Annotated in this window: 44 protein-coding genes; 28 read left to right on the plus strand and 16 right to left on the minus strand. The window is 63.1% G+C overall.

The genetic code is table 11. The features are described 5' to 3' along the window. Positions 1-202: 202 nt before the first annotated feature. Together APH44_RS23705 and APH44_RS23710 are read right to left on the minus strand one after the other, a co-directional pair. Entirely contained in the window at positions 203-1,423 is a 1,221-nt protein-coding gene (locus APH44_RS23705) for a CaiB/BaiF CoA-transferase family protein (RefSeq protein WP_054894852.1), read from the minus strand. Between the two features lie 15 nt (positions 1,424-1,438). After that, positions 1,439-2,620, minus strand: coding sequence for an acyl-CoA dehydrogenase (locus APH44_RS23710; RefSeq protein WP_054894853.1), 1,182 nt, complete (start codon positions 2,618-2,620; stop codon positions 1,439-1,441). A gap of 165 nt (positions 2,621-2,785) precedes the next feature. On the opposite strand from APH44_RS23710, the gene APH44_RS23715 reads away from it, so the two are divergent. From APH44_RS23715 to APH44_RS23765, 10 genes are all read left to right on the plus strand, one after another. Beyond that, the gene (locus APH44_RS23715) at positions 2,786-3,685 is read left to right on the plus strand and encodes a LysR substrate-binding domain-containing protein (protein ID WP_054894854.1); all 900 of its coding nucleotides are present in this window, start codon (positions 2,786-2,788) and stop codon (positions 3,683-3,685) included. A gap of 433 nt (positions 3,686-4,118) precedes the next feature. Continuing rightward, the gene (locus tag APH44_RS23725; protein WP_054894856.1) at positions 4,119-5,240 is read left to right on the plus strand and encodes a Re/Si-specific NAD(P)(+) transhydrogenase subunit alpha; all 1,122 of its coding nucleotides are present in this window, start codon (positions 4,119-4,121) and stop codon (positions 5,238-5,240) included. Between the two features lie 11 nt (positions 5,241-5,251). After that, positions 5,252-5,566 carry an NAD(P) transhydrogenase subunit alpha gene (locus APH44_RS23730; RefSeq protein WP_023378063.1) on the plus strand — a complete coding sequence of 105 codons (315 nt, stop codon included), beginning with the start codon at positions 5,252-5,254 and terminating at the stop codon, positions 5,564-5,566. A gap of 2 nt (positions 5,567-5,568) precedes the next feature. Next, entirely contained in the window at positions 5,569-7,020 is a 1,452-nt protein-coding gene (locus tag APH44_RS23735; RefSeq protein WP_054894857.1) for an NAD(P)(+) transhydrogenase (Re/Si-specific) subunit beta, read from the plus strand. 189 nt (positions 7,021-7,209) lie between these two features. Further along, entirely contained in the window at positions 7,210-8,703 is a 1,494-nt protein-coding gene (locus APH44_RS23740; protein WP_054894858.1) for an acetyl-CoA hydrolase/transferase family protein, read from the plus strand. A 444-nt stretch (positions 8,704-9,147) separates the two neighbouring features. Further along, positions 9,148-9,360, plus strand: a complete 213-nt coding sequence (locus APH44_RS23745; RefSeq protein ID WP_054894859.1) for a DUF1127 domain-containing protein — start codon at positions 9,148-9,150, stop codon at positions 9,358-9,360. 312 nt (positions 9,361-9,672) lie between these two features. Next, positions 9,673-9,990 (plus strand): DUF2388 domain-containing protein, encoded by a 318-nt coding sequence (locus tag APH44_RS23750; RefSeq protein WP_054894860.1) that lies wholly within the window; start codon positions 9,673-9,675, stop codon positions 9,988-9,990. Between the two features lie 86 nt (positions 9,991-10,076). After that, positions 10,077-10,370 carry a DUF2388 domain-containing protein gene (locus APH44_RS23755; protein WP_054894861.1) on the plus strand — a complete coding sequence of 98 codons (294 nt, stop codon included), beginning with the start codon at positions 10,077-10,079 and terminating at the stop codon, positions 10,368-10,370. A 36-nt stretch (positions 10,371-10,406) separates the two neighbouring features. Further along, positions 10,407-10,727 carry a DUF2388 domain-containing protein gene (locus tag APH44_RS23760; RefSeq protein ID WP_054894862.1) on the plus strand — a complete coding sequence of 107 codons (321 nt, stop codon included), beginning with the start codon at positions 10,407-10,409 and terminating at the stop codon, positions 10,725-10,727. Next, positions 10,724-12,682, plus strand: coding sequence for a DUF4105 domain-containing protein (locus tag APH44_RS23765; RefSeq protein ID WP_054894863.1), 1,959 nt, complete (start codon positions 10,724-10,726; stop codon positions 12,680-12,682). Before APH44_RS23760 ends, APH44_RS23765 begins: the two co-directional genes overlap by 4 nt. 8 nt (positions 12,683-12,690) lie before the next feature. On the opposite strand, the gene APH44_RS23770 is transcribed toward APH44_RS23765, so the two are convergent. Next, positions 12,691-13,059: a DUF4870 domain-containing protein gene (locus APH44_RS23770; protein WP_054894864.1), complete on the minus strand. Its 369-nt coding sequence runs from the start codon at positions 13,057-13,059 to the stop codon at positions 12,691-12,693. A 26-nt stretch (positions 13,060-13,085) separates the two neighbouring features. Next, the gene (rph, locus tag APH44_RS23775; RefSeq protein ID WP_054894865.1) at positions 13,086-13,808 is read right to left on the minus strand and encodes a ribonuclease PH; all 723 of its coding nucleotides are present in this window, start codon (positions 13,806-13,808) and stop codon (positions 13,086-13,088) included. 226 nt (positions 13,809-14,034) lie between these two features. On the opposite strand from rph, the gene APH44_RS23780 reads away from it, so the two are divergent. Together APH44_RS23780 and gmk are read left to right on the plus strand one after the other, a co-directional pair. Beyond that, a complete protein-coding gene (locus APH44_RS23780) occupies positions 14,035-14,898 on the plus strand; it encodes a YicC/YloC family endoribonuclease (RefSeq protein WP_054894866.1) in 864 nt (287 codons plus the stop codon). A gap of 12 nt (positions 14,899-14,910) precedes the next feature. Next, entirely contained in the window at positions 14,911-15,531 is a 621-nt protein-coding gene (gene gmk / locus APH44_RS23785; RefSeq protein ID WP_054894867.1) for a guanylate kinase, read from the plus strand. A gap of 80 nt (positions 15,532-15,611) precedes the next feature. Here gmk and APH44_RS23790 read toward each other — a convergent pair whose 3' ends face one another. From APH44_RS23790 to APH44_RS23800, 3 genes are all read right to left on the minus strand, one after another. Further along, complete coding sequence (locus APH44_RS23790) at positions 15,612-17,159, minus strand: APC family permease (RefSeq protein WP_054894868.1); 1,548 nt, start codon at positions 17,157-17,159, stop codon at positions 15,612-15,614. A 114-nt stretch (positions 17,160-17,273) separates the two neighbouring features. Beyond that, positions 17,274-18,047, minus strand: a complete 774-nt coding sequence (locus APH44_RS23795) for a gamma-glutamyl-gamma-aminobutyrate hydrolase family protein (protein WP_054894869.1) — start codon at positions 18,045-18,047, stop codon at positions 17,274-17,276. Positions 18,048-18,051: 4 nt separating this feature from the next. Continuing rightward, positions 18,052-19,434: a glutamine synthetase family protein gene (locus tag APH44_RS23800; protein ID WP_054894870.1), complete on the minus strand. Its 1,383-nt coding sequence runs from the start codon at positions 19,432-19,434 to the stop codon at positions 18,052-18,054. A gap of 209 nt (positions 19,435-19,643) precedes the next feature. Here APH44_RS23800 and APH44_RS23805 point away from each other — a divergent pair, with 209 nt between their 5' ends. From APH44_RS23805 to APH44_RS23825, 5 genes are all read left to right on the plus strand, one after another. Next, positions 19,644-20,516: a LysR family transcriptional regulator gene (locus tag APH44_RS23805; protein ID WP_054894871.1), complete on the plus strand. Its 873-nt coding sequence runs from the start codon at positions 19,644-19,646 to the stop codon at positions 20,514-20,516. Positions 20,517-20,732: 216 nt separating this feature from the next. Further along, positions 20,733-20,996: a DNA-directed RNA polymerase subunit omega gene (gene rpoZ, locus APH44_RS23810; protein ID WP_003253383.1), complete on the plus strand. Its 264-nt coding sequence runs from the start codon at positions 20,733-20,735 to the stop codon at positions 20,994-20,996. A 59-nt stretch (positions 20,997-21,055) separates the two neighbouring features. Beyond that, positions 21,056-23,164 carry a bifunctional GTP diphosphokinase/guanosine-3',5'-bis pyrophosphate 3'-pyrophosphohydrolase gene (gene spoT, locus APH44_RS23815; protein WP_054894872.1) on the plus strand — a complete coding sequence of 703 codons (2,109 nt, stop codon included), beginning with the start codon at positions 21,056-21,058 and terminating at the stop codon, positions 23,162-23,164. Between the two features lie 23 nt (positions 23,165-23,187). Then, the gene (locus APH44_RS23820) at positions 23,188-23,568 is read left to right on the plus strand and encodes a RidA family protein (RefSeq protein WP_029612280.1); all 381 of its coding nucleotides are present in this window, start codon (positions 23,188-23,190) and stop codon (positions 23,566-23,568) included. 55 nt (positions 23,569-23,623) lie between these two features. Continuing rightward, complete coding sequence (locus APH44_RS23825) at positions 23,624-24,355, plus strand: hypothetical protein (RefSeq protein WP_054894873.1); 732 nt, start codon at positions 23,624-23,626, stop codon at positions 24,353-24,355. Between the two features lie 124 nt (positions 24,356-24,479). On the opposite strand, the gene APH44_RS23830 is transcribed toward APH44_RS23825, so the two are convergent. After that, entirely contained in the window at positions 24,480-25,331 is an 852-nt protein-coding gene (locus APH44_RS23830) for an SDR family oxidoreductase (protein WP_054894874.1), read from the minus strand. Positions 25,332-25,523: 192 nt separating this feature from the next. On the opposite strand from APH44_RS23830, the gene exbB reads away from it, so the two are divergent. From exbB to APH44_RS23860, 6 genes are all read left to right on the plus strand, one after another. Continuing rightward, positions 25,524-26,486 carry a tonB-system energizer ExbB gene (gene exbB / locus APH44_RS23835; RefSeq protein WP_054894875.1) on the plus strand — a complete coding sequence of 321 codons (963 nt, stop codon included), beginning with the start codon at positions 25,524-25,526 and terminating at the stop codon, positions 26,484-26,486. A gap of 3 nt (positions 26,487-26,489) precedes the next feature. After that, a complete protein-coding gene (gene exbD / locus APH44_RS23840; RefSeq protein WP_054894876.1) occupies positions 26,490-26,918 on the plus strand; it encodes a TonB system transport protein ExbD in 429 nt (142 codons plus the stop codon). Further along, positions 26,915-27,649, plus strand: a complete 735-nt coding sequence (locus APH44_RS23845) for an energy transducer TonB (RefSeq protein WP_054894877.1) — start codon at positions 26,915-26,917, stop codon at positions 27,647-27,649. Before exbD ends, APH44_RS23845 begins: the two co-directional genes overlap by 4 nt. Before the next feature lie 93 nt (positions 27,650-27,742). Then, entirely contained in the window at positions 27,743-28,669 is a 927-nt protein-coding gene (locus APH44_RS23850) for a hydrogen peroxide-inducible genes activator (RefSeq protein ID WP_054894878.1), read from the plus strand. A gap of 4 nt (positions 28,670-28,673) precedes the next feature. Then, positions 28,674-30,752, plus strand: a complete 2,079-nt coding sequence (recG, locus tag APH44_RS23855) for an ATP-dependent DNA helicase RecG (RefSeq protein ID WP_054894879.1) — start codon at positions 28,674-28,676, stop codon at positions 30,750-30,752. A gap of 80 nt (positions 30,753-30,832) precedes the next feature. Beyond that, positions 30,833-32,236, plus strand: coding sequence for an aminoacyl-tRNA deacylase and HDOD domain-containing protein (locus APH44_RS23860; protein WP_054894880.1), 1,404 nt, complete (start codon positions 30,833-30,835; stop codon positions 32,234-32,236). Between the two features lie 39 nt (positions 32,237-32,275). Here the strand turns inward: APH44_RS23860 and APH44_RS23865 are convergent, their stop codons facing one another. From APH44_RS23865 to APH44_RS23880, 4 genes are all read right to left on the minus strand, one after another. Beyond that, positions 32,276-32,653, minus strand: coding sequence for a hypothetical protein (locus APH44_RS23865; protein ID WP_054894881.1), 378 nt, complete (start codon positions 32,651-32,653; stop codon positions 32,276-32,278). Positions 32,654-32,804: 151 nt separating this feature from the next. After that, positions 32,805-33,104, minus strand: coding sequence for an HU family DNA-binding protein (locus APH44_RS23870; RefSeq protein ID WP_054894882.1), 300 nt, complete (start codon positions 33,102-33,104; stop codon positions 32,805-32,807). 187 nt (positions 33,105-33,291) lie between these two features. Then, positions 33,292-34,440, minus strand: coding sequence for an NAD(P)/FAD-dependent oxidoreductase (locus APH44_RS23875; RefSeq protein WP_054894883.1), 1,149 nt, complete (start codon positions 34,438-34,440; stop codon positions 33,292-33,294). 30 nt (positions 34,441-34,470) lie between these two features. Then, positions 34,471-34,638 (minus strand): rubredoxin, encoded by a 168-nt coding sequence (locus tag APH44_RS23880; protein ID WP_011536423.1) that lies wholly within the window; start codon positions 34,636-34,638, stop codon positions 34,471-34,473. Positions 34,639-34,834: 196 nt separating this feature from the next. On the opposite strand from APH44_RS23880, the gene APH44_RS23885 reads away from it, so the two are divergent. Beyond that, positions 34,835-35,392, plus strand: coding sequence for a chorismate lyase (locus tag APH44_RS23885; RefSeq protein ID WP_054894884.1), 558 nt, complete (start codon positions 34,835-34,837; stop codon positions 35,390-35,392). Beyond that, positions 35,392-36,282: a 4-hydroxybenzoate octaprenyltransferase gene (gene ubiA / locus APH44_RS23890; RefSeq protein WP_054894885.1), complete on the plus strand. Its 891-nt coding sequence runs from the start codon at positions 35,392-35,394 to the stop codon at positions 36,280-36,282. The genes APH44_RS23885 and ubiA overlap by 1 nt, the downstream gene beginning before the upstream one ends. Before the next feature lie 104 nt (positions 36,283-36,386). On the opposite strand, the gene APH44_RS23895 is transcribed toward ubiA, so the two are convergent. Next, the gene (locus APH44_RS23895) at positions 36,387-36,758 is read right to left on the minus strand and encodes a hypothetical protein (RefSeq protein WP_054894886.1); all 372 of its coding nucleotides are present in this window, start codon (positions 36,756-36,758) and stop codon (positions 36,387-36,389) included. 170 nt (positions 36,759-36,928) lie between these two features. Between APH44_RS23895 and phoB the strand changes: the two genes are divergently transcribed. The 3 genes from phoB to APH44_RS23910 all read left to right on the plus strand — a co-directional run bounded on the left by phoB (position 36,929) and on the right by APH44_RS23910 (position 40,440). Further along, positions 36,929-37,618: a phosphate regulon transcriptional regulator PhoB gene (phoB, locus tag APH44_RS23900; protein WP_003253341.1), complete on the plus strand. Its 690-nt coding sequence runs from the start codon at positions 36,929-36,931 to the stop codon at positions 37,616-37,618. A gap of 45 nt (positions 37,619-37,663) precedes the next feature. Beyond that, a complete protein-coding gene (phoR, locus tag APH44_RS23905) occupies positions 37,664-38,971 on the plus strand; it encodes a phosphate regulon sensor histidine kinase PhoR (protein ID WP_054894887.1) in 1,308 nt (435 codons plus the stop codon). Positions 38,972-39,099: 128 nt separating this feature from the next. Then, positions 39,100-40,440, plus strand: a complete 1,341-nt coding sequence (locus tag APH44_RS23910) for a hemolysin family protein (RefSeq protein ID WP_054894888.1) — start codon at positions 39,100-39,102, stop codon at positions 40,438-40,440. 9 nt (positions 40,441-40,449) lie between these two features. Here the strand turns inward: APH44_RS23910 and APH44_RS23915 are convergent, their stop codons facing one another. From APH44_RS23915 to APH44_RS23925, 3 genes are all read right to left on the minus strand, one after another. Beyond that, positions 40,450-41,340 carry a M23 family metallopeptidase gene (locus APH44_RS23915; RefSeq protein ID WP_054894889.1) on the minus strand — a complete coding sequence of 297 codons (891 nt, stop codon included), beginning with the start codon at positions 41,338-41,340 and terminating at the stop codon, positions 40,450-40,452. Between the two features lie 143 nt (positions 41,341-41,483). Beyond that, positions 41,484-42,389 (minus strand): response regulator, encoded by a 906-nt coding sequence (locus APH44_RS23920; protein WP_054894890.1) that lies wholly within the window; start codon positions 42,387-42,389, stop codon positions 41,484-41,486. A gap of 162 nt (positions 42,390-42,551) precedes the next feature. After that, a partial coding sequence (locus tag APH44_RS23925) for a PhoU domain-containing protein (protein ID WP_305728910.1) occupies positions 42,552-42,979 on the minus strand: 428 nt, incomplete at its 5' end.

The following is a 42,979-nucleotide window of genomic DNA, read 5'->3' on the forward strand; positions in this document are numbered from 1 at the left end:
CCGAAGCCCTTCACATCTCACCGAACTCGCTTAACTCGTTGATTAACAAGAAGTTTTGCGTTCCGTTTGCTGCGGAAGTGGGGCGCATTATAAGGGGATATGAGAGGGCGTCAACCTTTTATTTCAAGAATCTTTCAGATCGCTGAAAACACAGCGGGGAGGCCTGCCGGCCTCCCCGCTTCTCTATATAGCTGAGACGCTGTCACAGCACCCCTGCAGAACGCAGCACCTGAACAGCCCCTGCATCCAATCCCAAGACATCCCTCAGCACCGCCTCGGTATGCTCCCCCAGCAAAGGTGGGGCCCGACGATACTCCACGGGCGTCTCCGACAACCTGATCGGGCTCGCCACCTGAGGCACACTGCCCGCCAGCGGATGAGGAACATCCACCTTCAAGCCGCGCGCCACGACCTGCGGATCCTGGAACATCTGCGCCAGGTCGTTGATCGGCCCGCACGGCACTCCAGCCCTTTCCAGCTCCGCCACCCACTCGGCAGTGGTCTTGAACACCGTCGCCTGTCGAATCAGAGGAATAAGCTCCGCCCGATGCGCAACCCGCTGCTTGTTGGTGGCAAAGCGCGGATCATCTGCCCACTGCGGCTGACCGGCCACTTCCGCGAACTTGCGGAACTGCCCGTCGTTACCCACCGTAAGGATGAAGTCACCATCGGCCGTCGGGAAGTCCTGGTAAGGCACGATGTTGGGATGCGCATTACCCAGGCGCTTGGGCGGTGTGCCCGTGGTCAGGTAGTTCATTGCCTGGTTGGCAAGGCACGCCACCTGCACATCCAGCAGAGCCATATCGATATGCTGGCCCTCCCCCGACTGATCGCGATGCGCCAGCGCTGCAAGGATCGCCACCGTGGAATAAAGCCCGGTGAGAATGTCCGTCAGCGCTACTCCCACCTTCATGGGCCCGGCACCCTGCTCACCCTCAGGCCGCCCGGTCAGACTCATCAATCCGCCCAGCCCCTGGATCATGAAATCGTAGCCCGCGCGCTTGGCGTAGGGCCCAGTCTGGCCAAAGCCGGTGATCGAACAATATATAAGCCTAGGATTGACCGCCTTCAGGCGTTCGTAGTCCAGCCCATAGCTCGCCAGCCCGCCCACCTTGAAGTTCTCGATGACGATATCCGACTTTGCCGCCAGTTCACGCACCAGGCGCTGACCTTCGGGCTGGGTGAAGTCGATAGTCACCGAACGCTTGTTCCGGTTGGCCGACAGATAGTAGGCCGCCTCGCTGGTGTTCTCGCCTCGGGCGTCCCGCAGGAAGGGCGGGCCCCACGCCCGGGTGTCATCGCCGCTATCCGGGCGCTCGACCTTGATCACGTCAGCCCCGAGGTCGGCGAAAATCTGGCCGGACCACGGCCCGGCCAACACACGCGACAGGTCCAGCACCCGCAGATGTGACAGTGCTCCCATGGCCGCGCCCCTCTATTAATAGAACGCCTGGATGCCGGTCTGTGCGCGGCCGAGGATCAACGCATGGATGTCATGCGTCCCTTCATAGGTGTTGACCACCTCGAGGTTGACCAGGTGACGCGCCACCCCGAACTCGTCGGAGATCCCGTTACCGCCGAGCATGTCGCGCGCCAGACGGGCGATATCCAGGGCCTTGCCGCAGGAGTTGCGCTTCATGATCGAGGTGATCTCCACCGCCGCAGTGCCCTCGTCCTTCATCCGCCCCAGCCGCAGGCAGCCTTGCAGCCCCAAGGTGATCTCGGTCTGCATGTCGGCGAGTTTCTTCTGGATCAGTTGGTTGGCGGCCAGAGGGCGACCGAACTGCTTGCGGTCCAGGGTGTACTGGCGTGCAGTGTGCCAGCAAGCCTCCGCCGCCCCCAGCGCGCCCCAGGAAATGCCATAGCGCGCCGAATTCAAACAGGTGAACGGGCCTTTCAGACCACGGACCTCGGGGAAGATGTTCTCTTCCGGCACGAACACGCCGTCCATGACGATCTCACCGGTGATCGACGCACGCAGGCCAACCTTGCCATGAATGGCTGGAGCGCTCAGACCCTTCCATCCCTTTTCCAGAATGAAGCCACGAATATCGCCGGCATCGTCCTTCGCCCAGACCACGAACACATCGGCAATCGGGCTGTTGGTGATCCACATTTTGCTGCCCGTCAGGCTGTAGCCACCCTCGACCTTGCGAGCACGGGTGATCATCGCGCCAGGGTCGGAGCCGTGGTTGGGTTCGGTCAAACCGAAGCAACCGATCCATTCCCCACTGGCGAGCTTGGGCAGGTACTTCTGCTTCTGCGCCTCACTGCCGAACTCGTTGATCGGCACCATGACCAGCGAAGACTGCACACTCATCATCGAGCGGTAGCCCGAGTCGATCCGCTCCACTTCACGGGCGATCAACCCATAGCACACATAGTTGAGACCACTGCCACCATACTCCGCCGGAATGGTCGCCCCCAGCAGGCCGACCTCGCCCATCTCACGGAAGATCGCCGGATCGGTCTGTTCGTGACGGAACGCCTCGATCACCCGCGGAGCAAGCTTGTCCTGGGCGAACTGATAAGCGCTGTCACGCACCATGCGCTCCTCTTCAGTGAGCTGCTGATCCAGCAGCAGCGGATCGATCCAGTTGAAGCTTGCTTTACCGGCCATGAGCAGAGTCCTCGAAAGGTATGTGACGAAATTTCTTGTTGCCTTGATCCTAGGCCGGAACCTGTCGGCGGACAAACGAGGATTGCGCACCCATTAGTGCTATTTTCTCACTCCGTAATAAGCGAAATCCCTACCCAACGCCTCTTATAAGTGAGGATGACGTACATGCGGCGCAAGATACCCAGCACCACCGCCCTGGTCTGCTTCGAGGCGGCCGCCCGCCACGAGAGCTTTACCAAGGCCGCCCAGGAACTGGCGCTGACCCAAGGTGCCGTCTGTCGGCAAATTGGTGGCCTGGAGGGCTTTCTCAATGTGGAGCTTTTCCGACGCTCGCGCCGGGGGGTGAAGCTGACCGAAGCTGGTCTGTCGTATAGCCGCCAGGTCTCGGCGCAATTGGACGCGGTGGAACGGGATACCCTGTCGGTGATGCGCCAGCAGGGCGCCAACGTCATCGAACTGGCCGTAGTGCCGACCTTCGGCACCCAGTGGCTGCTCCCTCGTCTGAAGGACTTCCAGCAACGCCACCCGGAGGTAACGGTCAACCTCACCAACCGCACGCGGCCTTTCCTGTTCGCCGACACCACCTTCGATGCCGCCATCTACTTCGGCGACGCCGACTGGTCTGGCACCCAGTCACATCGCCTGATGGGTGAAAATCCGGTGCCGGTGTGCAGCCCGCAATGGCTCGACGGACGAGACGCACTAGACGCCAGATACATCGCCGAGCTGCCATTGCTGCAGCAGACCACCCGCCCCTACGCCTGGCGGCAGTGGTTCGACAGCCTGGGCATGAGCGTGGAACGCGACATGAACGGCCCGCGCTACGAGCTGTTTTCCATGCTGGGCCAGGCGGCAATGCACGAAATGGGCATAGCCTTGATCCCGCCGTTCCTCATCCAGCGCGAGCTGGCGGAGGGCCGACTGGTGGTCGCAAACAAGCATGCCCTGTCGAGCGACAAGGCCTACTATCTGATGATTCCCGAGCGCAAGGTGGAGTCAGCTTCGCTGCGCGCCTTCCGCGACTGGCTGGTGATTCAGGCGCGCGACTACGCCGCAGGCGCATGAAACCCAAAAGCTGACTTCGTAGTCAATTATTTTAAACACCTACAGATATATGTATTTGTCGCAAATCCATAAACTGTTCCATTAGCGAAAAAAACCGTATCAACCCTAGTAACTGCGAGGGTTTGCCGCTGTTTTTACGACATCCAGCAAACTACGAACGAAAACCGTCAAAAATTTTCGATTTTTTCTCCTAAGCTCCCAATAGCGCGTTCTTGACGGCCTGGATGCGGACGGTTGCGACATGTAGTCACAGGGTGACTTGTAGTTTTAACTTCGTTTCGCTCCAGAACCGGTTGATGCACCTGCGGTTCGTCTGCAAAATGCCTCGCCCGCCCCGGAACCGGCGGTATGCATTGCTCAACGACCGCTCCAGCAGCACCACCCGAAGTGCGCTGGAATCAACAATGACAAGGTCACCGCAGGAGACAAAGTCGTGCACATTGGTGTTCCTCTAGAGACGCAGACGGGTGAGGCGAGGGTTGCCGCGACCCCGGAAACCATCAAGAAACTGGTCGGCCAGGGCCATCAGGTCACTGTCGAACGGGGCGCCGGACTCAAAGCCAGCATCCCGGACAGCGCCTATGAGGCCGCAGGTGCTTCCTTGGGTGACGCTGGCGATGCCTTGGGCGCGCAGTTGGTGCTCAAGGTAGTGGCGCCCAGCGACCAGGAACTGGCCCGGATCAATCCCGGCAGTATCCTGGTGGGCATGCTCAACCCCTTCAACAGCGAGCTCATCGCCAGGATGGCCGAACACGGCATCACCGCCTTCGCCCTTGAAGCCGCTCCGCGCACCTCGCGCGCGCAAAGCCTGGACGTGTTGTCATCGCAGGCCAACATCGCCGGCTACAAGGCCGTGCTGCTTGCGGCGCACCACTATCCACGCTTCATGCCCATGCTGATGACCGCTGCGGGCACCGTGAAAGCCGCGCGCGTGCTGATTCTCGGTGCCGGTGTGGCCGGCCTGCAGGCCATCGCCACGGCCAAGCGCCTCGGGGCAGTGATCGAGGCGTCGGACGTACGGCCCGCAGTGAAAGAACAGATCGAATCGCTCGGCGCCAAGTTCATCGATGTCCCCTATGAGACCGACGAAGAACGCGAGTGCGCCGAAGGCGTAGGCGGTTACGCACGCCCGATGCCGGCCAGCTGGATGCAACGCCAGGCCCAGGCGGTGCACGAACGCGCGAAGCAGGCCGACATCGTCATCACCACCGCACTGATCCCCGGCCGCAAGGCACCGACGCTGCTCAGCGCCGAGACCGTGGCGCAGATGAAACCCGGCTCGGTAGTCATCGACCTCGCGGCGGCCCAAGGCGGCAACTGCCCGCTCACGGTGGCCGATCAGGTAGTGCTGGCACACGGCGTGACCATCGTCGGCCCGACCAACCTGCCCGCCCAGCTGGCTGCCGACGCCTCTGCGCTGTACGCACGCAACCTGCTGGACTTCATGAAGCTGCTGTTCGACAAGGACGGCGCGCTGGTGATCAACCTGGAAGACGACATCGTCGCCGCGTGCCTGATGTGCCGCGACGGCCAGGTCGTGCGCAAGAACGGCTGAGGGGCACGACAATGGAAGACATGCTGATTTCCCACGGAATCTACAACCTGATCATCTTCGTGCTGGCCATCTACGTTGGCTACCACGTGGTCTGGAACGTCACCCCGGCGCTGCACACCCCGCTGATGGCGGTGACCAACGCGATTTCCGCGATCGTCATCGTCGGCGCGATGCTCGCCGCAGCGCTGACGGTCACCCCGGCCGGCAAGCTGATGGGCACCCTCGCCGTGGCCCTGGCCGCGGTCAATGTGTTCGGTGGCTTCCTGGTCACCCGCCGCATGCTGGAAATGTTCAAGAAGAAAACCAAGAACGAGGGGCAGAAGTAAGCATGAGCATGAATCTGGTCACCCTTCTCTACCTGGTCGCCTCGGTCTGCTTCATCCAGGCTCTCAAAGGCCTGTCGCACCCGACCACCTCCCGGCGCGGCAACCTGTTCGGCATGATCGGCATGGGCATCGCCATGCTCACCACCATCGGCCTCATCTATAAGCTCGCTGCACTCTCGGTCGGTAGCGGCGGCGCCACCGCGGGTATCGGCTATGTCCTCGTCGGCCTGCTGATCGGCGGCAGCGCCGGGTCGATCATGGCCAAGCGCGTCGAGATGACCAAGATGCCAGAGCTGGTCGCTTTCATGCACAGCATGATCGGCCTGGCCGCGGTGTTCATCGCCATCGCCGCGGTGCTCGAGCCCCAATCACTGGGCATCGTTGCCAGCATCAGCGACCCGATCCCCACCGGCAATCGCCTGGAGCTGTTCCTCGGCGCAGCCATTGGTGCAATCACCTTCTCCGGCTCCGTGATCGCCTTCGGCAAGCTGTCGGGCAAGTACAAGTTTCGCCTGTTCCAGGGCGCACCCGTACAGTTCGCCGGCCAGCACAAGCTGAACCTGATCCTTGGCATCACCACCCTCGCCCTGGGCTTGCTGTTCACCTTCACCGGACACTACAGCGCCTTCACCCTGATGCTGGTCCTCGCCTTCGTCATGGGTGTGCTGATCATCATCCCGATCGGCGGTGCCGATATGCCGGTGGTGGTGTCGATGCTCAACAGCTACTCGGGCTGGGCCGCGGCAGGCATTGGCTTCTCGCTGAACAACTCGATGCTGATCATCGCCGGCTCCCTGGTCGGCTCCAGCGGTGCAATCCTCTCGTACATCATGTGCAAGGCGATGAACCGCTCGTTCTTCAACGTCATCCTCGGCGGCTTCGGTGGCGACACCGATAGCGGCGCGGCGGCCGGCACGAAAGAACAACGCCCGGTGAAATCCGGTTCGGCCGACGATGCAACCTTCCTGCTGAGCAACGCCGACAGCGTGATCATCGTTCCCGGCTACGGCCTCGCGGTGGCCCGCGCCCAGCACGCCCTGAAAGAGCTGACCGAGAAGCTGACCCACAACGGTGTAACCGTGAAGTATGCGATTCACCCGGTGGCGGGGCGCATGCCCGGGCACATGAACGTACTGCTGGCCGAAGCAGAGGTTCCGTACGATCAGGTGTTCGAAATGGAGGACATCAACGCCGAGTTCGGCCAGGCCGACGTTGTGCTGGTGCTGGGCGCCAACGATGTGGTCAACCCCGCAGCGAAGAACGATCCCAAGTCGCCGATTGCCGGCATGCCGATCCTCGAAGCCTTCAAGGCCAAGACCATCATCGTCAACAAGCGCTCCATGGCCAGCGGTTATGCGGGCCTGGACAATGAACTGTTCTATCTGGACAAGACCATGATGGTGTTCGGTGACGCCAAGAAAGTCATCGAGGACATGGTCAAGGCCGTGGAGTAGTCCTTTTCCGAGCTGGACGACACTGTTTTAGAAGGCCCCGGGAAGATTCTTCCTGGGGCCTTGTCGTTTTGCTGATCCAGATCAACGGCTCTATTTCCAGGCTCCTCATACGACCATGGTCGCGGGACGGCATCGGGCTAAATCTCTAGACTGCGCTGCAGTAGCCCAAGTAGCCCGAGATAACAATCCATGTACCGTGATCGTATCCGCTTGTCCTCCCTGCACAGCAAGGTAATGAGTGCGGCCGACGCCGCTGGCCTGATCGAGGACGGCATGACCGTCGGCATGAGCGGCTTCACCCGCGCCGGCGAAGCCAAGGCAGTGCCACACGCCCTGGCCGAACGTGCCAAGCAGTCGCCACTGAAGATCAGCCTGATGACCGGCGCCAGCCTGGGCAACGACCTGGACAAGCAACTGACCGAGGCCGGTGTACTCGCCCGGCGCATGCCCTTCCAGGTGGACAGCACCCTGCGCAAGGCCATCAATGACGGGCAGGTGATGTTCATCGACCAGCACCTGTCGGAAACCGTCGAGCAGTTGCGTAACAAGCAGCTGACCTTGCCGGACATCGCAGTCATCGAAGCGGTTGCGATCACCGAACAGGGCCACATCGTGCCGACCACCTCGGTGGGCAACTCGGCCAGCTTCGCGATCTTCGCCAAGCAGGTCATCGTCGAGATCAACCTGTCGCACAACCCCAACCTCGAAGGGCTGCACGACATCTATATCCCGACCTACCGTCCGACCCGCACGCCGATCCCGCTGGTGAAGGTCGATGACCGCATCGGCAGCACCGCGATCCCGATCGATCCAGCGAAGATCGTCGGCATCGTCATCAGCGACCAACCAGACTCGCCTTCCACCGTCCTGCCACCGGATCACGAGACCCAGGCCATCGCCAACCACCTGATCGGCTTCCTCAAGCAGGAAGTTGATGCCGGACGCATGAGCAACAGCCTTGGCCCGCTGCAGGCCGGCATCGGCAGCATCGCCAATGCCGTGATGTGCGGCCTGATCGAATCGCCGTTCGAAGACCTGACCATGTACTCCGAAGTGCTGCAGGACTCGACGTTCGATCTGATCGATGCCGGCAAGCTGCGCTTCGCCTCGGGCAGCTCGATCACTCTGTCGACCCGACGCAATGCCGACGTATTCGGCAACCTCGAGCGTTACAAGGACAAACTGGTGCTGCGCCCGCAGGAGATTTCCAACCACCCTGAAGTGGTGCGTCGCCTAGGCATCATCGGGATCAACACCGCGCTGGAGTTCGACATCTACGGCAACGTCAACTCCACCCACGTGTGCGGCACGCGGATGATGAACGGTATCGGTGGCTCCGGCGACTTCGCCCGCAACGCCCACCTCGCAGTGTTCGTGACCAAGTCGATCGCCAAGGGTGGTGCGATTTCCAGCGTGGTGCCGATGGTCAGCCATGTCGACCACACCGAGCATGATGTGGACATCCTGGTCACCGAACAGGGCCTGGCCGACCTGCGCGGCCTTGCACCGCGCGAACGTGCCCGGGCGATCATCGACAACTGCGTGCATCCGGACTACCGCGCCGCACTGAACGACTACTTCGACCGCGCCTGCCAGCGAGGCGGGCACACCCCGCATATCCTGCGCGAAGCGCTGAGCTGGCACGAGAATCTGGAAGAAAGCGGGCGAATGCTGGCTGGCTGATCGGCCAGCTGTATCGGTCTTCTGAGCCCATCGCGGGACGAGCCCGCTCCTACAAAAGCAGCTCAGGCCTCTGTGGGAGCGGGCTTGCCCGCGAAAGGAACACTGCGATGCATGGCACCGGCTACGCCGGTGTTCGCGGAACAAGCCCCCGATCACGCCTGCCTTGATAAAACAGTTAGACAGTTAGATATATAAAACTGTCCTACTGTACCGCTAAAATCCCCGCCTCAATCCCGCCGATATTTTAAAACTCAGCGAAAATGCACGAAAACAGTGCAGACCAGTACAGTTATGCCAATTCGGAGTGCAACAGTAGCGTTTAACAGTTAACTGGCCCATCGCAATACTGGTGAACTGTATCTACTGTTATGGACGACAGAGGAGGATCATTGGCATCAGTTAAATCACTACCTAATCCCGCCACAAGCGGAAGGATGACACATCATGGAACGTACCCTCAGTTCCGGTCTGGTTTTCGAAAACAACGTTGAATCCAAAGCCTCGGCTCCTCTGCGCGCCCTGTCGACCCTGCTGCTGTGGCAGCGTCGCATCGCCAGCCGCCGTCAATTGGCTCGCCTGGATGCCCGCCTGCTGGCCGACGCCGGTATCAGCGAGTCCCAGCGCTACCAAGAGCTGAGCAAGCCTTTCTGGCGCTAAGCTCCGGCTTGCCGGCAACACGCCGGCACCGCGAATTCTCAAAACCCGTCGCAGGGAACTGCGACGGGTTTTTTTGTTTCAAACCCGCGCAGTTGAGCAGCTCAACACAGAAGCAGTACAATTTCTGATAATTAAAAAAAGACCGTAACAGTTCCATCTGATCTCGTCCTTCACATCTGGAAACAGAGCCACGTGATACGCTTGCGACAACGGCCTGTTAGCTTGGTCAAACGCGCTGCCTATTATCTAAAGTACCGTGACGAGCAGTGCGAGCGTCCGAATAATCAGAACTACCCCCCGCAGGAGTCCCCCATGTCCCGTAAATACCTGTTTGGCGCTGCCATGCTGCTGAGCTTGGCGGGCACCGCCCACGCCACCAGCTTCGTCGTCACCACCGATGCCGTGGTTGGCGCAGTGGCCGCGTCCACCGACGCCACTTCCGACGTCTCCTCTTCGTTCCGTGACGACAAGATCGTCCAGGCCGCCCGTGACGACGCTGCCAGCTTCGTTGGCAGCCAAGGGGATATCCGCGGCGCGAAGCTGGAAAGTGCCTTCATCCATATCCGCCAGCAGATGCCCGCACTGCAAGCCAGCGACGCGCAACTGGCACAGGCCATCCTGGCCCTTTGACGCCAACCATCGTACCCGCAGGCCACGGCGCCCCCGTCGCCTGCGGGAACAGCATTCACCCTGCCGACAGAGCGTTGTCCAAGCCCATGCGTTACCTTGTGCCCTTGCTGCTCGCCATTGCCAGTATGGGAAGCGCCCATGCCATGGATGTCACGACCCAGTTTCCGGTCATGACCGGCTATGTCACCAGCCAGGTGACCACTGCGCCGTTCGACCGCAAGATCGTCGGCATGGCCCATGATGATGCGGCCGCATTCGTCGCCAGTGACGGCCGGATTCGTGGCGCGCGGTTGCAAGCCGCACTGACGGAACTGCGCCATATCTATTCGCGTCAGTCCGTCGGCGACCTTGAACTGGCAGAAGCAATTCTCGTCCAATGATCACATCTGACTCCCTGTATTTTTCGGAGATGCTCCATGCGTAAACCGCTGATCGCCGCTACCCTCGGCATGTTGCTGCTGGCCGACCTGGCCCAGGCGCAAACCCTGGTGGCCACCAGCAATATCATCGTTCGCGCCTTTGGCCGCTCGATCGATTTCACATCCGACACCACCACCTCGATCCGCGACTCCAAGGTCGTGCGCGAGGCCCGCGACGACGCCGCCAGCTTCGTCGCCAGCAATGGCGATATCCGTGGCGCCCAGCTCGAAGCTGCATTCGACACCCTGCGCGAGCGTGTGCCTGAAGCGCGCGACGCCAGCGACCAGGTACTGGCCGAAGCCATCCTGTCGCTGTGAAGCGCGTGCGTGCCTGGCTGCTCGGCTGCGCCCTGACGCTGCTCGGCACGCCCGCCCTGGCCGACCTGCAGCTCGAGCTGCAGACTGTCGGCCTGGACGCTCGACAGCAGCAGGCCTCCCAGCAGCTGTTGGATGAGGCACTGGCGAAGCTGCCCCCCTCCTTCAAACAGCGCCTGGATCGCCGTATCCAGGTCGGCTGGACCGACAAGATGCCTGCCGATGCCTACGGCCAGGCCTCGCCAGTCTCGACCCTAGATCTCAACAGCCGCCTGCTGCCAGCGCTAGCCGATGGCAGTGCCGCCACGGAAAAAACCCATCGCCCCCACGGGACGGTGCGGGAAGAACTGCTGGCCACCGTGCTGCACGAGCTCACCCACATTTATGATCGCGCGCGCCTGTGGCCCAGTGCCGAGCGCTCGCTGATCGCCCGCTGCAACCGCCAGCAGGGCACCCTCGGCCAGATCGGCCTGCCCCAGCAATGCCGTGGCCAGACTGCTCGCCGCTTCACCCTGAGTGACGATCCGCGCCTGCTTGACCTTGCCGGCTGGCCGCAGTACGTCGGCCGCCGTGGCGAGCGTGAACAGCACAACGGTCAACTGGTACGCACCCCGGACAGCTATGAGCTGAGCAGCCCCAAGGAGTTTGTCGCGGTCAACATGGAGTACTTCCTCCTCGACCCGAGCTATGGCTGCCGGCGCCCGGCACTGAACCAGTACCTGCACGATCATTTCGGCTGGGCACCCCAGCAGGACACCTGCGCCAAGGGCCTGCCGTTCCTTAACGCCGGCAGTGACTTCGCCCGCGAGCCGCTGGGCGAAATCGACCCGGAGCGCGTCTACGAAGTCGACTACCTGCTTGCCGAGGCCAACCAGAACTGGGTCAGCCGCTGGGGACACAGCATGCTGCGCCTGGTGATCTGCGCACCGGGCCGCCCACGCGGGCCGGACTGCCGCCTGGACCTCGACCGTCATCTGGTGTTGTCGTACCGTGCGTTCGTCAATGATGTGCAGCTGTCCAGCTGGGACGGCCTGACCGGCGCCTACCCGTCGCGCCTGTTCGTCCTGCCGTTGGGCCAGGTGATCGACGAGTACACCAAGACCGAACTGCGCAGCCTGGCCTCCGTGCCGCTCAAGCTCGATCGCCAGCAGATCGAGGACCTGGTGCGCCAGGCTGCCGAAATGCACTGGAGCTACGACGGCAATTACTATTTCCTGTCCAACAATTGCGCGGTGGAAACCCTCAAGCTGATGCGCAGCGGCACTGCCGACCAGCGCTTCAGCGATCTCGACGCGATCATGCCCAACGGCTTGCTCGAAGTCCTCAAGGGAAGAGGTCTGGCCGACACCAGCGTACTCGACGATCCGCGCGAAGCGCTGCGCCTGGGCTATCGCTTCGACTCGTATCGCGACCGCTACCAGGCCATGTTCGAAGTGTTGAAGAAGCAGTTGCCGATCAAACAGAGCGCCGTGGAAGACTGGTTGGCCCAGGATGCCGAGCAACGCCGCCCCTGGTTCGCCCAGGCCGACTTGCGCACCAGTGCGGCCTTGCTGCTGCTCGAACAGGCCAGCCTGCGCCGCCAGTTGCTGCTGGCCCAGGACGAAGTCAAGCAACGCTACCTCAATGCCGCCGCGCTCAAGGACGGCAGCATCGACAAGGCCAATGCCACGCTGCAGCAGATGCTCGCCAACAGTGGATTCCTCAGCCGCCCGGCCGAGCTGCTCGAAGCGGATGGCTACGGCTTGCCGCAACCCCAGGAGCGGGTGCATCTGGAAAAGGTCAGCAGTGAACGGCAGGCGCAGTTGCTACGCCTGAGTACCGATTTGGACAAGGAAGTCAGAGCGCTGCTGGAGCCAGCCCGCGCGAAGGAAATTGCGGCCATCGAGGCCAACGTGAAGCAGATAGGAGAACACCTGCGCACCCTGCACAAGGCAGCTGGCGGTTTGCAGCTGCCTTGAGCGCAGGGCTACTTGATAGGCCGCCAGATCAGCGGGTAGCGGTACGGCTTGCCTTCATTGGCCCGAACCCCTGCCAGGATGATCAGGATCAGCACTGCCACCGCCAGGATGGCGAACAGCACGATGCCGATCACCACGAACATCAGCAGGAAGCAGATGAATCCGGCAATGGTGACGCTGATCTGGAAGTTCAGCGCTTCCTTGCCCTGGGCATCGACGAACGGATCGACCTCACGCTTCCAGATCCACATCACCAGTGGCCCGAGCAGATGCCCGAGCGGCATCACCAGCCCGAGCAAGGCGCTGAAGTGGCAGAACATCGCCCATTGCCGAACTTCGGCGCTCGGCGTTTCGATCGGCAGATTCGTCTCACTCATGGGTCCATCGCCTCCTTGGCGCAGCTTCAGTCGGCCAATGCAGCCTTCTGCAGGTCGAAGATCTCGGTCATGCCCTTCTGCGCCAGCGCCAGCATGGCGTTGAAGTCTTCAGACTGGAACGGCGCGCCTTCAGCAGTGCCCTGCACTTCGATGAAGCCACCGGCGCTGGTCATGACCACGTTGAGGTCGGTTTCGGCAGCCGAGTCTTCGAGGTAGTCGAGGTCCAGCACTGCCTCGCCCTGGTACATGCCCACCGACACCGCAGCGATCATGTGCTTGAGCGGGTTGCCGCCCTTGAGACCGCCACGCTTCTTGATCACCGCCAGGGCGTCGCACAGGGCCACCATTGCGCCGGTGATCGAAGCGGTGCGGGTGCCGCCGTCGGCCTGGATCACATCGCAGTCGACGTACAGCGTGATGTCGCCCAGCTTGCTCATGTCCAGGGCTGCGCGCAGCGAACGGCCGATCAGGCGCTGGATCTCGAGGGTGCGGCCACCCTGCTTGCCGCGACTGGCCTCACGCTGGTTACGCTCGCCAGTGGAGCGCGGCAGCATGCCGTACTCGGCCGTCAACCAGCCCTGCCCCTGGCCTTTGAGGAAGCGTGGTACACCGTTCTCGACGCTGACCGTGCAGATGACCTTGGTGTCACCGAACTCGACCAGTACCGACCCCTCGGCGTGCTTGGTGTAGTTGCGGGTGATGCGGATCGAGCGAAGCTGATCGGCAGCGCGACCACTTGGACGTTTCATCTGGGATACCTGTACTGGAATTCGAATCAGGCGGCCATTATAGAGCCGTGCGTCCTGCGAGGACATGCCTATTGTCGCGGCCTCGCAACCCGTCGACTTTTTCCACCTATGCCTGCGACGCCCTGTAGCATGGTCCGATTGGGCGCCATCGCCGCACTGCGCTACAATCCTGCGCCTTGCAGCCGAAAGGCTTCCCCGTACAAACCGAATTCGCGAGGTACTCCCCATGGTGCACAGCATGACCGCCTTTGCCCGCGTCGAGCGCGCCGGCAGCCAGGGCACCCTGGCCTGGGAGCTGCGCTCGGTCAACCACCGCTATCTCGAACCGCACCTGCGCCTGCCCGAAGCCCTGCGCGATCTTGAGGGCGCGGTACGCGAAGGCCTGCGCCAGGGGCTGTCGCGCGGCAAGGTCGAATGCACCTTGCGCCTGTCCGAAGACAGCACCGGCAAGCCGTTGCAGGTCGATCGCGAGCGCGCCGCGCAACTGGTCGCTGCCGCCGAGACCGTGGCCGGGCTGATCAATCAGCCAGCCCCGCTCAATCCCCTCGAAGTGTTGGCCTGGCCCGGCGTGCTGGTAGCCGATGCCGCCGACCCACAGGCGCTGAACACCGAGGCTATGGCACTGTTCGACGAGGCGCTCGCCGAGCTCAAGGCCGGCCGCCTGCGCGAGGGCCAGGAGCTGGCCCGACTGATCAACGAGCGCCTGGACGCCATGACCACCGAAGTCGCCACCCTGCGCGCCCTGGTGCCACAAATGCTGGCCGCCCAGCGCCAGCGCATCGTCGACCGTTTCAACGACCTGCAGGCCGAGCTCGACCCGCAGCGCCTGGAGCAGGAGATGGTGCTGCTGGCACAAAAGAGCGACGTCGCCGAAGAGCTCGACCGTCTCAGCACCCATGTCACCGAGGTGCGCCGCGTGCTCAAGTCGGGCGGCGCCGCCGGGCGACGCCTGGACTTTCTGATGCAGGAACTCAATCGCGAGGCGAACACGCTCGGCTCAAAGGCCTTCGACCCGCGCAGCACCCAAGCAGCGGTCAACCTGAAGGTGCTGATCGAACAGATGCGTGAACAAGTACAGAACATCGAGTAAGGCCACCCCACCATGAAGCACAGCAGCGGCACCCTCTACATCGTTTCGGCGCCTTCCGGCGCTGGCAAGACCAGCCTGGTCACTGCTCTGACCCAGCAAGACCAGCAGATCCGCGTCTCTGTCTCCCACACCACCCGTGCCATGCGCCCAGGCGAGATCCACGGAGTGAACTATCACTTCGTGGTTCACGAGGAGTTCAAGGCATTGATTGCCCAAGGCGACTTCCTCGAGCACGCCGAGGTGTTCGGCAACTTCTACGGCACCTCCCGCAGCGTGTTGCAGGAAACCCTCGACCAAGGCTTCGACCTGATCCTGGAAATCGACTGGCAGGGTGCGCAGCAAGTGCGCAAGCTGATGCCCGAGGCCCTGTCGATCTTCATCCTGCCACCGAGCCAGGAAGCCCTGCGCCAGCGTCTGGACGGGCGCGGCCAGGACAGTGAAGAGATCATCGCCGGGCGCATGAAGGAAGCGGTCAGCGAGATGGTGCATTACAACGAATTCGACTACGTCATCGTCAACGATGACTTCGAAGACGCGCTCGAAGACCTGAAGTCGGTGTTCCGTTCGAACCGGTTGCTGCTCAAGAAGCAGCAGCAGCGCCATGGTGAGCTATTGAAGCAGTTGGTCGGCTGAACCACGCGCTGAAACCAGCGCGGGGCAAGTCGCAACGACTTGCCCCGCGATTGGGCTGCGCAGCAGCCACCCCTTGCGCCTTATTCCTGCAACTGCAACTTCGCCTGCTGCTGCAAGGTCGCGCCGAGGAAGTACGCCGGTGCACGCAGCCGCGACAGCATCATCAGCACGATCCCCAGCACCGAGATGATCGCCGCGATCACGAACACCAGCCCCAGCCCACCGACATGCGAGCCGCTGCCAAAGTCGGGCGAGGCGCTGTCGATCGCGGTACGCACGAAGATCACCGACAGGATCACCCCACCCACCAGCGGGCACAGGCCGCGCATGAAGAAGTGGCGCAGGCTGTCGAACAGGCTGTCGCGGAAGTACCAGACACAGGCGAACGCGGTCAGCGAATAGTAGAAGCAGATCATCATCCCCAGCGCGGTGATGGTGTCTGCCAGCACGTTCTCGCTCAGGGTACGCATGGTCACGTAGAACAAGGCCGCAGCCACGCCCGCACAAATGGTCGCGTAACGCGGCGTCTGCGAGCGCGGGCAGACACTGGCGAAGCGCTGCGGCACCGCACCGTAGTAGCCCATGGCGAGCAGGGTGCGCGCCGGCGACACGAAGGTCGACTGCAGCGACGCCGCAGTGCTGGCCAGCACCGCAATCGACATCAGGATCGCCAGCGGCCCCATCACCGGACCTGCCAGGTGGGCGAAGACGTTCTCCTGGATGCGCGGATTGCCCAGGCCCAGGCCAGTGTCGCTGATGCCGGCGAACTGAAGGGTGGCAATGGCGGTGAACAGGTACAGGCCGAGGATCAGCAGCACCGTCCAGGTGGCAGCCTTGCCTGGCACTTCGTCGCTGCCGATGGACTCTTCGCTGACGGTGAGGCACACGTCCCAGCCCCAGAAGATGAAGATCGACAGCGACAGCCCGGCCGCGAAGGCCGAGAACGATTCGACCCCGAAGGGATTGAACCAGGCGAAGTCGAATTCCAGCGGCGGTGGCGCGGTAGTCTCACCGAACGCAGCAAAACCAAAGCCCACCAACACCAGCAATTGCAGGGCAACCAGGCCGTACTGCACGGTCATGGTGGTACCCATGCCCCGGCAGCAGATCCACACCGCCAGGGCGATGAACGCACAACAGGTAGTGACGTTGATCAACAGGTTGTCCGCTAGCGCGGCATACTCGTGATGCCCGGTGATCTGCCCGATGAACAGGTAGAAGAAATCGACCGCCACACCGGCCAGGTTCGACAGCACGATGGTAGTGGCGACGACCAGCCCCCAGCCACCGATCCAGCCGATCATGGGACCGAAGGCACGTGCCGACCAGGTGAATGAGGTGCCGCTGTCGGGCTCCGCGGCGTTCAGCTCACGGTAGCCAAGGGCAACCAGCAGCATCGGCAGGAAGCCGACGATGAAGACCGCTGGAAGATGGGCGCCGACCTCACGCACGGTCGGGCCAAGGGCGCCGGTCAGGGTGTAGACCGGGGCAATGGTAGAGATGCCCAGCACCACGCTGGCCAGCAGGCCCAGGCGACCTTTGGCCAGGCCTTTGCTGGCGCGCTGGGTGTTGCTGCCCGCGTCGGCCGCCACATCGGGAGGGCGGCCGGCTTCTGTGTATTCGCTCATGAGTTATTTGCCGTTGCTATTGGTATTGTTTTCACAGACCTTGCGAACAAGGCCCGCTTTCACTCATTGAAAGCTTGCTGCAGGGGATGGGTCATCCGAGACCTTCGGGTAACGTCAGAATGCCTTCTGGCGCGAGCCCTCCCGAGCAGCATGGGCAATGCAGGCCTCACGAAACGCCTGAAACAGACGTAGGGAGACCGGGTTTTCGGCGAAACGCCACTCCGGGTGCCATTGCACGCCAAGCACGAAGCCCGACGCATCACTCATCGACACCGCTTCAATCAGGCCATCCGGGGCCCGTGCCTCGACACGCAGGCCCGGGGCCAGACGGTCGATGCCCTGGCTGTGCAGCGAGTTGACCTCGAACTGCTCCGCCAGGCCCAGGCGCTCGAACAGCCCGCCCGGCGCAATGCCGACCGTGTGTCGAGGCCCGTATTGCACCTCCAGGGGTGCGTCCTCAGGTTCGCGGTGGTCCAGGTAGCCGGGCAGTTCCTGCACCCGCTGGTGCAAAGTGCCGCCCAAGGCCACGTTGAGTTCCTGGAATCCACGGCAGATGCACAACACCGGGACGCCGGCGGCTATGGCGGCCTGCAGCAACGGCAGGGTCAGGCGGTCACGCGCAACGTCGTGCCGGGTACCGTCCACGCTGGGGGCGCCATTGTAATGATGCGGCTCGACATTTGAAGGCGAGCCGGTAAAAAGAATGCCATTCAGACGCGCCAGCAGCGCCTGCGGGTCGCTGGCCGTGTCGCGCGCCGGCAGGATCACAGGCAGCCCGGCAAAACCTGCCGCCTCGACATACTTGTCGCCCACCGTGTGCGACGAGTTCTTCCCGACCTGCTGGCGGCAGGCGCTGACACCGATCAAGGGAACCGCGATTGCGCTCATGGGCTTACACCGTGTGCAGGTACCAGTTGTATTCGAGGTCGGAGATCGATACTTCGAACTCCGCCAGCTCGCTTTCCTTGCAGGCCACGAAGATGTCGATGTATTCCGGGCTGATGTATTGGTTGAGGACCTCGCTGTCATCCAGCGCTCGCAAGGCATCACGCAGGTTGTTCGGCAGGCTCTGCTCAAGCTGCTCGTACGAATTGCCCTCGATCGGCGCGCCGGGTTCGACCTTGTTGGTCAGGCCGTGGTGGATACCAGCGAGAATCGCGGCAAGCATCAGGTAAGGGTTGGCATCGGCACCTGCGACGCGGTGCTCGATACGCAAGTTATCGCTGCTGTCGGTGGGCACGCGCAGGGCGACGGTGCGGTTGTCCAGGCCCCAGCTCGGGGCGTTCGGCACATAGAACTGAGCACCAAAGCGGCGGTAAGAGTTGATGTTCGGACACAGGAAGGCCATCGACGCCGGCATGGTTTCCAGCACACCGCCAATGGCGTGACGCAGGGTTTCGCTCTGCAGCGCATCGTCGTTGGCGAAGATGTTCTTGCCGGTTTTCTTGTCCAGCAGCGAGATGTGCACGTGCAGGCCGTTGCCCGCCTGGCCCGGGTAGGGCTTGGCCATGAAGGTCGAGTCCATCTCGTGGTCGTAGGCGATGTTCTTGATCAGGCGCTTGAGCAGGATCGCGTAGTCGCAAGCCTTGAGCGGATCGGCGACGTGATGCAGGTTGACCTCGAACTGCGCCGGGGCACTTTCCTTGACGATCGCATCCGCCGGCAGACCCTGCTCCTTGGCGGCCTCGAGCATGTCCTGCAGGCAGTCGGCGTACTCGTCCAGGTCGTCGATCAGGTAGACCTGGGTGGACTGCGGGCGCTTGCCCGAGATCGGCGAGCGTGGCGGCTGCGGCCGACCGTTCAAATTGTCCTGGTCGATCAGGTAGAACTCCAGCTCGAACGCTGCGCAAATATCCAGACCAAGCGCATCGAACTTGCTCACCACCTGGCGCAGCACTTCACGCGGGTCGGCGAAGAACGGCTCGCCTTCGATTTCGTGCATGGTCATCAGCAACTGCGCCGTCGGCCGTTTCTGCCAGGGCTCGTTGGAGAGCGAGCCTGGGATCGGATAGCAGATGCGGTCGGCATCGCCGATATCCAGGCCAAGGCCCGTGCTTTCCACGGTCGAGCCGTTGATATCCAGGGCGAACAGCGAAGCCGGCAGGTTGATGCCCTTCTCGTACACCTTGTGCAGGCTGGCCCGCTCGATGCGCTTGCCGCGCACCACGCCGTTCATGTCGGAGATCAACAGGTCGACGTACTGCGTGTCCGGGTGGGCTTCCAGGAATTCATTCATCTCGCGGGAAGAACGGGCGCACGGGGAGACCGACGTCATGGCTGTACATCCTTTGATTCGGAGCGGCGATGTGGGGATATGGCTGGCGCCTCGAGGGCGACGATGGTTGCTGCTGTTGTTCTTTTCACTGCCCCATCGTGGGGAAATTCTGTGGCTCGCCCGGTGCATTGATTCCCGGGGGCCGTTCCACTATAAAGTGGGCTCCAGTGCAACAGACATTGGCAAATCGGCAAGCAGAGCGTGCACAAATGCAATATCAGATCAATCACGCGGACCTCGCCCTGGTCCTGGCGCTGGAACGTGGTCGCTCACTGGCCAAGGCCGCCGAGCTGCTCAAGGTCGATGTTTCGACGGTGTTTCGCTCGATCCGGCGACTGGAGTCGGCGCTGGGCACCGCCCTGTTCGTCAAGAGCCGCAAGGGCTACCTGCCAACCGACACCGCACAGGCCCTGGCCGAACAGGCTGAACGGGCCGAGCAGGCGCTGGACGCCGCGCGCATCGCCCTGACCAGCGGCGAGCAGGTGGTCAGCGGTACGGTACGCCTGACCTGCACCGAAGCCGTGCTGCACAGCCTGTTGCTGCCCGCACTGGCCGAATTCATGCCCAACTACCCCGCGCTGTCGCTGGAAATGGGCACCTCCAACACCTTCGCCAACCTGAGCCGACGCGACGCCGACATCGCCCTGCGCCTGACCAATACACCGCCGGAGCATCTGGTCGGACGCTGCCTGGGTTCGACCTCCTACGTAATCTGCGGACGCCCGGAGTTTCGCGAGCGCCTGGCCGAGTCGCCAAACAGCGTGCCGTGGATCGCCCCTGACGACGCCATGCAGGACCACCCCACGGTAGTCTGGCGCAACCAGCAGCACCCCGACCTGATCCCGCGCTACCAGTGCAGTGGCATGTCGACCATTGCTCAGTTGGTCAGCACCGGCATGGGGGTGGCGGCGCTGGCCGACTACATGGTCGACACCCTGCCCGGCGTCGAGGCCTTGAGCGGCGCGCTGCCAGGTTGTGACACCCAACTGTGGCTGCTGACCCGCCCCGATTGTCGAGCGCTGCGTTCGGTACAGACCTTGTTCGAGGAGCTGACCCCACGCTTGCGCGACGCGATGCGCTGAAGCTGTTGTGTTCGCGGGACGGGAAGCGTTATCGTCAGGTTCAAGCGAGAGGCTGTCTGTTACGGCCCTTTCGCGGGCAAGCCCGCCCCCACGAGCAGGTGACACGGATCACCAGACAAAACAGCCCTTCCCTATTGGCTGGTGATTTTTTAAACTATCGAGTCCGCCTGCCCATTCTGGGCTGCACGCTAATCGCATCTGCTACTGAGGAAGACCATGGCCCGCGTAACTGTTGAAGACTGCCTGGAACACGTGGATAACCGCTTCGAGCTGGTCATGCTCTCGACCAAGCGCGCCCGCCAACTGGCCACCGGCGGCAAGGAGCCACGCGTGGCGTGGGAAAACGACAAGCCAACCGTCGTCGCCCTGCGCGAAATTGCCGAAGGCATCGTGACCAATGAATTCATCGCCGCCGAAGAGATCGTCACCGAGGATCCGGTGTTCGCTGCGTTCGAGGACGAGAACAACGAGGCCGTCTGATTCATGCCCGGTCGACGTCGCGCGGCACACGATCCTCTTCCTCTGCAAGAGGTGAAACCATGCCGGGTATAGAAGCCCTCGCCGAGCGGCTGTCGACCTATCTGGGCCCCGAACAGGTCAATCTTGTTCGCCGGGCCTATTTCTATGCCGAACAGGCACACGACGGGCAACGCCGCCGCAGTGGCGAGCCCTACGTGACCCATCCGCTGGCAGTCGCCAGTATTCTCGCCGACATGCACATGGACCATCAGAGCCTGATGGCCGCCATGCTGCACGACGTGATCGAAGATACCGGCATCGCCAAGGAAGCCCTCAGCCAGCAGTTCGGCGAAACCGTCGCCGAGCTGGTCGACGGGGTCAGCAAGCTGACCCAGATGAATTTCGAGACCAAGGCCGAGGCGCAAGCCGAGAACTTCCAGAAAATGGCCATGGCCATGGCCCGCGATATCCGCGTGATCCTGGTCAAGCTGGCCGATCGCCTGCACAACATGCGCACCCTGGAAGTGCTGTCCGGTGAAAAGCGCCGGCGCATCGCCAAGGAAACCCTCGAGATCTACGCCCCCATCGCCAATCGGCTGGGCATGCACACCGTGCGCGTGGAGTTCGAGGATCTTGGTTTCAAGGCCATGCATCCCATGCGCTCCTCGCTCATTCACCGGGCGGTGAAGAGCGCGCGCGGCAACCGCAAGGAAATCGTCGCCAAGATCGAGACCTCGCTGGCCAACTGCCTGGCGGCGGACGGCATCGAGGGCGAGGTCAGCGGCCGGCAGAAACACCTCTATGGCATCTACAAGAAGATGCGCGGCAAGCGCCGCGCCTTCAACGAGATCATGGACGTGTACGCCTTCCGCATCATCGTCGACAAGGTCGACACCTGCTACCGCGTGCTGGGTGCCGTGCACAACCTGTACAAGCCGCTGCCGGGGCGCTTCAAGGACTACATCGCGATTCCCAAGGCCAACGGCTACCAGTCGCTGCACACCACGCTGTTCGGCATGCACGGTGTGCCCATCGAAATCCAGATCCGCACCCGCGAAATGGAAGAGATGGCCAACAACGGCATCGCCGCGCACTGGCTGTACAAGTCGAACGAGGAAGAACAGCCCAAGGGCAGCCACGCCCGCGCCCGTCAATGGGTCAAGGGCATCCTCGAGCTGCAGCAGCGGGCCGGCAACTCGCTGGAGTTCATCGAGAGTGTGAAGATCGACCTGTTCCCGGACGAGGTCTATGTCTTTACGCCCAAAGGCCGGATCATGGAGCTTCCCAAAGGCTCCACTGCCGTCGACTTCGCCTACGCGGTGCACACCGACGTCGGCAACAGCTGCATCGCCTGCCGCATCAACCGTCGCCTGGCACCGCTCTCCGAGCCGTTGCAAAGTGGCTCGACGGTCGAGATCGTCAGTGCACCGGGCGCACGCCCAAACCCGGCCTGGCTCAACTTCGTGGTTACCGGCAAGGCACGCACGCACATTCGCCATGCGCTCAAACAGCAGCGCCGCTCCGAATCCATCAGCCTCGGCGAACGTCTGCTGAACAAAGTGCTGACAGGCTTCGACAGCAGCCTGGACAAGATCGCCGCCGAGCGCGTCCAGGCCATCCTCACCGAATACCGCCTGGAGCTCGTCGAAGACCTGCTCGAAGACATCGGCCTGGGCAACCGCATGGCCTACGTGGTCGCCCGCCGCCTGCTGTCCGCCGAAGGCGAGCAGTTGCCATCGCCAGAGGGCCCGCTGGCGATCCGCGGCACAGAAGGCCTGGTGCTCAGCTACGCCAAGTGCTGTACGCCGATCCCGGGGGACCCCATCGTCGGCCACCTGTCGGCGGGCAAGGGCATGGTTGTGCACCTGGAAGACTGCCGCAACATCAGTGAAATCCGACACAACCCGGAGAAGTGCCTGCAGCTCTCCTGGGCCAAGGACGTCACCGGCGAGTTCAATGTCGAACTGCGCGTCGAACTGGAACACCAGCGCGGCCTGATCGCCCTGCTGGCCAGCAGCGTCAACGCCGCCGACGGCAACATCGAGAAGATCAGCATGGATGAGCGCGACGGTCGCGTCAGCGTGGTCCAACTGGTGGTCAGCGTGCGCGACCGCGTGCACCTGGCTCGCGTGATCAAGAAGCTGCGCACCCTGACCGGCGTGGTCCGCATCACCCGAACGCGTGCGTAGTCCGTCAACCGCAAGGAGTCAACATGACCAAGACCGTCATCAACAGCGACAAGGCCCCTGCCGCCATCGGCACCTACTCCCAGGCGATCAAGGCTGGCAACACCGTCTACATGTCGGGCCAGATTCCTCTGGATCCCAAGACCATGGAGCTGGTTGAAGGCTTCGAGGCACAGACCGTGCAGGTCTTCGAAAACCTCAAGGCTGTTGCCGAGGCCGCTGGCGGTTCGTTCAAGGATATCGTCAAGCTGAACATCTTCCTCACCGACCTGAGCCACTTCGCCAAGGTCAACGAGGTCATGGGTCGCTACTTCGAGCAGCCCTACCCAGCCCGTGCCGCGATTGGCGTGGCTGCCCTGCCAAAGGGCTCGCAAGTCGAGATGGACGCCATCCTCGTCATCGAGTGATGCCCCAGGCGGCGGGCGCCCGGCCTGCCGCCTTTCCTTCCTGAAGGTTCCCACCATGCGTCATGCCCTGCCTCTCGCGCTGGCAGCCCTGCTTCTGGGCGGCTGCGCCAGCCACAAACCTGAAGATTTCAACGGTACCTGGATCAACCAGGATGCCATCGACGCCGCCGTCAAGGGCGACAGCTTGCGCAAGGCGCTGTCCAGCCATGGTCCGGTGTTCGAATGGAAGATTGACGTCGCCAGCCAGCAAGCCCGTTACAGCAATGGCTTCGAAGCCGCTGAGGGCAGCCTCGTCGCGGCGGACAAGCGATGGCAAGCCAATTTCGAAGGCGGCCAGAGCGAGCAATTGAGCCTCGATGGCGACGAGTTGCAAACGACCGACGCCTCCGGCGCCAAGCAGACCTTCGTGCGCAGCAAGCCCCCGACACCCGCCGACGCACCGCTGGGTGGCAGCTTCGAGAAGGCGCTGTACAAGGCGTACCTGGGTGGCGAATGGAAAATCGTCGAAGGCCCAGGCCAGGGCGCCAAGGTCCGCTTCGCCGACGACGGCGGCGTGACCGGCTTGCCCGATCTGGACCGTTACGCCCTTTGCCTGGCCGGCGATTGCGCGACCATGGGCGGCGACAACGACAGCCTCTGGCTGGAGCGCGACCAACGCGGCGCCCCCTGGGTGTTCAAGCGTGATGACGACAAGCTGGAGATCTTCCGTGCAGTCAACCGTGCGCAGCCCGACGAAATGCCAGAACTCGCTGCTGGCGCGCGGCAGTGGGTGCTTGAGCGCGACTGATCCACTACTTGCAGGAGCAATTGTCTCGTCCAGAATCTGACAGCCAGCTCAATCCTTGGGAGCGGCGGTTCGCCGCTCCTACGGGTACCCGGCCAGCCTCGACACCGGTAGTCGAGGCTTGGCTTCAGCCTTTCAGGATCGCCGCGTACCCTTCCTTGTAGCTCGCATACTGCGGCACCCAGCCCAGCGCCCGTGCCCGCGCGTTGCTGCAGCGCTTGCTGCCGGTGCGGCGCACGCGCTGCTCGTCAGACCACTCGGTAACGCCCATGTACTGGCGCAGCCAGGCCACCACCTCGGCCAGCGGGGCCGGATCGTCGTCGACACCGATGTAACAGTCCTGCAACGCCACCCCGTCCGCGTCTGCCTGCAGCAGGAACGCCAGCAAACCGGCCGCGTCCTCGGCATGAATGCGATTGCCGTACAGCGGCGGGTCCTCGGCCACCCGATATCCCTGGCGCACCTGGCTCAGCAGCCACTCGCGGCCGGGGCCATAGATCCCCGTCAGGCGCACCAGGCTGGCGGGAATCCCGCTCTCGAGCGCCAAGCGCTCGGCCTCCAGCATGATCCGCCCCGAATATCCCTCGGGCTCGGTGGCCGCACCTTCCTCGACCCACTCGCCGCCCTGCTGCGCATAGACGCTGCTGCTGGACACGAACAGCAAGCGGCGCGGGTGCTGCCCCTTGTCCGCCAACCAAGTCAGCACGTGGCGCAAACCCTCCACGTAGGCGGCTCGATAACCGGCTTCATCGTGCTGGCTGGCCGCCACGCAATACACCAGATAATCCGGGGAACGCTCGGGCCAACCTGCAGGAATGCTGGGGTCGGACAGATCGGCCGCCACCGGCAGAACGCCTGCAGGCAGTTGCCCCACCGTGCGACGCAGCCCATGTACCTGCCAGCCGCGGGCGAGCAGTTGCCGGGCCAGGCGGCTGCCTACATCACCACAACCTACGATCATCGCGGACAGATCCGACATCACTTCACTCCAGAACGAAAGGCCCAGGCTAGCCGTATTAGACGATCAGCGGCTATCCAAAGCGTAAAAAAAGATACTCTATTACTTTTGTTAACAAGAATTACTTGCAATAATGGCGCCCTGATCAGTTCTCGGCCCGCCTCGAGGCCATGGAGAACACCACCTTATTTTTCTTCATCAGGTCCGGCCAGCATGACTCGTACTCAACCTTCCGCTTCGCCAACCACATCGCGCGCCTGGCGCGCCATCGCCGCGCTGCTGTTCAGCCTGGTGCTGGCCCCGGCCGCCATGGCTGAAGAGCCTGCCGCCAACGGCGCCACCCCTCCTGCTGCAGTCGCTCCGGCTGACCCGGCCGCCACTGGCCAAGCCCCCGCGAACGCCGCTGAGCCCGCCGAGGCCCAGGCACCAGCAAACGAGAACGTCGAAGCACTGGTCGAAGACACCTCGCTGGGCATGGCTCACGACCTGTCCCCATGGGGCATGTACAAGAACGCCGATATCGTCGTGAAGGCGGTAATGATCGGCCTGGCCATCGCCTCCATCATCACCTGGACCATCTGGATCGCCAAGGGCTTCGAGCTGATGGGCGCCAAGCGCCGCCTGCGCGGTGAAATCGCCCTGCTGAAGAAATCTGCCAGCCTGAAAGAAGCCAGCAGCGTCGCCGACAAGGAGGGCACCCTGGCCCATACCTTGATCCACGACGCCCTCGAGGAAATGCGCCTGTCGGCCAACACCCGCGAGAAGGAAGGCATCAAGGAACGCGTCAGTTTCCGCCTGGAGCGCCTGGTCGCTGCCAGCGGTCGCAACATGAGCAGCGGCACCGGCGTGCTGGCCACCATCGGCTCCACCGCGCCATTCGTCGGCCTGTTCGGCACCGTGTGGGGCATCATGAACAGCTTCATCGGCATCGCCAAGACCCAGACCACCAACCTCGCCGTCGTTGCCCCAGGCATCGCCGAAGCCCTGCTGGCCACCGCCCTGGGCCTGGTCGCCGCGATTCCGGCCGTGGTCATCTACAACGTCTTCGCCCGTTCCATCGCCGGCTACAAGGCGCAGGTCTCCGACGCCTCGGCGCAGGTCCTGCTGCTGGTCAGCCGTGACCTGGACCATCAGGCTGGCGAGCGCGCCGCCCCGCACATGGTGAAAGTGGGGTAAGCCATGGGCCTGCATCTCAACGAAGGTGGCGACGACCTCGCCGAAAACCACGAAATCAACGTCACGCCGTTCATCGACGTGATGCTGGTACTGCTGATCATCTTCATGGTTGCCGCACCACTGGCGACGGTCGACATCAAGGTCGACCTGCCAGCCTCGACCGCAAAACCTGCACCGAGGCCCGAGAAACCGGTGTTCGTCAGCGTCAAGGCCGACAAGAAGCTGTACGTCGGCGATGACGCGGTGGCCCTGCCCGAACAGCTTGGCGCGATGCTCGACGCCAAGACCAAGGGCGACAAGGAAACCACCATCTTCTTCCAGGCCGACAAGGGTGTTGACTACGGCGACCTGATGGAAGTGATGAACACCATGCGCGCGGCCGGCTACCTCAAGGTCGGTCTGGTCGGACTCGAGACGGCAGCCAAGAAATGACGAACAAGCGCTCCAACCTGGTGCGCTACGGTGGCAGCCTGGCAGCCGTGCTCGGTGTGCACGTGATCGCCGTAGTGCTGACGCTCAACTGGTCGGTGCCCCAGGCCATCGAGCTGCCGCCGGCAGCGATGATGGTCGAGCTGGCACCGGTCCCCGAGCCTGCGCCACCGCCGCCACCGAAAGCTGCTCCACAGCCGCCTGCACCGGTCGAAGAGCCACCGCTGCCCAAGCTGGTGGAGGCTCCGAAACCGAAGATCGCGATCCCGAAGCCGCCCAAGCCGAAGGCCAAGCCCCAGCCGCCCAAGCCCGAGAAAAAGCCTGAGCCGCCGAAGGACGAACCACCGGCCAAGGAACAAGTGGCCGATACCGCGCCAAGCAATGCTCCGCCGCAGAAGTCGGCAGCGCCGCAGCCGAGTATCGCCTCCAACAGCAACGCCCTGCCGACATGGCAAAGCGACCTGCTGCGTCACCTGGCGAAGTACAAGAAGTACCCGGAAGACGCACGTCGCCGTGGCCTGCAAGGGATCAACCGGTTGCGCTTCGTGGTCGATGCCGAGGGCAAGGTGCTGTCGTACTCGCTGGCCGGAGGCTCAGGCAGTGCTGCACTCGACCGCGCGACGATGGACATGATCCGCCGCGCCGGCACGGTACCCAAGCCGCCTGCGGAGTTGTTGAACAATGGCACGATCGAGGTAGTGGCGCCCTTCGTCTACTCGTTGGACAAGCGCTGATACATTGCATCTGTCACAAAACCGCAAGTCTGATAACGTGCGTCTATCGATTGCACCCGCTATGCTGGGGCCGCAACTTCATGGACGCACGTTATGACCCTCACTGAACTCCGCTACATCGTCACACTCGCTCAGGAGCAGCACTTCGGCCATGCCGCCGAGCGTTGCCACGTCAGCCAGCCGACCCTGTCGGTCGGGGTGAAGAAGCTTGAGGACGAGCTGGGCGTGCTGATCTTCGAACGCAGCAAGAGCGCCGTACGCCTGACACCGGTCGGCGAAAGCATCGTCGCCCAGGCGCAGAAGGTGCTCGAGCAGGCCCAAGGCATCCGCGAACTGGCCCAGGCCGGCAAGAACCAGCTCACTGCTCCACTGAAAGTCGGCGCCATCTATACCGTCGGTCCCTACCTGTTCCCGCACCTGATTCCACAGCTGCACCGGGTTGCCCCGCAGATGCCGCTGTACATCGAAGAGAACTTCACCCACGTGCTGCGCGAGAAACTGCGCAACGGCGAACTGGACGCGGTCATCATCGCGCTGCCGTTCAACGAGGCCGACGTGCTGACGCTACCGCTGTACGATGAGCCATTCTGCGCGCTGATGCCGGCCGACCACCCCTGGACCGCCAAGAAGACCATCGACACCGCCCTGCTCAACGACAAGAGCCTGCTGCTGCTCGGCGAAGGTCACTGCTTCCGCGACCAGGTACTCGAAGCCTGCCCGACCCTGAACAAGGGTAACGATGCCTCGAAGCACACCACAGTCGAATCCAGCTCGCTGGAGACCATCCGTCATATGGTCGCCTCGGGCCTGGGTGTTTCGATCCTGCCGTTGTCGGCGGTGCACAGTCATCACTACGCCCCTGGCGTCATCGAAGTGCGTCCACTGACAGCGCCTGCGCCGTTCCGAACCGTTGCCATCGCCTGGCGCGCCAGCTTCCCGCGGCCAAAGGCAATCGAGATCCTCGCCGATTCGATCCGCCTCTGTTCGGTCGCCAAGGCGCCTGCGCCACAGCCGGCCTGATGCCATGACGGAGTTGTCGAAGGTCCCGGTCACCGAGCTCAAGGGCGTCGGCGAGGCCATGGCGGAAAAACTCGCCAAGGTCGGCCTGGAAAGCCTGCAGGACTTGCTGTTCCACCTGCCACTGCGTTATCAGGACCGCACCCGCGTCGTACCGATCGGCGCCCTGCGTCCGGGTCAGGATGCCGTGATCGAGGGCGTGGTCAGCGGTGCCGACGTGACCATGGGCAAACGCCGCAGCCTGGTGGTACGCCTGGGCGACGGCACGGGCGTGCTAAGCCTGCGCTTCTATCACTTCAGCAATGCACAGAAAGAAGGCCTCAAGCGTGGCACCCACCTGCGCTGCTACGGTGAAGCACGCCCCGGAGCCTCTGGCCTTGAGATCTATCATCCGGAATACCGCGCGCTCAACGGCGACGAACCGCCACCGCCCGTCGAGCAGACCCTGACCCCGATCTACCCGACCACCGAAGGCCTCACCCAGCAGCGTCTGCGCCTGCTCTGCCAGCTCAGCCTGAGCAAGCTCGGCCCGCGCAGCCTGCCCGACTGGCTGCCGGATGAGCTGGCCCGCGACTATCACCTGGCGCCACTGGACGACGCCATCCGCTACCTGCACAACCCACCCGCCGACGCCGACCTCGACGAGCTTGCCGAAGGCCAGCACTGGGCCCAGCACCGCCTCGCATTCGAGGAACTGCTCACGCACCAGCTCTCCCAGCAGCGTCTGCGTGAGAGCCTGCGGGCCCTGCGAGCCCCGGTGCTGCCCAAGGCCAGCCGCCTGCCCGGGCAGTACCTGGCCAACCTCGGATTCACTCCCACCGGTGCCCAGCAGCGGGTAGGCAACGAGATCGCCTATGACCTCAGCCAGCCAGAGCCGATGATGCGCCTGGTACAAGGTGACGTGGGTGCCGGCAAGACCGTGGTTGCTGCGCTGGCAGCGCTGCAGGCGCTGGAGGCCGGTTACCAGGTCGCGCTGATGGCGCCCACCGAGATCCTCGCCGAACAGCACTACATCACCTTCAAGCGCTGGCTCGAACCCTTGGGGATAGAAGTCGCCTGGCTGGCTGGCAAGCTCAAAGGCAAGGCCCGCGTCAGTGCGCTGGAGCAAATCGCCGGCGGCGCCCCCATGGTGGTCGGCACCCATGCGCTGTTCCAGGAAGAAGTGAAGTTTCGTCACCTGGCCCTGGCGATCATCGACGAGCAGCACCGTTTCGGCGTGCAGCAACGGCTGGCCCTGCGCAAGAAGGGCGTGAACGGCACGCTGTGTCCGCACCAGTTGATCATGACCGCCACCCCCATCCCGCGTACGCTCGCCATGAGCGCCTACGCCGACCTTGACACCTCCATTCTTGATGAGCTGCCGCCCGGCCGAACGCCAGTCAATACCGTGCTGGTGGCTGACAGTCGCCGCTTCGAGGTGGTAGAGCGGGTCCGCGCTGCCTGCGCCGAAGGGCGCCAGGCCTACTGGGTGTGCACCCTGATCGAGGAATCCGAGGAGCTGACCTGCCAGGCCGCCGAAAGTACGTTCGAAGAGCTGGGCAGCGCGCTCGGCGAGCTGCGTGTGGGCCTGATCCACGGGCGCATGAAGCCTGCGGAAAAAGCCGCGGTGATGGCCGAGTTCAAGGCCGGCCATCTGCAATTGCTGGTGGCCACCACGGTGATCGAGGTGGGGGTGGACGTGCCCAACGCCAGCCTGATGATCATCGAAAACCCTGAACGCCTGGGCCTGGCCCAGCTTCACCAGTTGCGTGGCCGGGTCGGTCGAGGTAGCGCCGTCAGCCATTGCGTGCTGCTCTATCACCCGCCACTGTCACAGATCGGCCGCGAACGCTTAGGGATCATGCGCGAAACCAACGATGGCTTCGTCATCGCCGAGAAGGATCTCGAGCTGCGCGGCCCCGGCGAAATGCTCGGCACCCGCCAGACCGGCCTGCTGCAATTCAAGGTCGCCGACCTGATGCGTGACGCCGACCTGCTGCCCGCAGTACGCGACGCCGCACAGGCATTGCTGGCACGCTGGCCCGATCATGTCAGCCCGCTACTGGATCGGTGGCTGCGTCACGGCCAACAATACGGCCAAGTGTGACACCGATCCCATTCGTGCCCCAGCTCGGGGCTCAGGATGGTTATACTTCGCGTTTAAAAAGACACCTTTGGAAACAGCCCATGACTGAAGTGGCCTTGGACACCGCAACCCCGCACGCTCCGTCGGTCATCCGACTGCTGCTGGAAAAGCTCGGCGTAGCCTATCGCGAGGTGTCCGAACACCCGCGGCTGCCCGCGAAATCGCGCGTCCAGGCCGTTCTGCTGGACGATGAAGTCGGCGCGCTCATGGTGCTGTTCCCACAAAGCCATCTGCTGGACCTGCAGCGCCTGGAAGAGCTGACCGGTCGCAAACTCAAGGCCGTGCCGCTGGAGCGTCTGAAGAAGATGCTCGACAAGCATCAGCTCAAGGCCTTGCCGGCAATCCCGGCCCTGACCAGCTCACCGTGCCTGTACGACGAGCGGCTGCTCAACGCCGATAGCCTGTTGATCCAGTCCGGTGAGGCTGGGCTGCTATTGGAAGTGGCCCGCGACAACTTCAAGCGCATGCTGAGCAAGGCCAGCGCCGGAAGCTTTGGTCTTGAAGTCGAAAGCATCCAGCGCAACCTCGACCGCCCTCACGACGACACCAAGGAAATCTCCAACGCGGTCCAGGCCTTCACTGCCCGCCGCATCCAGCAGCGCCTGGAGCAGACCATCGAGATCCCGCCACTGGCCGACACCGCGCAGAAGATCATCAAGCTGCGCGTCGACCCCAACGCCAGCGTTGACGACATCACCGGCGTGGTCGAAACCGACCCGGCACTGGCCGCACAGGTGGTGAGCTGGGCCGCATCGCCCTACTACGCGTCACCCGGCAAGATCCGCTCGGTGGAAGATGCCATCGTTCGCGTGCTGGGCTTCGACCTGGTGATCAATCTTGCGCTGGGCCTGGCCCTGGGCAAGACCCTGAGCCTGCCGAAAGACCATCCGCAGCAGGCCACGCCTTACTGGCAGCAGTCGATCTACACAGCCGCAGTGATCGAAGGCCTGACCCGCGCCATGCCGCGCGCCGAACGCCCCGAAGCCGGCCTCACCTACCTGGCGGGGCTGCTGCACAACTTCGGCTATCTGCTGCTGGCCCACGTGTTCCCGCCGCATTTCTCGTTGATCTGTCGTCATCTTGAGGTCAACCCGCACCTGTACCACAGCTATGTCGAGCAGCACCTGCTGGGCATCAGCCGCGAGCAGATCGGCGCCTGGCTGATGAAGCTGTGGGACATGCCGGATGAGCTGTCCGCGGCGCTGCGCTTCCAGCACGATCCGAGCTATGAAGGTGAGTATTCGGCCTACCCGAACCTCGTGTGCCTGGCCACGTCGCTGTTGCGTTCCCGGGGCATTGGCTCAGGGCCGCAGGAAGAAATTCCGGAGGCGCTGCTCGAACGCCTTGGACTGACCCGCGACAAGGCGGAGGACGTAGTGAGCAAGGTGCTGGAAGCCGAAGCGCTGCTGCGCGAGCTGGCCTCGCAGTTCCAGGCCCCACACTGACTGGCAAGAGCGGGTTTGCCCGCTCCTACACAGGCGGATTCAGGCCTTTTTCTTGCGGGGCTTGAGGTATTTCATCAGCCCCTGAAACCAGATCACCAGTGCCGGGTTGCCCTTGATCTGGATGTTCTTGTCCTGAATCCCCTGCATGAACGCCAACTGCTTGTTGCCAGCCTGCAAGGTGGCAAAGCCGAACGCGGCATCCTTGAAGGCGATGGCAAAGGCCGGTTGAGGGTGCAGGCCACCCTTGCTGCTGATGCGCTCCCCACTCACCGTGAAATGCCGGGCCACTTTGCCATCCAAGGTCTGCATCTGGAACACCAGGTCCTTGTCGCGCAGTTGCTGCTGGAACGCCGGGTTGTTACGGCTGGCCCTGGCCATCAACAGCCCCATGGCCCAGAGAAGAAAGCGAAACTTCATCAACGCGCCTCGATTGAAATATGACTGAAGCGCGCAGTTTATCCCTTTCTTAAACTTTTTACGCCAGCTCGCCGCATTGTTTCTGCACGCCAGAAGCACAACGGGCGCCCTGGGGCGCCCGTTCGGATGACACTGGAGTGTCAGGAATCGATCACTTGCCTTTCTTGGCTGGCTTGGCGGGAACGTTGACGCTGTCACGCAGGTTCTTGCCAGGTTTGAAGGCAACAGTGTTGCTGGCCTTGATCTTCACCGGTTGACCAGTCTGTGGGTTCTTGCCGGTGCGCGCGCCGCGGTGACGCTTCTCGAAGGTGCCGAAACCGACCAGGGTGACGGTATCCTTGTCGAGCGCGCCAGTGATGCTGTCGAGAATCGCGTTCAGCACCTGATTGGCCTTTTCCTTGGTCAGATCGGCCTTTTCGGCGATGACGGCGGCGAGTTCTGGTTTACGCATAGTGAAGCCTCTTTGACGGGATTTTTGTTGTTATGCCGTGCTACCTGCGAAAGCAGCGCCCAAGGCGCCGCAGGCTCTAATCTGCGGCAGACGGAAGTGAGAATGGCACGCTCACCGTGGCCGCGCCAGTGTCTGAGCGGCCATTGTCGCGCCAAGAACAGGCCAAACACGACAGTTCGAATGGCATTCAGGCCATTAGAGGCGGAAGCTGCCGATTCAGCGCCAGCTTTTCCAACACCGCCGACCCCGTGAGGGCATAACCCAGCAATTGCCCATCGGCGCTGTAGCACAGCGCTTTCAGGTCGCTGCCCTGCCCTTCGACCTGCCAGGTTCCTTCTCGGCCCATCGGTGCTGGCGAAACAACCAGCGGGCAGGCGGGCGTCTTTACCGTGACAGGCATCGGGCCATAGTTCACACCCGTGGGGTTGCCGGCGAGCGTCTGCGCCAGCGCGCGGGCGCAAGCCATCAGCGGCATGACGTAGAGCAGGCTGATGCCATCCACTTCGGCGCAATCGCCCAGGGCGAAGATGTTTGAGTGGGAGGTCCGCAGTTGGCGATCCACCACCACCCCCCGGTTCACCTGCAGCCCGGCAGCGGCGGCAAGGTCTGTACGCGGTCGCAGGCCGATGGCCGAAACCACCAGATCACAGGCAATCACGCTGCCGTCGGACAAGTGAGCCTCGAGACCGCCGCCGGTGCGCCGCAGGCGGGTCAGCACTGGGCCCAGATGGAAGCGTACGCCCAACCCTTCCAGGCCAGCCTGCACCGCACTGGCGGCAGCAGGATGCAACAAGGTCGGCATCACCTGCTCACAGGGCGCCACCACGTCGCACTGGTAGCCGCCGAGGGTCAGATCGTTGGCGAACTCGCAGCCGATCAGCCCGGCACCCAGCAGCAACACGCGCTGCTTGCCCGCGGCGGCGGCACGAAAGCGCGCGTAGTCTTCCAGGTCGTTGATCGGAAAGACCAGCTCGGTGCCGTCGCCCTCAATCGGCACCTGTACCGTCTGCGCACCCAAGGCCAACACCAGGTCGCGGTATTGCACCGCCTCCTCGCCGATCCACAAGCGCTTGTGACCAGGGTCGATGCCGCTGATACGGGTATGGGTACGAATCTCGGCCTTGAGCTGCTCGGCCATGGCGCCCGGCTCGGCCATGCACAGGCCGTCGGCGTCCTTGTGCTTGGCAAAGCCGGTGGAGAGCATCGGCTTGGAATAGGAGCGACCGTCGTCGGCGGTGATCAGCAACAGCGGCGTGTCAGCGTCGAGCTTGCGAAATTCCCGGGCCAGGTTATAGCCCGCAAGGCCAGTGCCGATGATCACCACAGGGGACGTCATGTCGTGCTTCCTCTTGCAGGGGGTCGTCGATCAGCCGATGGCGATCATTTCGAAGTCGCTCTTGCCTACACCACAATCGGGGCACAGCCAATCTTCCGGCACGTCCTCCCAGCGGGTGCCCGGAGCGATCCCGTCGTCCGGCCAGCCCTCGGCCTCGTCGTAGATCAGGCCACAGACAATGCATTGCCACTTCTTCATCAGGGTTCCTCGGTCAGGCGTTGTGTTGCCGCTGATGGTTCTCTCACGGCTGCCCCCCCTTAGGAGCGGGCTCCCCCGCGAAGCACTCACCGCGCAATTCATGACGGGCTTTGTACTGGCCCGGCCGGCAGTATGCAAGCAAACCCGGCAATCATGCTAAGCTCGCCGCCTCTCTGGATGTAACAAGCATACCGACGTGTCGTACGAATCCCCGCAAGCAGCCGCTGTCGCGTGGCTGGCGTATTCACAGCTGGCGAGCGACCTCGACCAGCGCACCCTCGACTGGCTGTTCGACGAAGGCTCCCTGACCCGTCGCCTGACCCGCCTCTCCCACGACCACTTCTGCGTGACGCCGCTGTTCGAAGGCTGGCAACCACTGCGTGACGACGAATGCCTCGCCCTGAATCTTGCGCCAGGCGCGCAGGGCTGGGTGCGTGAAGTCTATCTGCGCGGCCATGACCAGCCTTGGGTATTCGCCCGCAGCGTCGCCAGCCGCGAAGCCTTGGAGCGCGGCGGTCTTGATCTGGAGACCCTGGGCAGCCGCTCGCTCGGCGAATTGCTGTTCTGCGACCAGGCGTTCATTCGCCACCCCATCGAGGTGTGTACGTACCCACAGGCGTGGATGCCGACGGAGGTTGCCAGCGCCAACCTCTGGGGCCGCCGTTCGCGCTTCGAACGCGATGGCCTGGACCTGCTGGTCGCCGAGGTATTCCTGTCAGCGATGTGGCAGGCGGACAAGGAGGTATCGCCCTGATGTACCTGCAACTGCTCAAGTCGCTCAACCGCCTGCATCCCAGAGCCTGGGACTTCGTCCAGCTCAGTCGCCTGGACCGCCCCATCGGCATCTACCTGTTGCTGTGGCCTACGCTCGCGGCCGTGTGGATCGCCGCCAAGGGTGCACCAACCCTGGCCAACGTGCTGATCTTCGGCCTCGGAGTTGCGCTGATGCGCGCGGCGGGCTGCGCGATCAATGACTTCGCCGACCGCAAGGTCGACGGCCACGTCAAGCGCACCGCCGATCGCCCCCTGGCCAGCGGCCGGATAAAGCCGCGCGAAGCGGTGATGCTGTTCGTGGTGCTGACAGGGATCAGTTTCCTGCTGGTGCTGTGCACCAACGCCAGCACCGTGTGGCTGTCGTTTGGCGGCGTTGCCCTGGCGTTCTGCTACCCGTTCATGAAGCGCTACACCTACTACCCGCAGGTGGTGCTGGGTGCCGCTTATTCGTGGGGCATCCCCATGGCCTTCACCGCTGCCGGGGGTGAGTTGCCAGCGGCGGCCTGGCTGCTGTACATCGCCAACCTGCTGTGGACGGTAGCCTTCGATACCTACTATGCGATGGTCGATCGCGACGACGACCTGAAGATCGGCGTGAAATCCACGGCGATCCTCTTCGGCGAGGCCGATCGGGTGATCATCCTGACCTTGCAGGTGCTGTCGCTCGGCTGCCTGTTGCTGGCCGGCAACCACTTCGAACTGGGTGGCTGGTTCCACCTGGGCCTGTTGGGCGCCCTGGCATGCTTCGCCTGGGAGTTCTGGTCGACCCGCACGCTGGATCGCGATGCCTGCTTCAAGGCGTTCCTGCACAACCACTGGGCGGGCCTGCTGATCTTCATCGGCGTGGTGCTGGACTACGCGCTGCGCTGAAGGGAGAGCAGCGGTTCGCCGCTGCGACTTGCCGCGCGATCGCACTGGTGAATTCACTGACGCAATCGCGGGGCAAGCCCGCTCCCACAAAGACCGAACACGCGTCAGGGTTTGGCGATATGCCAGACGTCCTTCACACCATCACCGGTCTTGTCCCCGGCTTTCTTGTCCTTGATGAAGGTGTACAGCGGCTTGCCATCATAGGCCCACTGCTTCTTGCCATCATCGCGCTCGATCACCGTCCACTTGTCCTTGGCCGCTTCATCCTCGGCCTTGACCAGCAGCGGCGGCCAGTTGGTTGCGCAATCACCGTTGCACATCGACTTGCCTGCGGCATCCTTGTCGAAGGTGTACAGGGTCATGCCAGCATGGTCGACCCACATGCCGTCCTTCTCCATCGCGTGGTGCGCCGACGCCACCCCCGGCAATGCCAGCGCAGCGAAAAGGGCCATCCAGCTCAGCGTATGTCGTGTCATTGGAATCACCATCGTGTCGGGGGGAAGAAGGAGAAACACCGCCGCAGCGGCCCTGTGAAGCCTAGCGCAGTCATGCAATGTCGCCAGAACGGCCAACGCCCTGTCACACAGCTGCAATAATTCCGTTATCTAATGCGGGCCAAGACATCATAGATGGGAGAGTTTTGAGCATGGTTGGCAGGAACATTCTGATCGTCGACGACGAAGCGCCTATTCGCGAGATGATCGCCGTTGCATTGGAAATGGCCGGCTACGACTGCCTCGAGGCAGAGAACTCCCAGCAGGCCCACGCCATCATCGTCGACCGCAAGCCGGACCTGATCCTGCTGGACTGGATGCTGCCCGGCACCTCCGGCATCGAACTGGCACGCCGTCTCAAGCGCGACGAGCTGACCGGGGACATCCCGATCATCATGCTCACCGCCAAGGGCGAAGAAGATAACAAGATCCAGGGCCTGGAAGTCGGTGCCGACGACTACATCACCAAGCCGTTCTCGCCCCGCGAGCTGGTGGCACGCCTCAAGGCCGTGCTGCGCCGCACCGGCCCGAGCGACAGCGAGGCACCGATCGAAGTCGGCGGCCTGCTGCTCGACCCGATCAGCCACCGCGTCACCATCGACGGCAAACCCGCCGAGATGGGCCCGACCGAATACCGCCTGCTGCAGTTCTTCATGACCCACCAGGAGCGCGCCTACACCCGTGGCCAGCTGCTCGACCAGGTCTGGGGCGGCAATGTCTATGTCGAGGAGCGCACCGTCGACGTGCACATCCGTCGCCTGCGCAAGGCACTGGGTGAAGCCTACGAAAATCTGGTACAAACCGTCCGCGGCACCGGCTACCGTTTCTCGACCAAGAGCTGACGCGCCCGCACGCTTCACTGCAAGCCGCTGTACAAGGACTGTGAATTGAACCCGAACTGGCACGCGACCCTGATTCGCCACCTGCTCCTGCTGATCAGCGTCTGCCTGCTCGGCGGGCTGATCAGCGGGCAATACGGCTGGAGCCTGGCGGTTGGCCTGGCGCTCTACCTGGGCTGGACCCTGAAGCAGTTGCTGCGCCTGCACGAATGGCTGCGCAACCACCAGCCCGACGAGGCGCCGCCGGACGGCTACGGGCTGTGGGGCGAAGTGTTCGACAGCATCTACCACCTGCAGCGCCGCGACCAGCGTGTCCGCGGGCGCCTGCAAGCGGTGATCGACCGAGTCCAGGAGTCCACCGCGGCCCTGCGCGATGCGGTGATCATGCTCGACAGCGATGGCAACCTGGAGTGGTGGAACCGCGCCGCCGAGACCCTGCTGGGCTTCAAGACGCCCCAGGATGGCGGACAACCGGTCACCAACCTGGTCCGTCATCCGCGCTTCAAGGAATACTTCGAAGCGGAAAACTACGTCGAACCGCTGGAAATCCCCTCACCGATCAACGACCGCCTGCGCGTGCAACTGCACATCACCCGCTACGGCAACAACGAGCACCTGATGCTGGTGCGCGATGTAACCCGCATCCACCAGCTCGAACAGATGCGCAAGGACTTCGTCGCCAACGTCTCCCACGAACTGCGCACGCCGCTGACAGTGATCGCGGGCTACCTCGAGACGCTGCTGGATAACGTCGAGGACGTGAACCCGCGCTGGGCTCGCGCGCTGCAGCAGATGAGCCAGCAAGGCTCGCGCATGCAGACCCTGCTCAACGACCTGTTGTTGCTGGCCAAGTTGGAAGCGACCGACTATCCCTCGGACAACCAGCCGGTGGCGGTGGATACTTTGCTGCAGTCGATCAAGGGTGACGCCCAGGCGCTGTCCGGGCCCAAGCGCCAGAACATCTCCCTGGAGGCCGCGCCGGGCCTGCGCCTGAAAGGCAGCGAATCGGAACTGCGCAGTGCCTTCTCCAACCTGGTGTTCAACGCAGTGAAGTACACCCAGGAGGAAGGCACCATTCGCATCCGCTGGTGGGCCGACGAGCAGGGGGCCCACCTGAGCGTGCAGGACTCGGGGGTGGGCATCGACGCCAAGCACCTGCCGCGCCTGACCGAACGCTTCTACCGCGTCGACTCCAGCCGTGCCTCCAACACAGGCGGCACCGGGCTGGGCCTGGCGATCGTCAAGCATGTGCTGATGCGCCATCGCGGCAAGCTGGAAATCAGTAGCGTGCCGGGTCATGGCAGCACGTTCACCTGTCATTTTGCGCCGGCACAATTGGCGGCAAATCGCAGCTGAGAATCGGCGAGCAAAAACCATCCCCTTTGCTTTTGCAGCTTCAGCCGCTACATTGGATCCCCTGTGCCAGCGAGAGCTGGCACTTTTTTTCTCTCTCTTTCAAAGACGGACCCCGTAAAAACTCCATCATGGACCCTTCCCCTGGTATCAGCCTCGCTTCTCTATTCGCCGATTTCGGCATGATTCTCTTTGCCCTGTTCCTGGTAGTGCTCAATGGCTTCTTCGTTGCCGCCGAGTTCGCCATGGTCAAGCTGCGCTCAACCCGCGTCGAATCCATCGCCGAGCTGCACGGCTGGCGCGGCAGCATCCTGCGCAAGGTACACAACCAGCTCGACGCCTACCTGTCGGCCTGCCAATTGGGCATCACCCTGGCCTCGCTGGGCCTGGGCTGGGTCGGAGAGCCGGCCTTCGCCCACCTGCTCGAACCGCTGCTGGCCTATCTGGGCGTCGACAGCCCGGAACTGATCAAGGCCGTGTCGTTCTTCGTCGCCTTCTTCGTGATCTCGTACCTGCACATCGTGGTTGGCGAACTGGCGCCCAAATCCTGGGCGATCCGCAAGCCCGAGCTGCTGTCGCTGTGGACGGCAGTACCGCTGTACCTCTTCTACTGGCTGATGTACCCGGCGATCTACCTGCTCAACGCCAGCGCCAACACCATCCTGCGCATCGCCGGGCAGGGCGAGCCCGGGCCGCACCATGAGCACCACTACAGCCGTGAAGAGCTCAAGCTGATCCTGCACTCCAGCCGCGGCCAGGACCCGAGCGACCAGGGCATGCGCGTGCTGGCCTCGGCGGTGGAAATGGGTGAGCTGGAGGTGGTCGACTGGGCCAACTCCCGTGAAGACATGGTGGTGCTCGATGCCAAGGCGCCGCTGAAGAACATCTTGGCGATGTTCCGCCGCCACAAGTTCAGCCGTTACCCGGTGTATGACGCCGAGCGCGAAGAGTTCACCGGCCTGCTGCACATCAAGGACCTGCTGCTGGAGCTGGCCGAGCTGGACCACCTTCCTGAAAGCATCGACCTGGAAGACCTAGCGCGGCCGTTGGAGCGCGTATCGCGACACATGCCGCTGTCGCAGCTGCTAGAGCAGTTCCGCAAGGGCGGTGCGCATTTCGTGCTGGTCGAGGAAGCCGATGGCAAGGTGATCGGCTACCTGACCATGGAAGACGTGCTGGAAGTGCTGGTCGGCGATATCCAGGACGAACACCGCAAAGCCGAACGCGGCATCCTTGCCTACCAGCCGGGCAAGCTGCTGGTGCGGGGCGACACGCCGCTGTTCAAGGTCGAACGCCTGCTGGGCGTCGACCTTGACCACATCGAGGCCGAGACCCTCGCAGGCCTGGTCTACGAGTCGCTCAAGCGCGTGCCCGAGGAAGAGGAAGTGCTGGAAGTCGAAGGCCTGCGCATCATCATCAAGAAGATGAAAGGGCCAAAGATCGTCCTGGCCAAGGTGCTGAAGCTCGACTGACGACGCTGTTCATGGATTCCCTGCCGTGAAGTCCGGTAGTCCGCCAATCGGACGGTCGAAACGGTAGGGAATCGACTCCAGCGCCAGCCCCACGTTGCGCTGCACCACGAAATGCAGGTGTGGCCCGCTGCTGTTGCCGGTGTTGCCAGACTTGCCCAGCATCTCACCCTGCCCCACCCGCTGACCCTCGCTCACCACCACGGAACCCCGCATCAAGTGCAGGTACACCCCCATGGTGCCGTCTGCGTGCAGGATCCGCACGAAGTTGCCCGAAGGGTTGTTGCCACGACCGCTCTGGCGGTTCTCCACCTTGACCACCACGCCGCCCCGAGCGGCAATGATCGGCGTGCCCTCTGGCATGGCGATGTCCATGGCATAGCGGCCCTTCGCGCCAAAATGGCTGAAGCGGCCGTTGGGCCCTTGGCTCAGCCGGAACGGACCGCCGCGCCACGGAAAGGGATAGCGGTAGGCTTGCGGGCGCTGCGCGGGGTCGCCGAGGGCGTGACGCAGCTTGGCGCGGTATTTCAGTTGGCCGCCGGAACGCGCCAGCAACACGCTCAGCACCTGTGTGGAGCGCGGCGCCAGCACCCGTCGCACGATACGCGGCGCGTTACCGTCGCGGGCGTTGCCCAGGCCTTCCAGACGCAGTTCAACCTCCACCGGGGCGAACAGATCATTGCGCGCCAGGAAACGCACGCCCCCGGCAAAGGTTTCGGGCTGCAGGCGGACCTGATCGTCGAGACGCTCGACCATCGGCTCGCGCAGGGCCATTGCCCGCGCACCGGGGCTAGGCTGGTAGGAATAGGACGCCACGCCGAAGGTGTCGGTGGTGCTGTAGAGGGTCATGGCCATGCCCGGTGCCGAAGCCAAGAGCAGGGACAGCAACAGGCAGGCGCGCATGATGGTGGCTTTTTGACAGTTGTTATGTCTTGAGCCTAGCAGCGAGTTATCCCGGGGGAATGACAGTTGGTCGGGTGGCCGCTTCGAATCTGACGCGGCAAGAGCGGCCTTGTGCCGCTCTCACCAGAGGGTGGAACAGCGGATCAACCGCCCGGCGTGAAGTGCTTCTGCGCAGTACCGCGGGCGATCAATCGCGACAGGTAATCGAGCTTCTGTGCATCCTGATCGACGAACTTGAACGTCAGTTGCAGCCAGTCGCTCTCAGGCTTGGGCTCGAGCGCGGCGATGGCATGCAGGTAACCGTTCAACCGTGCGACCTCGGCGTTCTCACCCTGCTCCAGATCGAGCACCGCACCTTCGAGCACCTGCGGCAGGGCAGCACTGCGGCGCACCACCAACAACGCTTCCTTGAGGCTGAGGGCCTTGATCACGCAGGGCTGAGTACCGCTGGAAAGGCGCAGCTGCCCCTGACCTCGCCCGGACTGGGCAGCAGCGGCAGCGCTCTGCGGTGGCGGTGCGCTGATCAGCGGTTTGCTAGCGGCAGCCGCCGCAGGCGTTGGCGCGACCTTCACGGCTTCGGGCTTGCCGCCGGTCAGGGCACTCAGCGAATCGTTGGCAAAGGCCGAATTGACTCGCGCCGGCGCTCCCGCCATCAGGGCCTCGAGCTTGCCGATCTTGGCCAGGGACTTCTTCACCTTGGTCAGCAACTGTTCGTTGGTGAACGGCTTGCCAACGAAGTCGGAGACGCCAGCCTGAATGGCCTGAATCACGTTTTCCTTGTCACCACGGCTGGTCACCATGATGAACTGCAGGGCTTTCATTTCTTCCTGCTGGCGACACCAGGTCAGCAGTTCAAGGCCGGACATCTCCGGCATCTCCCAGTCGCACAGGACCAGGTCGAAACGTTCCTTGCTCAGCATGGCCATGGCCTTGCGGCCATTGACCGCGTCTTCGATGACCATGCCCGGGAAGGCATTGCGCAGGCACTTCCTCACCAGGTCGCGGATGAACGGCGCATCGTCCACGACCAGCACATTGACTTTACTCATCGATACTCCTCTTGAATCCCGACTAGCATACCGCCGACTGATGGCAATTTGCCAAACCACTGGTCACGCCGGGACGTTTCAAGACTGTTCGCGGGTGCCTGCTGTATCTGCCACAAACGAAAACGCCCGGACGAGGCCGGGCGTTGATGCTCGGGAGCAATATTACTTATCGTCCGATTCGCCCGGAACATTAGCCTTTTCGGCAGCGCCGGAAGTGTCGCCCTCGACCTCGGCCTTCATGCGCTTGAGGCCCATGTGGCGTACATCGGTGCCACGCACCAGGTAGATCACCAGCTCCGAGATATTGCGGGCGTGGTCGCCGATACGCTCCAGCGAGCGCAGGGCCCAGATGACGCTCAATACCCGCGAGATCGATCGGGGGTCTTCCATCATGTAGGTGACCAGCTCGCGCAGCGCGGTCTTGTATTCGCGGTCGATGGTCTTGTCGTACTGGGCCACCGACAGTGCCAGCTCGGCGTCGAAACGGGCGAAGGCGTCCAGTGCATCGCGGACCATGTTGCGCACCTGGTCGCCGATGTGACGCACTTCGACGTAGCCACGGGGCGACTCGCCTTCCTCGCACAGCTGAA

Source organism: Pseudomonas sp. NBRC 111143 (assembly GCF_001320965.1).
GTDB classification, from domain to species: domain Bacteria; phylum Pseudomonadota; class Gammaproteobacteria; order Pseudomonadales; family Pseudomonadaceae; genus Aquipseudomonas; species Aquipseudomonas machongensis.

Bases quoted from the DNA above. Each gene is read 5' to 3' on its own strand.
- APH44_RS23780 (WP_054894866.1), top strand. From the start codon at position 14,035: ATGGTGCACAGCATGACCGCCTTTGCCCGCGTCGAGCGCGCCGGCAGC.
- APH44_RS23755 (WP_054894861.1), top strand. From the start codon at position 10,077: ATGCGTTACCTTGTGCCCTTGCTGCTCGCCATTGCCAGTATGGGAAGC.
- exbD (WP_054894876.1), top strand. From the start codon at position 26,490: ATGGGCCTGCATCTCAACGAAGGTGGCGACGACCTCGCCGAAAACCAC.
- APH44_RS23745 (WP_054894859.1), top strand. From the start codon at position 9,148: ATGGAACGTACCCTCAGTTCCGGTCTGGTTTTCGAAAACAACGTTGAA.
- APH44_RS23790 (WP_054894868.1), bottom strand. From the start codon at position 17,159: ATGAGCGAATACACAGAAGCCGGCCGCCCTCCCGATGTGGCGGCCGAC.
- APH44_RS23870 (WP_054894882.1), bottom strand. From the start codon at position 33,104: ATGCGTAAACCAGAACTCGCCGCCGTCATCGCCGAAAAGGCCGATCTG.
- APH44_RS23735 (WP_054894857.1), top strand. From the start codon at position 5,569: ATGAGCATGAATCTGGTCACCCTTCTCTACCTGGTCGCCTCGGTCTGC.
- APH44_RS23770 (WP_054894864.1), bottom strand. From the start codon at position 13,059: ATGAGTGAGACGAATCTGCCGATCGAAACGCCGAGCGCCGAAGTTCGG.
- APH44_RS23880 (WP_011536423.1), bottom strand. From the start codon at position 34,638: ATGAAGAAGTGGCAATGCATTGTCTGTGGCCTGATCTACGACGAGGCC.
- APH44_RS23740 (WP_054894858.1), top strand. From the start codon at position 7,210: ATGTACCGTGATCGTATCCGCTTGTCCTCCCTGCACAGCAAGGTAATG.
- ubiA (WP_054894885.1), top strand. From the start codon at position 35,392: ATGTACCTGCAACTGCTCAAGTCGCTCAACCGCCTGCATCCCAGAGCC.
- APH44_RS23710 (WP_054894853.1), bottom strand. From the start codon at position 2,620: ATGGCCGGTAAAGCAAGCTTCAACTGGATCGATCCGCTGCTGCTGGAT.
- APH44_RS23820 (WP_029612280.1), top strand. From the start codon at position 23,188: ATGACCAAGACCGTCATCAACAGCGACAAGGCCCCTGCCGCCATCGGC.
- APH44_RS23895 (WP_054894886.1), bottom strand. From the start codon at position 36,758: ATGACACGACATACGCTGAGCTGGATGGCCCTTTTCGCTGCGCTGGCA.
- APH44_RS23730 (WP_023378063.1), top strand. From the start codon at position 5,252: ATGGAAGACATGCTGATTTCCCACGGAATCTACAACCTGATCATCTTC.
- APH44_RS23800 (WP_054894870.1), bottom strand. From the start codon at position 19,434: ATGACGTCGGTCTCCCCGTGCGCCCGTTCTTCCCGCGAGATGAATGAA.
- APH44_RS23830 (WP_054894874.1), bottom strand. From the start codon at position 25,331: ATGTCGGATCTGTCCGCGATGATCGTAGGTTGTGGTGATGTAGGCAGC.
- phoB (WP_003253341.1), top strand. From the start codon at position 36,929: ATGGTTGGCAGGAACATTCTGATCGTCGACGACGAAGCGCCTATTCGC.
- APH44_RS23910 (WP_054894888.1), top strand. From the start codon at position 39,100: ATGGACCCTTCCCCTGGTATCAGCCTCGCTTCTCTATTCGCCGATTTC.
- APH44_RS23845 (WP_054894877.1), top strand. From the start codon at position 26,915: ATGACGAACAAGCGCTCCAACCTGGTGCGCTACGGTGGCAGCCTGGCA.
- APH44_RS23715 (WP_054894854.1), top strand. From the start codon at position 2,786: ATGCGGCGCAAGATACCCAGCACCACCGCCCTGGTCTGCTTCGAGGCG.
- APH44_RS23860 (WP_054894880.1), top strand. From the start codon at position 30,833: ATGACTGAAGTGGCCTTGGACACCGCAACCCCGCACGCTCCGTCGGTC.
- spoT (WP_054894872.1), top strand. From the start codon at position 21,056: ATGCCGGGTATAGAAGCCCTCGCCGAGCGGCTGTCGACCTATCTGGGC.
- APH44_RS23705 (WP_054894852.1), bottom strand. From the start codon at position 1,423: ATGGGAGCACTGTCACATCTGCGGGTGCTGGACCTGTCGCGTGTGTTG.
- rpoZ (WP_003253383.1), top strand. From the start codon at position 20,733: ATGGCCCGCGTAACTGTTGAAGACTGCCTGGAACACGTGGATAACCGC.
- APH44_RS23875 (WP_054894883.1), bottom strand. From the start codon at position 34,440: ATGACGTCCCCTGTGGTGATCATCGGCACTGGCCTTGCGGGCTATAAC.
- APH44_RS23750 (WP_054894860.1), top strand. From the start codon at position 9,673: ATGTCCCGTAAATACCTGTTTGGCGCTGCCATGCTGCTGAGCTTGGCG.
- recG (WP_054894879.1), top strand. From the start codon at position 28,674: ATGACGGAGTTGTCGAAGGTCCCGGTCACCGAGCTCAAGGGCGTCGGC.
- APH44_RS23850 (WP_054894878.1), top strand. From the start codon at position 27,743: ATGACCCTCACTGAACTCCGCTACATCGTCACACTCGCTCAGGAGCAG.
- APH44_RS23805 (WP_054894871.1), top strand. From the start codon at position 19,644: ATGCAATATCAGATCAATCACGCGGACCTCGCCCTGGTCCTGGCGCTG.
- APH44_RS23760 (WP_054894862.1), top strand. From the start codon at position 10,407: ATGCGTAAACCGCTGATCGCCGCTACCCTCGGCATGTTGCTGCTGGCC.
- APH44_RS23865 (WP_054894881.1), bottom strand. From the start codon at position 32,653: ATGAAGTTTCGCTTTCTTCTCTGGGCCATGGGGCTGTTGATGGCCAGG.
- gmk (WP_054894867.1), top strand. From the start codon at position 14,911: ATGAAGCACAGCAGCGGCACCCTCTACATCGTTTCGGCGCCTTCCGGC.
- APH44_RS23920 (WP_054894890.1), bottom strand. From the start codon at position 42,389: ATGAGTAAAGTCAATGTGCTGGTCGTGGACGATGCGCCGTTCATCCGC.
- APH44_RS23795 (WP_054894869.1), bottom strand. From the start codon at position 18,047: ATGAGCGCAATCGCGGTTCCCTTGATCGGTGTCAGCGCCTGCCGCCAG.
- exbB (WP_054894875.1), top strand. From the start codon at position 25,524: ATGACTCGTACTCAACCTTCCGCTTCGCCAACCACATCGCGCGCCTGG.
- APH44_RS23915 (WP_054894889.1), bottom strand. From the start codon at position 41,340: ATGCGCGCCTGCCTGTTGCTGTCCCTGCTCTTGGCTTCGGCACCGGGC.
- rph (WP_054894865.1), bottom strand. From the start codon at position 13,808: ATGAAACGTCCAAGTGGTCGCGCTGCCGATCAGCTTCGCTCGATCCGC.
- APH44_RS23825 (WP_054894873.1), top strand. From the start codon at position 23,624: ATGCGTCATGCCCTGCCTCTCGCGCTGGCAGCCCTGCTTCTGGGCGGC.